This window comes from Thiomonas islandica, from assembly GCF_055383445.1.
In genome coordinates, this window is sequence record NZ_AP042391.1 from 340,499 (window position 1) to 397,968 (window position 57,470).

General features: G+C 65.9%; 48 protein-coding genes and 2 pseudogenes (2 of these 50 running past the window's edge). 28 read left to right on the forward strand and 22 right to left on the reverse strand.

Features of this window, described 5'->3' with window-relative positions; genetic code table 11:
• A protein-coding gene (locus ACZ47F_RS01605; protein ID WP_464925569.1) for an efflux RND transporter permease subunit crosses the window boundary here: on the forward strand, positions 1-1,446 show its final stretch. 1,782 nt of this gene lie to the left of the window's left edge; only the last 1,446 of its 3,228 coding nucleotides appear in the window; the start codon falls outside the window, past its left edge; its stop codon occupies positions 1,444-1,446.
• A gap of 5 nt (positions 1,447-1,451) precedes the next feature.
• Positions 1,452-2,897: an efflux transporter outer membrane subunit gene (locus ACZ47F_RS01610; protein WP_464925570.1), complete on the forward strand. Its 1,446-nt coding sequence runs from the start codon at positions 1,452-1,454 to the stop codon at positions 2,895-2,897.
• A 6-nt stretch (positions 2,898-2,903) separates the two neighbouring features.
• On the opposite strand, the gene ACZ47F_RS01615 is transcribed toward ACZ47F_RS01610, so the two are convergent.
• Both ACZ47F_RS01615 and ACZ47F_RS01620 read right to left on the reverse strand, forming a co-directional pair.
• Positions 2,904-4,151 (reverse strand): Y-family DNA polymerase, encoded by a 1,248-nt coding sequence (locus tag ACZ47F_RS01615; RefSeq protein ID WP_464925571.1) that lies wholly within the window; start codon positions 4,149-4,151, stop codon positions 2,904-2,906.
• A gap of 121 nt (positions 4,152-4,272) precedes the next feature.
• Positions 4,273-4,767 carry a hypothetical protein gene (locus ACZ47F_RS01620; RefSeq protein WP_464925572.1) on the reverse strand — a complete coding sequence of 165 codons (495 nt, stop codon included), beginning with the start codon at positions 4,765-4,767 and terminating at the stop codon, positions 4,273-4,275.
• Between the two features lie 278 nt (positions 4,768-5,045).
• Here ACZ47F_RS01620 and ACZ47F_RS01625 point away from each other — a divergent pair, with 278 nt between their 5' ends.
• From ACZ47F_RS01625 to ACZ47F_RS01640, 4 genes are read left to right on the forward strand one after another with little or no spacing between them, the layout of a single operon-like run.
• Positions 5,046-6,539, forward strand: coding sequence for an FAD-linked oxidase C-terminal domain-containing protein (locus tag ACZ47F_RS01625; protein WP_464925573.1), 1,494 nt, complete (start codon positions 5,046-5,048; stop codon positions 6,537-6,539).
• A gap of 53 nt (positions 6,540-6,592) precedes the next feature.
• A complete protein-coding gene (gene glcE / locus ACZ47F_RS01630; RefSeq protein ID WP_464925574.1) occupies positions 6,593-7,717 on the forward strand; it encodes a glycolate oxidase subunit GlcE in 1,125 nt (374 codons plus the stop codon).
• Between the two features lie 5 nt (positions 7,718-7,722).
• Positions 7,723-8,955: a glycolate oxidase subunit GlcF gene (glcF, locus tag ACZ47F_RS01635; RefSeq protein ID WP_464925575.1), complete on the forward strand. Its 1,233-nt coding sequence runs from the start codon at positions 7,723-7,725 to the stop codon at positions 8,953-8,955.
• A gap of 51 nt (positions 8,956-9,006) precedes the next feature.
• Complete coding sequence (locus ACZ47F_RS01640; protein ID WP_464925576.1) at positions 9,007-9,384, forward strand: ABC transporter substrate-binding protein; 378 nt, start codon at positions 9,007-9,009, stop codon at positions 9,382-9,384.
• Positions 9,385-9,395: 11 nt separating this feature from the next.
• On the opposite strand, the gene ACZ47F_RS01645 is transcribed toward ACZ47F_RS01640, so the two are convergent.
• The gene (locus tag ACZ47F_RS01645; RefSeq protein WP_464925577.1) at positions 9,396-10,292 is read right to left on the reverse strand and encodes a DMT family transporter; all 897 of its coding nucleotides are present in this window, start codon (positions 10,290-10,292) and stop codon (positions 9,396-9,398) included.
• Positions 10,293-10,490: 198 nt separating this feature from the next.
• Between ACZ47F_RS01645 and ACZ47F_RS01650 the strand changes: the two genes are divergently transcribed.
• The gene (locus tag ACZ47F_RS01650; RefSeq protein ID WP_464925578.1) at positions 10,491-13,859 is read left to right on the forward strand and encodes an EAL domain-containing protein; all 3,369 of its coding nucleotides are present in this window, start codon (positions 10,491-10,493) and stop codon (positions 13,857-13,859) included.
• A 17-nt stretch (positions 13,860-13,876) separates the two neighbouring features.
• On the opposite strand, the gene ACZ47F_RS01655 is transcribed toward ACZ47F_RS01650, so the two are convergent.
• Positions 13,877-14,677: a TlpA family protein disulfide reductase gene (locus ACZ47F_RS01655; protein ID WP_464925579.1), complete on the reverse strand. Its 801-nt coding sequence runs from the start codon at positions 14,675-14,677 to the stop codon at positions 13,877-13,879.
• Between the two features lies 1 nt (position 14,678).
• A complete protein-coding gene (gene lplT / locus ACZ47F_RS01660) occupies positions 14,679-16,007 on the reverse strand; it encodes a lysophospholipid transporter LplT (protein WP_464925580.1) in 1,329 nt (442 codons plus the stop codon).
• A gap of 164 nt (positions 16,008-16,171) precedes the next feature.
• Between lplT and alr the strand changes: the two genes are divergently transcribed.
• Complete coding sequence (gene alr / locus ACZ47F_RS01665; RefSeq protein ID WP_464925581.1) at positions 16,172-17,275, forward strand: alanine racemase; 1,104 nt, start codon at positions 16,172-16,174, stop codon at positions 17,273-17,275.
• Positions 17,276-17,280: 5 nt separating this feature from the next.
• Complete coding sequence (gene radA, locus ACZ47F_RS01670; protein ID WP_464925582.1) at positions 17,281-18,849, forward strand: DNA repair protein RadA; 1,569 nt, start codon at positions 17,281-17,283, stop codon at positions 18,847-18,849.
• Between the two features lie 153 nt (positions 18,850-19,002).
• Here the strand turns inward: radA and ACZ47F_RS01675 are convergent, their stop codons facing one another.
• Positions 19,003-20,853, reverse strand: coding sequence for an ABC transporter ATP-binding protein/permease (locus ACZ47F_RS01675; RefSeq protein ID WP_464925583.1), 1,851 nt, complete (start codon positions 20,851-20,853; stop codon positions 19,003-19,005).
• Positions 20,854-21,369: 516 nt separating this feature from the next.
• Here ACZ47F_RS01675 and ACZ47F_RS01680 point away from each other — a divergent pair.
• Both ACZ47F_RS01680 and ACZ47F_RS01685 read left to right on the forward strand, forming a co-directional pair.
• Positions 21,370-22,785 carry a cytochrome c1 protein gene (locus ACZ47F_RS01680; protein WP_464925584.1) on the forward strand — a complete coding sequence of 472 codons (1,416 nt, stop codon included), beginning with the start codon at positions 21,370-21,372 and terminating at the stop codon, positions 22,783-22,785.
• Between the two features lie 10 nt (positions 22,786-22,795).
• On the forward strand, positions 22,796-23,071 hold the full coding sequence (locus tag ACZ47F_RS01685) for a hypothetical protein (RefSeq protein WP_464925585.1): 276 nt from the start codon (positions 22,796-22,798) through the stop codon (positions 23,069-23,071).
• A gap of 133 nt (positions 23,072-23,204) precedes the next feature.
• Here the strand turns inward: ACZ47F_RS01685 and ACZ47F_RS01690 are convergent, their stop codons facing one another.
• The 3 genes from ACZ47F_RS01690 to ACZ47F_RS01700 all read right to left on the reverse strand — a co-directional run bounded on the left by ACZ47F_RS01690 (position 23,205) and on the right by ACZ47F_RS01700 (position 26,382).
• A complete protein-coding gene (locus ACZ47F_RS01690; protein WP_464925586.1) occupies positions 23,205-24,491 on the reverse strand; it encodes a TRAP transporter large permease in 1,287 nt (428 codons plus the stop codon).
• Positions 24,491-25,111, reverse strand: coding sequence for a TRAP transporter small permease (locus ACZ47F_RS01695; RefSeq protein ID WP_464925587.1), 621 nt, complete (start codon positions 25,109-25,111; stop codon positions 24,491-24,493). The genes ACZ47F_RS01690 and ACZ47F_RS01695 overlap by 1 nt, the downstream gene beginning before the upstream one ends.
• A gap of 254 nt (positions 25,112-25,365) precedes the next feature.
• Positions 25,366-26,382, reverse strand: coding sequence for a TRAP transporter substrate-binding protein (locus tag ACZ47F_RS01700; protein ID WP_464925588.1), 1,017 nt, complete (start codon positions 26,380-26,382; stop codon positions 25,366-25,368).
• Between the two features lie 492 nt (positions 26,383-26,874).
• Between ACZ47F_RS01700 and ACZ47F_RS01705 the strand changes: the two are divergent.
• The 8 genes and pseudogenes from ACZ47F_RS01705 to ACZ47F_RS01740 form a co-directional block, all read left to right on the forward strand.
• A pseudogene (locus ACZ47F_RS01705) lies at positions 26,875-27,159 on the forward strand (PAS domain-containing protein); the annotation flags it as partial.
• 223 nt (positions 27,160-27,382) lie between these two features.
• Positions 27,383-27,670 (forward strand): hypothetical protein, encoded by a 288-nt coding sequence (locus ACZ47F_RS01710; RefSeq protein WP_464926660.1) that lies wholly within the window; start codon positions 27,383-27,385, stop codon positions 27,668-27,670.
• An 80-nt stretch (positions 27,671-27,750) separates the two neighbouring features.
• Positions 27,751-28,221: a pilin gene (locus ACZ47F_RS01715; protein ID WP_464925589.1), complete on the forward strand. Its 471-nt coding sequence runs from the start codon at positions 27,751-27,753 to the stop codon at positions 28,219-28,221.
• A gap of 3 nt (positions 28,222-28,224) precedes the next feature.
• Positions 28,225-28,620: an FHA domain-containing protein gene (locus tag ACZ47F_RS01720; protein ID WP_464925590.1), complete on the forward strand. Its 396-nt coding sequence runs from the start codon at positions 28,225-28,227 to the stop codon at positions 28,618-28,620.
• Positions 28,617-30,185 carry an STAS domain-containing protein gene (locus tag ACZ47F_RS01725; RefSeq protein WP_464925591.1) on the forward strand — a complete coding sequence of 523 codons (1,569 nt, stop codon included), beginning with the start codon at positions 28,617-28,619 and terminating at the stop codon, positions 30,183-30,185. Before ACZ47F_RS01720 ends, ACZ47F_RS01725 begins: the two co-directional genes overlap by 4 nt.
• 159 nt (positions 30,186-30,344) lie before the next feature.
• Positions 30,345-31,664, forward strand: coding sequence for a nucleotide sugar dehydrogenase (locus tag ACZ47F_RS01730; protein ID WP_464925592.1), 1,320 nt, complete (start codon positions 30,345-30,347; stop codon positions 31,662-31,664).
• A gap of 109 nt (positions 31,665-31,773) precedes the next feature.
• The gene (locus ACZ47F_RS01735; protein ID WP_464925593.1) at positions 31,774-32,871 is read left to right on the forward strand and encodes a glycosyltransferase; all 1,098 of its coding nucleotides are present in this window, start codon (positions 31,774-31,776) and stop codon (positions 32,869-32,871) included.
• Positions 32,868-33,896 carry a glycosyltransferase family 2 protein gene (locus tag ACZ47F_RS01740; RefSeq protein ID WP_464925594.1) on the forward strand — a complete coding sequence of 343 codons (1,029 nt, stop codon included), beginning with the start codon at positions 32,868-32,870 and terminating at the stop codon, positions 33,894-33,896. Before ACZ47F_RS01735 ends, ACZ47F_RS01740 begins: the two co-directional genes overlap by 4 nt.
• Before the next feature lie 24 nt (positions 33,897-33,920).
• Here ACZ47F_RS01740 and ACZ47F_RS01745 read toward each other — a convergent pair whose 3' ends face one another.
• The 4 genes from ACZ47F_RS01745 to ACZ47F_RS01760 are packed head-to-tail and all read right to left on the reverse strand — an operon-like array spanning position 33,921 to position 37,733.
• Positions 33,921-34,856 (reverse strand): glycosyltransferase family 2 protein, encoded by a 936-nt coding sequence (locus ACZ47F_RS01745; protein WP_464925595.1) that lies wholly within the window; start codon positions 34,854-34,856, stop codon positions 33,921-33,923.
• A 5-nt stretch (positions 34,857-34,861) separates the two neighbouring features.
• A complete protein-coding gene (locus ACZ47F_RS01750; protein WP_464925596.1) occupies positions 34,862-35,902 on the reverse strand; it encodes a class I SAM-dependent methyltransferase in 1,041 nt (346 codons plus the stop codon).
• Entirely contained in the window at positions 35,899-37,359 is a 1,461-nt protein-coding gene (locus ACZ47F_RS01755) for a flippase (RefSeq protein ID WP_464925597.1), read from the reverse strand. Before ACZ47F_RS01755 ends, ACZ47F_RS01750 begins: the two co-directional genes overlap by 4 nt.
• Positions 37,360-37,361: 2 nt before the next feature.
• Entirely contained in the window at positions 37,362-37,733 is a 372-nt protein-coding gene (locus tag ACZ47F_RS01760) for a type II toxin-antitoxin system VapC family toxin (RefSeq protein ID WP_464925598.1), read from the reverse strand.
• On the opposite strand from ACZ47F_RS01760, the pseudogene ACZ47F_RS01765 reads away from it, so the two are divergent.
• A pseudogene (locus ACZ47F_RS01765) lies at positions 37,680-37,880 on the forward strand (transposase); the annotation flags it as partial. The gene ACZ47F_RS01760 and the pseudogene ACZ47F_RS01765 sit on opposite strands and share 54 nt — an antisense overlap.
• Before the next feature lie 321 nt (positions 37,881-38,201).
• On the opposite strand, the gene ACZ47F_RS01770 reads toward ACZ47F_RS01765, so the two are convergent.
• The 3 genes from ACZ47F_RS01770 to ACZ47F_RS01780 are packed head-to-tail and all read right to left on the reverse strand — an operon-like array spanning position 38,202 to position 43,047.
• On the reverse strand, positions 38,202-39,062 hold the full coding sequence (locus ACZ47F_RS01770) for a glycosyltransferase family 2 protein (protein WP_464925599.1): 861 nt from the start codon (positions 39,060-39,062) through the stop codon (positions 38,202-38,204).
• Complete coding sequence (locus tag ACZ47F_RS01775) at positions 39,059-41,080, reverse strand: hypothetical protein (protein WP_464925600.1); 2,022 nt, start codon at positions 41,078-41,080, stop codon at positions 39,059-39,061. The genes ACZ47F_RS01770 and ACZ47F_RS01775 overlap by 4 nt, the downstream gene beginning before the upstream one ends.
• Before the next feature lie 2 nt (positions 41,081-41,082).
• Complete coding sequence (locus ACZ47F_RS01780) at positions 41,083-43,047, reverse strand: tetratricopeptide repeat protein (protein ID WP_464925601.1); 1,965 nt, start codon at positions 43,045-43,047, stop codon at positions 41,083-41,085.
• Between the two features lie 238 nt (positions 43,048-43,285).
• Here ACZ47F_RS01780 and ACZ47F_RS01785 point away from each other — a divergent pair, with 238 nt between their 5' ends.
• On the forward strand, positions 43,286-43,807 hold the full coding sequence (locus ACZ47F_RS01785) for a hypothetical protein (protein ID WP_464925602.1): 522 nt from the start codon (positions 43,286-43,288) through the stop codon (positions 43,805-43,807).
• Here the strand turns inward: ACZ47F_RS01785 and ACZ47F_RS01790 are convergent.
• Positions 43,796-44,239, reverse strand: a complete 444-nt coding sequence (locus ACZ47F_RS01790; RefSeq protein WP_464925603.1) for a pilin — start codon at positions 44,237-44,239, stop codon at positions 43,796-43,798. The genes ACZ47F_RS01785 and ACZ47F_RS01790 overlap by 12 nt on opposite strands.
• A gap of 404 nt (positions 44,240-44,643) precedes the next feature.
• Between ACZ47F_RS01790 and ACZ47F_RS01795 the strand changes: the two genes are divergently transcribed.
• The 6 genes from ACZ47F_RS01795 (at position 44,644) to ACZ47F_RS01820 (ending at position 51,628) form a co-directional block, all read left to right on the forward strand.
• Positions 44,644-45,021, forward strand: coding sequence for a tetratricopeptide repeat protein (locus ACZ47F_RS01795; RefSeq protein WP_464925604.1), 378 nt, complete (start codon positions 44,644-44,646; stop codon positions 45,019-45,021).
• A 120-nt stretch (positions 45,022-45,141) separates the two neighbouring features.
• On the forward strand, positions 45,142-46,893 hold the full coding sequence (gene ptsP, locus ACZ47F_RS01800) for a phosphoenolpyruvate--protein phosphotransferase (protein WP_464925605.1): 1,752 nt from the start codon (positions 45,142-45,144) through the stop codon (positions 46,891-46,893).
• Between the two features lie 8 nt (positions 46,894-46,901).
• Positions 46,902-48,419, forward strand: coding sequence for a M48 family metalloprotease (locus ACZ47F_RS01805; RefSeq protein WP_464925606.1), 1,518 nt, complete (start codon positions 46,902-46,904; stop codon positions 48,417-48,419).
• Between the two features lie 91 nt (positions 48,420-48,510).
• Complete coding sequence (locus ACZ47F_RS01810) at positions 48,511-50,412, forward strand: PglL family O-oligosaccharyltransferase (protein ID WP_464925607.1); 1,902 nt, start codon at positions 48,511-48,513, stop codon at positions 50,410-50,412.
• A gap of 120 nt (positions 50,413-50,532) precedes the next feature.
• Positions 50,533-51,291, forward strand: coding sequence for an AzlC family ABC transporter permease (locus ACZ47F_RS01815; RefSeq protein WP_464925608.1), 759 nt, complete (start codon positions 50,533-50,535; stop codon positions 51,289-51,291).
• 13 nt (positions 51,292-51,304) lie between these two features.
• Positions 51,305-51,628: an AzlD domain-containing protein gene (locus ACZ47F_RS01820; RefSeq protein WP_464925609.1), complete on the forward strand. Its 324-nt coding sequence runs from the start codon at positions 51,305-51,307 to the stop codon at positions 51,626-51,628.
• A gap of 196 nt (positions 51,629-51,824) precedes the next feature.
• On the opposite strand, the gene ACZ47F_RS01825 is transcribed toward ACZ47F_RS01820, so the two are convergent.
• Positions 51,825-53,159 (reverse strand): sensor domain-containing diguanylate cyclase, encoded by a 1,335-nt coding sequence (locus ACZ47F_RS01825; RefSeq protein ID WP_464925610.1) that lies wholly within the window; start codon positions 53,157-53,159, stop codon positions 51,825-51,827.
• Positions 53,160-53,342: 183 nt separating this feature from the next.
• Between ACZ47F_RS01825 and pyk the strand changes: the two genes are divergently transcribed.
• The gene (gene pyk, locus ACZ47F_RS01830) at positions 53,343-54,782 is read left to right on the forward strand and encodes a pyruvate kinase (protein ID WP_464925611.1); all 1,440 of its coding nucleotides are present in this window, start codon (positions 53,343-53,345) and stop codon (positions 54,780-54,782) included.
• A 104-nt stretch (positions 54,783-54,886) separates the two neighbouring features.
• Here the strand turns inward: pyk and ACZ47F_RS01835 are convergent, their stop codons facing one another.
• The 4 genes from ACZ47F_RS01835 to sucD all read right to left on the reverse strand — a co-directional run.
• Complete coding sequence (locus ACZ47F_RS01835) at positions 54,887-55,573, reverse strand: FHA domain-containing protein (protein WP_464925612.1); 687 nt, start codon at positions 55,571-55,573, stop codon at positions 54,887-54,889.
• A 51-nt stretch (positions 55,574-55,624) separates the two neighbouring features.
• On the reverse strand, positions 55,625-56,395 hold the full coding sequence (locus ACZ47F_RS01840) for a Stp1/IreP family PP2C-type Ser/Thr phosphatase (protein ID WP_464925613.1): 771 nt from the start codon (positions 56,393-56,395) through the stop codon (positions 55,625-55,627).
• 21 nt (positions 56,396-56,416) lie between these two features.
• Entirely contained in the window at positions 56,417-57,118 is a 702-nt protein-coding gene (locus tag ACZ47F_RS01845) for a TerC family protein (protein WP_464925614.1), read from the reverse strand.
• Positions 57,119-57,333: 215 nt separating this feature from the next.
• Positions 57,334-57,470, reverse strand: the 3' portion of a protein-coding gene (gene sucD, locus ACZ47F_RS01850; protein WP_464925615.1) for a succinate--CoA ligase subunit alpha. The gene runs 763 nt beyond the window's last position; only the last 137 of its 900 coding nucleotides appear in the window; its start codon lies beyond the right edge, outside the window; the stop codon is at positions 57,334-57,336.

Genomic DNA, 57,470 nt, shown 5'->3' on the forward strand with positions numbered 1-57,470 from the left:
GGCTTTTTTCCGATGCAGGACACCGGGCTGCTGATCGGCGTGGTGCAGGCCGACCAGTCGATCTCGTTTCAGGAAATGAGCAAAAAGCTGGAGAAAATCGTCGCCATCGTGCGCAAGAACCCGGGGATGGAAAACGTCGTGGCGTTCACCGGCGGGGGCGCGGCCAACAGCGCCTTCATGTTCATGCAACTCAAGCCGCTCGATCAGCGCAAGGGGGTGCAGAGCATCATCGTCGAGCTGCGCCGGGCCTTGTCGCGCGTGCCGGGCACGCAGACCTTCATGTTCCCGGTGCAGGACATCCGCGCCGGCGGCAGGCCGTCTGCGGCGCTGTATGAATACACCCTGCAGGCCTCCGACCTGAATCTGCTGCGCGAGTGGGAGCCCAAGGTGCTTGCGGCGTTCAAGCGCATTCCTGGGCTGAACGATGTCAACAGCGACCAGCAGGCCAGCGGCCTGCAGCTCTCGCTGCTGATCGACCGCGCGGCGGCAGCACGCTACGGCATTGCGGTTTCCACGATCGACCAGACCCTCAACGACGCCTTCGGCCAGCGGTTGGTGTCGACCATTTACGCGCCGCTGAACCAGTACCGCGTGGTGATGGAGGCCGCGCCGCAATTCCAGAACAGTGCGCAGGCGCTTAACGATGTGTTCGTGGTGGGCAGCAACGGCCAGCGGGTGCCGCTGTCGGCGCTAGCGCATGTCGAGTTGACCAACACGCCGCTCTCGGTCAACCATCAGGGGCTGTTCGTTGCATCGACCATTTCGTTCAACCTCGACAAGGGTGTGTCGCTCGGCATCGCGCAGGCCAGGATCGACGAGGCGCTTGCGGAAATCGGCCTGCCGTCCGAGATCCACGGCGGCTTCCAAGGCACGGCGCGGCTGTTTTCCGACACCCTGAAGAACGAGCCGCTGTTCATCATGGCGGCGATCTTTGCGATCTATATCGTGCTGGGCATGCTGTACGAAAGCACGCTGCACCCGCTGACCATTCTGTCCACCCTGCCGCCGGCCGGTCTGGGCGCGCTGCTGGCGCTGCAGTTCACCGACACCGAGTTTTCCATCATCGCGCTGATCGGGGTATTTTTGCTGATCGGCATCGTGAAAAAGAACGCCATCCTGATGGTGGACTTTGCCCTGGCCGCCGAGCGCGACCACGGCGCCAGCCCGCGCGATGCCATCTACGAGGCCGCCACACTGCGGCTGCGTCCCATCCTGATGACCACCCTGGCCGCGCTGGGCACCGCGCTGCCGCTGGCCTTCATCACCGGCAACGGCGCCGAGCTGCGCCAGCCGCTGGGCATCTCCATCGCCGGCGGGCTGATCGTCAGCCAGCTGCTCACCCTCTACACCACGCCGGTGATCTATCTCGAACTCGACCGCCTGCGCCGCTGGACGCTGCGCCGCTTCCGCCGCGCCGCATCACCGCCTGTCGACACCCCGGCCTGAATGCCATGAGCCCAACCGCCCCGCACCGTCTGTTGCTTGCCGCCGCGCTGGCGCTGCTGCTCGGCGCCTGCGCCGCCACCCCGCCCGAGCCTACGGTCCACATCGCCCTGCCCGCCGGCTATGCCCAGGCGCAAGATGGCTGGCAGCCGGCGCAGCCGCTGGCCGCCGCGCCACGCGGCGCGTGGTGGACTGTGTTCGACGACCCGGTGCTCGCGGCGCTGGAGGAGCAGGTGGCACAGCACAACCAGAGCCTGGCAGCGCAGCTTGCCGCCTATGAACAGGCGCAGGCCGCGTTGGCGCAGGCGCAGGCCGCGTACGACCCCGCAGTGACCGTAGGCGCTGCAGCGAGCCGTTCACGCAGCGCCAGCATCGGTGCGGTCGGCAACAGCGTCAGCGCGTCGTTGGGCGCCAGTTGGGAGCCCGATCTCTGGGGCAAGGTGCGGCTGCAGGTGCAGGCAGGGCAGGCCACCGCCGCGGCCAGCGCCGCCACACTGGCGGGCACCCAGCTCAGCCTGCAATCGGCCCTGGCCACCAGCTATCTGCAACTACGTACCGTGGACGCGCAGATCCAGCTGGCGCGCGACACTGTGGCCGCCTATCAGCGCGCGCTACAGCTCACCGAAAACCGCTACAGGGCCGGGGTGGACACCGCCGGTGCGGTAGCGCAAGCGCGCACCCAGCTGCTGCAGGCGCAGACCAGCCTGACCGATCTGGGTGTGGCCTGCGCGCAATTACAGAACGCGATTGCCGTGCTGGTCGGCAAGGCCCCGGCCGACTTCACCCTGCCCGCCAGCGGCGCGCTGCCCAGCGTGCCCGCGATTCCTGCGGGCCTGCCCGCGCAACTGCTGCAGCGCCGCCCCGATCTGGCCGCCGCGCAGCAGCAGGTGCAGGCGGCCAACGCGCAGATCGGCGTGGCGCAGACCGCGTGGTTCCCCAACCTCACCCTCACGGCGCAAGGCGGCAGCCAGGCGGCGCGCATCACCGAGCTGTTGTCCGCGCCGTCGCTGTTCTGGTCGCTCGGGCCGCAGCTGGCGGCCACGCTGTTCGACGGCGGCGCGCGCCGCGCGCAGGTGCGGATCAGCCAGGCGGCGTATCGCCAGACCGTGGCCAACTACCGCCAGAGTGTGCTCGCCGCCTTGCAGCAGGTGGAAAACAACCTTGCCGCGCAGCGCATCCTGGCGCAGGAGGCGCAGCAGCAGGCCGAGGTGGTGCGCGCCGCGCAGATGCAGCTGCGCCTGGCCGAAAACCAGTACAAGGCGGGCACCGCGCCCTATCTGAACGTGCTCAGCGCGCAGACCACATTGACCACGGCGCGCAACGCACAGCTCGCCTTGCTGAACCGGCGCTACGCCGCGGCGGTGGCGCTGATCCAGGCACTGGGCGGTGGCTGGGGGGATGAAAACACCCCGGCGATCGGCCCCTTGCCTGCGGCATCGAGCGCGGCGCGCTGACGATCCTCACCCCTCCGTCTGCAGATCGGGGATGTGGTTGAACGCAATGCGCATCGGCGCCTCGTTTCGGCCCTGGTGGCCGCTGCCGCAGTAGATGGTGTGGCGACCGAAGCGCATGTTGAGCGCGTCCACCGCGCCCCACAGCGCGGCCTGCTGCGCCTCGGTTCCCGGGGCGTCGCTTGCGAGCAGGCTGGCGCTGGTCTGCCCGGGCTGGCGCAGGTCGTGCAGCAACATCGCCACTTTCATCGGCGCCCAGCCCGGCGGCACCATGCCGGGCCACAGCCCGCGCAGGGTGTGCAGCAGCGCACGGGTGTCGGCGGTGGGGGTAAAGCGCGCGCCGCGCTCGGGCCGCAGGCGCTCGCCAGGCCTGCGGGTGAGCTTGAGCATCACGGTCATCGCACCAGCCAGCAACTGCTCGCGGCGCAGGCGCATCGCCGCCTTTTGCGTGAGGCGGTCGAGCACGGCAAGCGCCCCTTCGGCGCTGCGCATCTCGGGCGGCAGCACATGCGAATGCCCGAGCGAGCGCCGCGGCGCGGCAGCAGGCACGCCCGAGGCCAGCCCGTGCAGCCGGTCGAAGAACGCCTCGCCCGCGATGCCGCCCCACACCACGCGCAGCTGCTCGCGCCGGGCACGCCAGAGCTGCTCGACCGTGTGGATACCGTGCGCCTGCAGCCGCGCAAGCATGCGCACATTGATGCCGGTGAGATCGGTGAGCTGCATGCGCAACAGCGGGCCGGGCAGGTCGTCCGTGTCGAGCACCACCAGGCCGTCGGGCTTTTGCAGGTTCGACGCCTGCTTGGCCAGAAACACATTGGGCGCAATGCCTACCGACACCCGCAGACACTCGCCCAGCGCCTCGCGCAGCGCGGCCTTCAGGCGCAGCGCCAGGGTGGTTGCGCGCTCGCGGCTGGTCCAGCCCATCGGCAGGCTGCAGGCCATTTCGTCGATCGACAGCACCTGCTCGACCGGGGCGATGGTGTCGACCACGGCCACTGCGCGGTGGTGGAACTGCACATACTCGGCATGCCGCGCCACCACGAACACGATGCCCGGGCACAGCTTGCGCGCCTGCGCCACCTGCGTGCCGGTTTTCACGCCGAAGGCCTTGGCCTCGTAGCTGGCAGCGATGCAGCAGGTGGTGTCAGCCAGCATCGGCACCACACCCACCGGGCGCCCGCGCAGCTCCGGGCGGAGCTGCTGCTCGACCGAGGCGAAGTAAGAGTTGAAATCGACCAGCAGGCATCGCAGCGTCATGGCACCCCGCACCGCCCGAACCGGTGGGGCAGTGCACTGAAATACTGTTTATATGATCAGTATTTCACAGTGCCGCGTCCGCTGCAAGCCGAATCACCCGGCGCCGCAGCGCCGGGCGCGCTCACACCCGCAGACCGGGGGTGATGGGATGCGGCGGCGTCGGGTGTTGGGTGGGAACCGCGGGCGCGGGCACGACGATCACCGTCGCGGGCAACACCGACTGCGGCACGCATGACGGCTGCGGCAGCATCACCGGCAGGGTAGACAGCGGGCCGAATGTGGCCTGCAATTGCGCATTCATCAGCGCGGTCATCTGCGCCATGGCCTGCTGCGCCTGCAGCAGCGGCATCTCCATCGTGCGCAATTGCTGCAGCGCCAGGGCCGGCGGCAGGCTGCCCTGCGCTTGCTGGATCACCACCTGGGCATGGCCGTGCGGGCTTTGCCAGGTCCAGGTTCGGATCTGCGCCGGCCCGGCGGCAGTGTGCACGGTCTGCACGGTTTCAGACATCGGCATGTCGTGACCGTCGAAACGCACGACCAGCGGCTGTGCGGCCAGCGCCAGCCCAGGCACGGCCAGCGCGAGCGCCGCGATCAAGGGTTTGAAGGACAGACGCATCATCGTTCTCCTTGGCAAATGATTCACGCAGCCCGAAGCGGTCTGGCCAGACCGCCTCGGGCTGCGCCTTGCTTCGTCCCCGGCGAACGGGCAGAGTTCCTGAAACGAGGCTGAAGCGGCGGCGGACCAGGAAGGCGCAGCGGCGCGCATGCTGACTTTTGCGCAACACAGCTTTGCCGCCGGCGCCCGGCCAATGCCGGGTTAGCCCTGCCCCGCTGCAGTGCAGCAAAAGCGATAATCCCGACACAATCACAACCATGTGAACCAGACGACCCGCGATGAATGCCCCTTTGAACCCCGAGCTCGCCGCACGTGCGGCGCGGCAGGCGGAGGTCGCTGCCGCGCTGGGTGCGGTGGTGCCGCCGCACATCTTGCTGTGGCAGCCCGAGGAGGTCACACCCTACGAGTGCGACGGCCTGTCGGCCTACCGCCGCAAACCGCTGGTGGTCGCGCTGCCAGAGACCGAGGCGCAGGTGGCAGCGGTGCTCAAGGCATGCCACGAGCTGAATGTGCCGGTGGTGGCGCGCGGCGCGGGCACCGGACTGTCGGGCGGGGCGCTGCCGCATGAGGACGGCGTGCTGCTGGCGCTGGCGCGGTTCAACCGCATCAAGCGCATCGACCCGATCGCCCGCACTGCCACGGTGGAATGCGGGGTACGCAATCTGGCGATTTCCGAGGCGGCGGCGCCCTATGGACTGTTCTACGCGCCCGACCCATCCAGCCAGATCGCCTGCACCATCGGCGGCAACATCGCCGAAAACTCCGGCGGCGTGCACTGCCTGAAATACGGCCTGACCGTGCACAACGTGCTGCAGGTGCGCGGCTACACGGTGGAAGGCGAGCCGGTCACCATCGGCAGCCTGGCCTGCGACTACCCCGGTCCCGATCTGCTGGCCGCAGTGATCGGCAGCGAAGGCATGCTGATGGTGGTCACCGAGGTCACGGTGAAACTGCTGCCCAAGCCGCAGCTGGCGCGTTGCATCATGGCGAGTTTCGACGACCTGCGCAAGGCGGGCGACGCGGTGGCGGCCATCATCGCCGCAGGCATCATCCCCGCCGGGCTGGAAATGATGGACCAGCCGATGACCGTGGCTGCCGAAGCCTTCGTCCACGCCGGCTACGATCTGCAGGCCAAAGCCATTTTGCTGTGCGAAAGCGACGGCACGCCTGAAGAGGTGGAAGAAGAGATCGGCCGCATGATCGCGGTGCTCGAGCGCTGTGGCGCCACCGCGCTGAAGGTCAGCGACAGCGAGGCCGAGCGCCTGCGCTTCTGGAGCGGGCGCAAGAATGCGTTTCCCGCCACCGGCCGCATCTCGCCCGACTATTACTGCATGGACGGCACCATTCCGCGCAAGCGCGTGGCCGACATGCTCGAAGCCATCCAGGGCATGGAGCGTAAGTACGGGTTGCGCTGCGTCAACGTGTTCCACGCGGGCGACGGCAATCTGCACCCGCTGATCCTGTTCGACGCCAACCAGCCCGGCGAGCTGCACCGCGCCGAGGAATTCGGCGCTGAAATCCTGGAAACCAGCGTGGCGATGGGCGGCACGATCACCGGTGAGCACGGCGTGGGCTTCGAGAAGATCAACGCCATGTGCGTGCAGTTCAGCCCCGAGGAGCGTGAGCAGTTCCTCGCGCTGCGCCGCGCGTTTGACCCCGGCGAAACCCTCAACCCTGGCAAGCAGATTCCCACCCATGCGCGCTGCGCCGAGTACGGCAAGATGCATGTGCGCGGCGGCCTGCTGCCCTTTCCCGACCTTCCCCGGTTCTAACGCCTGCGCATCCCCAGACTGCGCATGCCGCAGGCCGCGGCACACTCCCGCCCATGCAAGCAGACGTCCTGATTCCTCTCTGGCAAGACCTGGTCCGCGAGGCCGCCACGCACGGCGAGCGCATCCGCATCCACGCCGGCAACAGCAAGGCGCCGTGGTGGGCCGCAGCGCAGCACACCCATATGGACACCGCCGAGCACACGCTGGAGACCACGCTGCTGTCGGGCATCACCCATTACGAGCCGACCGAGCTGGTCATCACCGCCCGCGCCGGCACCCCGCTGGCCGAGATCGAGACGGCGCTGGCCGGACATCGGCAGTTCCTGCCGTTCGAGCCGCCGCATTTCGCCCGCAGCGGCCAAGCCACGCTGGGCGGCATGGTCGCCAGCGCGATGAGCGGCCCGGCGCGCATCAGCGCAGGCGGCGTGCGCGACTATGTGATGGGCGCCACGCTGCTCAATGGCAAGGGGGAGGTGCTGCGCTTCGGCGGCGAGGTGATGAAAAACGTCGCCGGTTTCGATGTGTCGCGCCTGCTGTGCGGCTCGCTGGGCTCACTCGGCGTCATTCTCGAGGTCTCGCTCAAGGTACTGCCGCATGCGCCCGCGCAGGCCACGCTGCGCTTTGCCATGACCCAGGACGAGGCCATCACCCGCTGCAACACTTGGGCGGCACAACCGCTACCGCTGAACGCCAGCGCCTGGTTGCCCGATCGCAGCGCGGGCACCGGCAAGGGCGTGCTCACCCTGCGGCTGCGCGGCGCGCAGTCCGCGGTGCAGGCCGCCTGCGCCAGGCTGGGCGGTGAGCGCCTGCCCGACGCCGAGGCCGACGCCTTCTGGAGCGGCTTGCGCGAGCAGTCGCTGCCGTGGTTTTCGCCCACCTGGCCGGGCGACTCGCAGGCGGCGCTGTGGCGGCTGTCGCTGCCGCCCACCGCGCCCGCGCTCGACCTGTCGGGTACACAGCTCGTGGAATGGTTCGGCGGCCAGCGCTGGCTGATCAGCGCCGCGCCGGCATCGATCATTTTCGAGGCCGCACACCAGGCCGGCGGCCATGCCACCCGCTTTCGCGGTGGAGACCCCGCGGTGCCGGTGTTCGCCCCGGCGCAGGCCACGCTGGCGCGCATCCAGCGCAACCTCAAGACCGCCTTCGATCCGCATGGCGTGTTCCCCACACTGTTCTGATCGCGATGGAAACCCATCTCAGTCCCGAATTCGCCGCGACGCCCGAGGGCCAGCAGGCCGAGGCCATTCTGCGCAACTGTGTGCACTGCGGCTTCTGCACCGCCACCTGCCCCACCTATCAACTGCTGGGCGACGAGCTCGACGGCCCGCGCGGGCGCATCTACCAGATCAAACAGGTGCTCGAAGGCGCCGCGCCGACGCGTCATGTGCAACTCCACCTCGACCGCTGCCTGACCTGCCGCAGCTGCGAGACCACCTGCCCGTCCGGGGTGGAATACGGCAAGCTGTTGGACATCGGCCGCGCCGTGGTCGACGCCAAAGTGGAACGCCCGGCCGGGGAAAAACTCGCCCGCTGGGCGCTGCGCGAGGGCATGACCTCCAGGCTGTTCGCTCCGGCGCTCAAGCTCGGCCAGGCGCTGCGCCCACTGGTGCCCGCCGCGCTGCGCGACAAGGTGCCGCCGCGGCAGCGCGCAGGCAAGCGCCCGCAGCGCAGCCATGCGCGCAAGGTACTGATGCTCGCCGGCTGTGTGCAACCCGCGCTGATGCCCAATATCGGCGCGGCCGCCGCGCGCGTGCTCGACGCCGTGGGTGTGCGGCCGCTGCTCGCCGACAGCGCAGGCTGCTGCGGTGCGATCCGCCAGCACCTGTCCGACCACGACGGCGCGCTGGCCGACATGAAACGCAACATCGACGCCTGGTGGCCTCTGGTGGAGCGCGGCGCGGTCGAGGCCATCGTGATGGACGCCTCTGGCTGCGGCGCGATGGTCAAGGAATACGGCCACCATCTGCGACATGATCCTGCCTACGCCGACCGCGCGCAGCGCATCAGCGCGCTATGCCAGGACATCAGCGAATATCTGCCGCAGTTTGCCCCCGCACTCAAGACCCTGCTGAAAAACAAACCGGCGGAACACCTCGCCTACCACCCGCCGTGCACCCTGCAGCATGCGCAGCAGGTGCGCGGCAAGGCCGAAGGGCTGCTGCGCGAACTGGGCTTCGAGGTCAAGCTGCCGCTGGAAAGCCACCTGTGCTGCGGCTCTGCCGGCACGTATTCAGTGCTGCAGCCCGAGCTGTCTCAGCAGCTGCGCAACCGCAAGCTGCAGCACCTGGCCGAAACCGCACCGCAGCGCATCGTCAGCAGCAACATCGGCTGCATCGGACATCTGCAAGCCGTCACCACCATCCCAGTGCAGCACTGGGTGGAACTGCTGGACGAAGCGCTGCACGGTATGCCCTGAGCCAGCGCACTGGCATCCATCCTCCCGACCAAGCCCGATCTCATCGTCGAAGTGGGCACCTATACGGAAGTCGCTGCATTCAACCAGCAGGCCCTGGCCCGGGATTACGGCGGCCAGTTCGCCAATGTCAGCTTCGTCGGCTCGCACGCGCTGGCCAAGGCGCTCGGCCCCCTGGGCAACGGGGTCATCATCACCCAAGTCGTGCCGTTTCCGTTTTCCACCGTCACCCCGCTGGTGCGTGAGTATCAGGCCGCGATGAACGCCGTCGGCCACAAGAACGACGACGACTTCACCAGCCTGGAGGGCTATATCGACGCAAAAGTGCTGGTGCTGGCGCTGCGCAAGGCCGGCAAGAACCTCACCCGCGTCGGACTGATCGAGGCCCTCGATGGCATGAGCAACGAAAACCTCGGCGGATTCCGGCATTGAGCGCCCGCAGCTCACCCCGCGGGCGACTCGGCCTTCCCCCGCCATGCCGCAAGCAGCATGGCCAGCACGATCAGGCTGCCGCCCAGCATGGCCTGCGCGCTGAGCTGCTGCGCGCCGAGCAGCACCGCACTGCCGCTGGCGAACACGATTTCCGTGGTCATGACCACCGCAGTCAATGCCGACGGCAACTGCTGCGCGCCGTATTGCAAGCCGAAGTTGGCCGCAAGAAGCGCCAGCGCCATCAGCCCCACCCCGAGCATCCAGTCCGGTGCAGGCGCCGGTAGCGGCGCGACGCTCCCCTGCCAGCTGAGCACCGCCGCCAAACCGCCGGCGACGATCACCCCACCGGCAAACATTGCCAGCCCGCGCGCCTCGGCGGGCGTATGTCCGTACTTGCGCAGCAGCACATTGTTCAGCGCAAAAAACATGCCGCCGACCAGCCCCAGCCAGTCCGCTGCCTGCCGCGGCAGCGGCAAGCCGCCATGCGGCGGCCACAGCACCACCATCGCCCCGCCCAGCGCCAGCACCAGGCGCAGCACCATCAGACGGGTGAGCCGCTCGCGCAGCAGCCAGTGCGCCAGCAACGTCGCCCACACCGGCATCAAATAGAACAGCAGCACCACCCGCACCACATCGCCTGCGGTCACGCCCCAGTTGAACGCCGTATTCGTCGCCCCAGAGGCGATCAGAATCCCCCACAGCGGCGGGTGACGCCACAGCCCCCGCAGCGCCTGCGGCCGCGCGGCAACGATCAGCACGGTGCACAACGCATAGGTTGCCGCGGTGGCCCACAGCGGGTTCAGACCGAGCGCGTCGAACTGGCGCCACGGCCACCACGACACACCCCAGACGAAGGCATTGAGCAGCAGACCGCCGATGGCGGCCAGGGTTTGGCGCAGAGTGAGCATGAAAGACGCCGCGCGTCGCTGCGAGCACGATGCGCAGGCAGGCAAGGAGGGGCGCGACGATGCGCGCAGGGTTTGTTCTCGCCAAATCGGGGCGTTTTGCGGCAAATTTCACACTCGATCCGGCGCCGCGCATTGTAAAGTCGCGATTCCCGTACGGTGGCCGCGCCGCCCTTTTCCTTTTCCTTGCGAGATCGCCACATGTCAGAAGCGGCGTCCCCACTGGATTTGTTCGAGCTGCCCGGCGAAGTGCTGCGCAGACTGGCTGCGGGTGAACCGATCGAGGTGCTGGCCGCGCTGCTGTGCCGCGTGGCCGAGCAGGCTGCCCCCGGGCGCATCGCCAGCCTGCTGCGGCTGGAGGCAGACGGCTTGCTGCACCCGCTGGCCGTGCCCAGCGGCCCGCCGGAACTGGTCCAGGCGTTCGATGGTCTGGCGCCCGGCCCCGGCGCCGGCTCCTGTGGCAATGCGGTGCTGCACAACGCGCCGATCTTCATTGCCGACATCGCCACCGATTCCCGCTGGGACGACCTGCGCGCCGTGGCGCAGCAGTGGAAGCTGCGTTCCTGCTGGTCCTGGCCGGTGCGCGACGGCGAGCGCGTGATCGGCAGCTTTGCGCTCACCGGCCTGGAGCCGGGCCATCCGGATGCCGACGCACGCCGGCTGCTCGAATTCGTCGCGTCGATTGCCGGCGCCTTGCTGCGCATGGACCTGCTCAAGCGCGAGCGCGAGTCGGCCCAGGCCCTGCGCGATGCCATGCTAGACAATGCGCTGGTGGGCATCGCGCTGGTCGGAGAGCGCACCATTCGTGGAGCCAACGCGCGCATGGCCGAGATGTTCGGCTACCCCGATGTCAAGTCGCTCGAAGGTCTGCCCGCCCGTGCGATCTACGCCAGCGAAGCCGATTATCAGGCCACTGGACAGGCCGTGTATGCCGCGATGGCGCGCGGTGAACGCATCACCTTGGAAGTGCAGATGCGCCGCGCGGACGGCAGCGTGTTCTGGTGCGAGCTGTCGGGACAGGCCGTGACCGGTCAACCCGGCGTAGACTCGGTGTGGGTCGGCCAGGACGTGAGCGAGCGCCGCGCCGCGCACCAGCGCATGAAGTGGCAGGCGCAGCATGACGCCCTCACCTGCCTGCCCAACCGCCACGCGCTCGATGAGTGGCTGCCGCAGCGCCTTGCCGCAGCACGCGCCGCGCAGCGCCTGGTGGCCGTGGCGCTGCTCGATCTGGACGATTTCAAGGCACTCAACGACCAGTGGGGACATGCCGCAGGCGACGCTGTGCTGCAACAGGTGGCGCAGCATCTGCGCGACGCACTCGGCCCCGACGATCTGCTGGCGCGCATCGGCGGCGATGAGTTCGTGCTGGTGCTGCAGGGCCTGCACGGCGTGGAGCAGGCCGAGCAGCGTCTGCAGGCGCTCGATGCCTACCTGCCAGTGCCGGTGCATCTGCCCGGAGGTCGCCAGCAGCATCTGGGCCTGAGCCTGGGGCTGGCGCTCTACCCCCTCGACGGTGACGACGCCGACCTGCTGCTGCGCCGCGCCGACGCCGCGCTCTACAGCATCAAGATGCACAAGCGCGCGCGCCGGCAGTGGTGGCTGCGCTGGGGACAAGAGGTACAGGCCGATTTCCTCGACGACACCGCCGAGAGCTGGCTGCCTCAGCCCTACGGTCCGCAGGCACAGGATCTGCTGCAACCGGCGCAGCCGCTGCTGGGGGAAGTGGCCGGCGAGTTCGTCGACCATTTCTACACCCTGCTCGCGCACGATCCCGACTCGGCGCAGCTGCTGGCGCACCTCACCGCCGACGAATTCGCTCACCTCAAGGCGCGGCAGGTGGCGCATTTTCATGAACTGCTGCGTGCCGATCTGCAGGAAGCCGAGCACCTGGCGGCGGCGCACCGCATTGGCAAAATCCATGCCCTGGTCGGCGTGCCCACGCGGCTGCTGGTGCAGTCCACAGGGCTTTACCTTCAGTCGCTGATCGACATGAGCCATCACTTGCGCGTGCTTGCGCGCGATCGCAGGCGCGTCACGCAGTTGCTCATCGCGCGCATGCAGACCGAACTGCAGGCCCAGGTGGAAGCGGCGCAGAGTGTGCGCGAACGCTATCACCAGTGCGTCATCGCGCTCGAACACGCGCTGCAGGACGGCGCGCCGTGGAGCGAGTTTATGCAAGCGGCGCTCGACCGCCTGATCACCCTGCCCGGTCTGCGCGCCGCCGGCATTGGCGCGCCCGATGCCAACGGCCATTTCGTCGTCGAACTATCCGCCGGCATGCACGCGTACGCACAGGCCATGCGCAAACATTACGGCGAGTTCAAGGTGCCCAAGCTGCAGGGCGCGCACGCCGAAAGCCTGGGCCCCACAGTCACAGCCTGGCAGACCGAACGAATCAGCACCCTGGCCAGCTACGCGCTCGACCCTGCGGCTGTGCCGTGGCGCGAGGCGGCGCTGGAGGTCGGCATCCGCAGCGCCGCGTCAGTTCCGCTGGTCGACCGCAACGGCCGCGTGGTGGTCGTGCTCAGCCTGTACGGCGGCTATCCCGCGATGTTCGAGCGCAGCGCCGCCCGCAGCTTTCTCGACAACCTCGGCCAGACGCTGAGCCGCGCCTGGCAGCGGCTGCATGCGCACGGGCGCCAGCAGCCCATCCCTGTGACCCAGCGCCAGCGCCAGCGCTGGCGCAGCGCCCTGTTCGACCACGGCCTGGACATGCACATGCAGCCCTTGGTCGATCTGCAGACCGGCCGTCCCTATGGCGTGGAGGCGCTGGCGCGGCTGCGGCTGGACGACGGCAGCCTGGTCCTGCCGGGACAGTTCCTGCCCTGGTTCGGTCAAGCCGAGCTGTCGCGGCTGTTCCGCAGCGGGCTTGCTCAGGCGGCACAGCAGCTGGCCCGCTGGGACGGCGACGGTATCCGCCTGGGCCTGAGTATCAACATGCCGCTGGAAGTGCTGCTGCAGACCGACTGCCCCGACCTCGTGCGCGACGCGTTGCAGGCTGCGGGCGTTGCTCCAGAGCGGGTGGCCTTTGAACTGCTGGAAAACGCCGAATTCGACGATCCGCAGCGCCGCGACGATGCAGTGCGCGCGCTGGCCGCCACCGGCGCCCGGCTGGTAATGGACGACCTGGGCAGCGGCTACAGCAGCCTGCTGCGCCTGCGCACCTTGCCGTTCCACACGGTCAAAATCGACCAGGGCCTGGTGCGCGAGGCCGAACGCGATCCGGCGCAGGTCATCGGCTTCATTGGCGCGCTGGTGCAGCTAGCGCAAAGCCTGGGGCTGTGGGTCGTGGTCGAAGGGCTGGAAACGCCCGATCTGGTCGAAGCCGCCACCTTGCTGGGCGCCGACGCCGGGCAGGGCTACGCGCTGGCCAGACCCATGCCCGCAGGTGAAGTAGCCAACTGGGTGCGACGTTTGCGTTACCCGGTCGATCCGCGCCAGCCGGCCACGGCGCTGGGCCGACTCGCGCAGGAGTGGGCGGCGCAGCACGGACGCCAGCTGGCCGATGAGTCCGCGAGCCGCCTGCTGCACGCCGCGCGCCGCAAGGCGCAGCGCCACAGCCGCACCTGAGCGCGCGTGGTCGCGCCTCAGCGCAGGCCGGCAATGGCCTGCTGCAGAGTGGCTGCAGAGAGTTCGCCGATATGGACCCGCTGCACCGTGCCGTCGGCGCGGACGAACAGCGTGGTGGGTAGCCCCGGAGACTGATAGGCCGCAAGCAGCCGGCTATCAGGGTCAAGCAACACACCGGAGGCCGGCAACCCGGCCTGGCGCAGATACGCCGCCACTCGCGCCGCCGTCTCGCCCTCGTTGACCAGCACAATGCGCGCGCCGCCGTGCGCCTGCGCCGCGGCGACCAGCATCGGCAGTTCGCGCCGGCACGGCGGGCACCAGCTGGCCCACAGGTTGACCACCGCCGGCCGCCCCCGCAGACTCGACAGCGCCAGCGGCGGTCCCTCGAGCGCCTGCAGGGTGATGGCGGGCAGCGGCGGGCGCGGCGGCGCCAGCAGGCTGAGCAGCCCCATACCAGCCAGCACGACGGCTGCCCCCGATGCGACCGAGACTGGCAGACTGCGGCGCAAGCCAGGACGACGCCAGACCCACAATGCCACCCCCGCAGCAGCGGCCAGCCAGCCCGCCAGCGGGTCCAATCCCCGGTCGCGGATGTCGAGCATCTGCAGCACACCGCCATAGGCCGCCGCGTGCTGCAGCACGAACACCGCTCGCGCCACGATCAGCGCCAGCACCAGCAGCGGCAGCAGCGCCGGCTCGGCATCTCCCCATCCGGCCTTCTGCGCCAGCGCCGCAACCCACACCGCCACCGCATACCCCAGTACCAGCAGCAGCGGTACCCAGGGCAGGATGATGGGACCCAGCCGCAGCGCGTCCATTTCAGCCCTGCTTGCCGTCGTGGCGCATCTCGCCGATGATCTGCGTCCAGTCGCGCTCGCGCTGGTTGCGCCGGTGCCACAGAATGACCAGGAACATCGACGCGGTCACGAACACGCCGAACAGGGTGATCACCCAGGGCACCGGCAGGTTCAGGCGGATCAGCAGGGCATAGAACATCAGCATGCTCAGCACGCTGACGTTCTCATTGAAGTTCTGCACCGCGATCGAATGCCCGGCAGACAGCAGCACATAGCCGCGATGCTGCAGCAGCGCGTTCATCGGCACCACGAAATAGCCGGCCAACGCGCCGATGAACACCATGAAGGCATAGGCGATCAACATGAACAGCGGCAATTGCACTGCGCCGAGCTGCAACTGCACATCGGGCAGCATGTTGCGGTTGAAAAACGCCAGCGCAATGGTGGTTAGCCCCATGCCCACGCCCAGCGGCAGCACGTGCAGACTGTTTCTCAGCGGCACGCGCAGCGCCGCGCTGATGGCCCCGATCGCCACCCCAACGGCCACTGCCGCCTGCATCACCGACGCCATGGTCAGGTTCAACCCCAGCGCGTACTCGGCCCACTTGAGCACGATGAACTGCAGCGTGGCCCCCGCGCCCCAGAACAGGGTGGTGACCGCCAGCGAAATCTGCCCCAGCTTGTCGGTCCACAGCACCCTGGTGCAATGCGCAAAATCCACCAGCAGCGCGAACAGACGGGTTTTCTGCTTTTCATAGCGCGCGCCTGTGTCGGGAATGCGCAGATTGCACAGTGCCGCCAGCAGATAGACCAGGGTGATGACCAGAATGGCCGCCTTCGGCGTGGTGTCGATCCCCACTGCGGCCAGCCCCGGCAGGCCCAGCAGCGCGGCCGAGGCAGTCTGGCTGACCAGAAATCCGCCGAGCACCGTGCCCAGGATGATCGAACTCACCGTGGTGCCCTCGATCCAGCCATTGGCCGCCACCAATTGCTGCGGCGGCAGCAACTCGGTGAGGATGCCGTACTTGGCCGGCGAATATGCCGCCGCCCCTAGACCGACCACACCGTAGGCCAGCAGCGGATGCACCGACACCAGCATCAGCAGCAGTCCGGCCACCTTGACCAGGTTGGTGATGAACATCACCTGCCGCTTCAGAATGGCGTCGGCGAATGCGCCGACAAAGGGCGCAAGCACGACATACGAGATGGTGAAAAAGAACTTGAGCAGCGGCGTCATCCAGTCGGGAGACTGCATCTGCACCAGCAGGGCGATGGCGGCGATCAGCAGCGCATTGTCGGCCAGCGACGAAAAAAACTGCGCCGCCATGATCCAGTAAAAGCCTTTTTTCATCGATTGGCTGCCCGCACGCTGCGGGGCCCTGTGTCTGGTCGCGGGGCGACAACGGAAAAAGATCGGGGCGATGCCCGGCGGTTATCTGCCCCCGCAGGCTGCCGCGGTTTATAGCACAGGCGATTTGCGACAATGGCCGCATCGCCCTTTTCTCCCGCGCCCGCATGCCCCGTCCGATTTCTGCCGTCATCCACACGGCCGCCCTGTCGCACAACCTGGCCCGCGTGCGCCGGGCCGTACCCGGCAGCAAGGTCTGGGCCGTGGTCAAGGCCAATGCCTACGGCCACGGCATCGCCCGCGCCTACGGCGCGCTGCGTGCGGCAGACGGCTTTGCCCTGCTCGACCTGGCCGAGGCGGAGAAGCTGCGAGCGCTGGGCTGGGGCGGTCCCATCCTGCTGCTCGAAGGCTGTTTCGCGCCGGAAGACCTGGCGCTGTGCGAGCGGCTCAACCTCTGGCATGTGGTGCATTGCCGCGAGCAGATCGACTGGCTGGCGGTGCACCGCGCCAACCGCACGCACCGCGTGTTTCTCAAGATGAACAGCGGCATGAACCGCCTGGGTTTCCAGCCGGAAGCTTACGCCGCCGCCTGGCAGCGCCTGCACGCCTTGCCGCAGGTCGGCGAGATCACGCACATGACCCACTTCGCCTGCGCCGACCGGGCGGACGGCATCGCCCCGGCGCTGGCACGCTTCTCCAGCGGCGTGGGCGCCCTGCCGGGTGAGCGCACGCTGGCGAACTCGGCCGCGGTGCTCCTGCACGGCGCCGACCCGCGCGTGGCGGCGGACTGGGTGCGCCCCGGCATCGCGCTCTACGGCAGCTCGCCCACGGGGCGAGCGCCCGACGCCGCGCACTGGTCGCTGCAACCGGCGATGAGCTTGCGCAGCGCGCTCATCGACATCCAGCATGTCGCCGCCGGACAGAGCGTGGGTTACGGCGGGCGCTTCACCGCGCAGCGCCCGATGCGCATCGGCGTGGTGGCCTGCGGCTATGCCGACGGCTATCCACGGGTTGCGCCCGACGGCACGCCAGTGGTGGTCGAGGGGGTGCGCACATCGCTGGTCGGGCAGGTGTCGATGGACATGATCACGGTCGACCTGGAGCCGGTGTTCGCCGCAGGCGGCCAGCCCCGCATCGGCAGCCCGGTGCTGCTGTGGGGGCAGGACGCGCAGGCCGAACTGCCGATCGACCAGGTCGCCAATGCGGCGGGCACCCTGGGCTACGAGCTCATGTGCGCACTTGCGCCGCGGGTTCCGGTTCGGCTGGAATGAGCCCGATGGCCAAGCCCCAGACGATTCATATCTGCTCGGAATGCGGTGGCAGGTCCGCCAAGTGGCAGGGCCAGTGCCCGCATTGCCAGGCGTGGAATACCCTGGTGGAGACGGTGGAGCGTCCCACCGGCACCGCCCGCCCCGGCGCGCGCCACGGCGCCGCAGCGGCGCAGTTCGCCGGACGCGGCGGCCTCACCGCGCCCAGCGGCCCGGTGCTGCTCACCGACGTGCAGGCCGAGCGCCACCGGCATCACCCCAGCGGTATCGACGAACTCGACCGCGTGCTCGGCGGTGGGCTGGTCCCCGGCGGGGTGTTACTCCTCGGTGGCGATCCGGGCATCGGCAAATCCACGCTGCTGCTGCAGGTGCTTGCGGCTCTGGCCAGTGGCGCCGCCCAACGCCCCACCCCAACCCTGCCCACCCGCAGGGAGGCAGACACCCTGTCTCAAAGGGCGGGGCACGCCCAAACCTCCGCCCCTCTCCCGCCTGCGGGCGACACCTCGACTTGCGCCCCTGCCCCGCTCGCGTGGGAGGCTGGGAGGGGGCAACCCGTGCTCTACATCAGCGGCGAGGAATCCGCCGCGCAGGTCGCTCTGCGGGCACAGCGCCTGGGGCTGAAAGATGCGCCGGTGCGGCTGATGGCCGAAACCCGGCTCGAAGTGATGCTCGACGCCCTGGCCGCCGAGTGCCCCGCAGTGGCGGTGATCGACTCGATCCAGACCGTCTATACCGAGGCGCTGTCATCTGCGCCCGGCTCGGTATCACAGGTGCGCGAATGCGCAGCGCAGCTCACCCGCGCGGCCAAGGCCAGCGGCATCACCCTGGTGCTGGTCGGCCATGTCACCAAGGAAGGCGCGCTGGCCGGCCCGCGCGTGCTCGAGCACATGGTCGACACGGTGCTGTATTTCGAGGGCGACACCCAGTCGCGCTTTCGCCTGATCCGCGCGATCAAGAACCGTTTCGGCGCGGTGAACGAGCTCGGCGTGTTCGCGATGACCGAGCACGGCCTCAAGGGCGTGTCCAACCCATCGGCGATCTTCCTCTCCACCCATGCCGAGCCGGTGCCGGGCACCTGCGTGCTCGCCACGCTGGAAGGCACCCGCCCGCTGCTGGTCGAGGTGCAGGCGCTGGTGGATGGCGCCGCCGCACCCAGTCCGCGCCGGCTGTCGGTCGGGCTGGACGCGGCGCGACTGGCGATGCTGCTGGCCGTGCTGCACCGCCACGCCGGGGTGGCCAGCGGCGATCAGGACGTGTTCGTCAACGCCGTAGGCGGGGTGCGCATCACCGAGCCGGCGGCCGATCTGGCGGTGCTGCTGGCCATTCAGAGCTCCCTGCGCAATCGGCCACTGCCGCGCGGCCTGCTGGCCTTCGGCGAAGTCGGCCTTGCCGGGGAAATCCGCCCCGCACCGCGCGGGCAGGAACGTCTGCATGAAGCCGCCAAGCTAGGCTTTTCTCAGGCGATCATCCCGGCAGCGAACGCGCCCAAGGGGCAGGCGCGCCGTTTCGAGGGCCTTGCGCTGCACCCGGTGTCGCGCATCGACGAGGCGCTGGACGTGGTGCGCGGGTTGGGTTAGCAGGCCATTGAAAAACGTCGCGAGGATGGCCAGATGCAAGGCGCACGGCGCGCAGCGACCGAGACATATCAAATAGATAGGCAAGGGAGCGAGCACCGTGCAACGCCGCAGATGGCCCACCGCAGTAGTTTTTCAACGGCCTGTTAGGGCCTGCTAGACCGCAAACACCGATGCGCCCGACGCAGCGTCTTGCGCAGTGGCCAATTGCAGTGCGGCGTCGGCCTCGCGCCGCACCATGCGCGCCGGGCCCTGGCCGGTGGGGTCGGGCTCGACCGCGAAAATCTGCTGATGGAACCCAACCACCCCGGCGCGGTGCGCCACGCTGACCAGCGTGACACCGGGCAGTCGCTGCAGCAGCAACGCATACATCGCGCGCTCGGTGGGCGCATCCAGCGCGCTGGTGGCTTCGTCCATGAACAGCCAGTCGGGTGCGACCAGCAGGGCGCGTGCCACCGCCAGCCGTTGCTGCTCGCCGGGCGAGAGGCGCTGCATCCAGGTATCGACCTGATCGAGCGACGCCTGCAGATATGGCACCCGCGCAAGGGTCAGGGCCTCGCCGATCTGCGCATCGCTGAACCGATCCGGGCTGAGCGGATAGGTCAGCGCCTGCTTCAGCGTGCCTAGCGGCAGATACGGCTTTTGCGGCAAGAACAGCGTGCGGCCCGACGGCGCATGCGCATGCTCGGCGTTGAGCGCATACGGCCAGATGCCGGCCAGCCAGCGCACCAAGGTACTCTTGCCGCTGCCCGACGGCCCGGTGAACAGGGTGTGTTGACCGCGGCTGATGTGCTCGCCGGCGCACTGCAGCAGCGGCCGGCCATCGGGCGCGAGCAGCAGCAGATCGCCCAGCGCGACCGACTCGCGCGCGCTGCGCAGCGGCACCACACCGGCCGCCGCTTGCGCGCCGAGCCCGGCAGACGCGGTCGGCGTGGGTTGATGCGGCGCCTGCTGCGCGGCGCGCATCGCCTCGACGAAGGTATGCAGACGCTCGACCGTGGCGCGCCAGTCGGCAATGCTGGTGTACGCCCCGATGAACCAGGACAGCGCGCCCTGCACCTGGCCAAAGGCCTGCGCGGTCTGCGTGAGCCCCCCGAGCTGGATCTGCCCGGCAAAGTAGCGCGGCGCGGCCACCAGGATGGGGAAGATGATTGCCAGCTGGCCATAGAACGCGCTGTACCAGGTGAACAGCTTTTGCCGCTTCATGATGCCCCACCAGTTGCTCCACACATTGGCAAAGCGGCTGCGATGACCGTCGAGCTCGCGCTCCTCGCCGTTGTACAGCGCAATACCCTCGTCGTGCTCGCGGGTGCGCGCCAGACCGAAGCGAAAGTCCGCCTCATAGCGCTGCTGGTTGAAATTCAGCCGGATCAGCGGCTTGCCCACCCAGTGCGCGATCACACTGCCCACCCCGGCATACAGAATCGCCACCCACACCATGTAGCCCGGAATGGTCAAGCCAAACAGCGTGACCGCACCCGACAGCACCCACAACATGAATAAAAAGGAAAACAGTGTGACCAGCGATGAGACCAGGCCGAAAAACAGGTTAAGGCTGCCGTTGATGAAACCGGCGATGTCATCGGCGATGCGCTGATCCGGATTGTCCGTGTTGCCCTGGCGCAACGACATACGGTAGTGCGTGCCACCCACCAGCCAGTCCTTCAAAAACACCTCGGTCATCCAGCGCCGCCAGTGGATCTGCAGCATTTGCAAAAAATACTGCGAATACACCGCCAGCACGATGTAGAGAAAGGCGTAGCCGGTAAAGATCAACAGCAATTGCTTGAACGCGCCGAAATTCTTGGCCTGCAGGGCATTGAAAAAGTTGCCATTCCACTGCGTCAGCTTGACGTTGACCCACACGAGCGCCAGGTTCATCGCCAGCACCAGCAGCAGCAGACCCCAGCCGGTGCGCTTCTGGTCCGACACCAGATAGGGCTTGGCCAGCGCGTAGAAATGCCGGAAAGCAAAGCGGTACGACGGCGGAAAAACTTGCGGCTGCATGGGTCGAGAAGCTCCTGAAAGACACACGGCTGGCGCATTGTGCCTGCGCCAACAGCCCAGCACTGCGCAGAGGGCTTATGGATTTGGCACGCCGATGTTCGGTGCGGTGGCCATCTCCCTCGGGCCCTCCCCCACCTGGTGGGGGAGGCTGGGAGGGGCGCAGTCCAAACCGCTGCGTGCCGAGCCGATAAATTAATGTGGCTCGCTGAGGGCGGCCTTAAGCCCCCACCAATCTCGCCCGCCGACCAACCACCGCACTTGCCGCCATGACCGATCCCACCGGCTCCCCCGCGCTGCAGGCCGCGCAGTGCCGCGATACAGGACTCTATCGACACGATCGACCACCTCTGCGCCTGATCGAGAGTGACGTTTGGTTGCATTCCTGTTGTTTGATGTCATTGACTTGCATCAATCCAGCGCCTGCGCGGGCGCCCAAAATGCAGACATGACAAAACCCTTTCAGCGTTATGCGCCAATTTGTCGCAGCGCGCTGAAGATCACAACACGGAGGCCGTCATGTCCACTCCCGATCGTTCACACCCTCTGTGCCTGCACCAAGCCGCGCGCGCATCGTTGCGCCTGTCCGCCGCGCTGCGCGTCGGCCTGGCCTTGCTCACCAGCCTGGTCGCTTGCCTGTGGTGGGCCGCGCCGGCGCAGGCGGTTCCCGCATTCGCCCGCCAGACCGGGCAGAACTGCATCGCCTGCCATGTCGGCGGCTTCGGCCCGCAGCTCACGCCGTTCGGCCGCGCCTTCAAGCTCGACGGCTATACCCTGAGCGATGGCAAGAAGCACATTCCGCTGTCGGCCATGCTGGTGGCCTCTTACACCCACCAGGCGCAGGACTATGGCGCCAACAACTTCATGGGCCCGCCGCCGGCAGGATTCAGCGCCAACGATAACTTCACCGCGCTGCAGCAGGCCTCCATTTTTCTGGCCGGGCGCATCACCGACCATCTGGGCATGCTCGGGCAGGCGACCTATTCCGATCCCGGCTCGCAAAACCTCGCCTGGGACAACACCGAGCTGCGCTACGCGCATGCCTACACCGTGGGTACTGTGCGGGGTCTGTTTGGCATGAGCCTCAACAACAACCCCACACTGTCGGACGTGTGGAACACCACCCCGGCCTGGCAGTTCAGCTATATGGCGCCACCCTTTGGCAACAGCGGCCCGCCGGTGTCCCCGATCATCTACAACCTGGGCCAGAGCGTGATCGGCGCCACCGCCTATACCCTGATCGACAACAGCTGGTACATGGAGGCCGGGGCCTATCACAACCTCTCAACCTATTGGGCCAATGCGCTGCATGCAGGCAACGCCTCGCTCCAGGGCGAAGCGCCGTACTGGCGGTTGTGGTACTCCAAGACCGTCGGCCCGCACGTATTTGAAGCCGGCTTGCTGGGATTCGATGCCCGCATCAACACCAGCGGCCTGCCCGGCCTGCCCACCGACAACTATCACGACATCGGCCTGGATGCCACCTACCAATTCCTCAACGGCGGCCCGAACATCATCACCGCAAACGCCATCTACATGCATGAGCGCCAGAATCTGAATCAGGCTCTGCTGCAAGGCAATGCGAGCAACGGCAGCAACACCCTCGACACCGCCAATCTGAACCTGTCTTACTGGCGCGACAACACCTACGGCGCCACATTCGGCCTGTTCTCCACCACCGGCTCCTCTGACGCACTGTTCTACGGCAACGGCTACGGCTCACGCACCAACAGCCCCAACACCAGCGGCGCGATTTTCGAGATCGACTGGAATCCGTTTGGCAAGAGCTGGGCCAATCCCGAGAAAAACCTGCGGATCGGCTTGCAATACACCGCCTATCACAAGTACCTTGGGGCGAGAACCAATTTCGATGGCAATGGGACCAACGCCAGCGACCTCAACACCTTCTACCTCTATCTGTGGACTGCGATCTAGGAGTGTGCAAATGTCTAACGCCGCAAACCCGATCTTTTTCGCCCAGGCTTTCCACCATGGCGAAGCCGAGCAGCACAGCTATGTGATCGCCATCGGCAGCCGCACCGCAGTCGAGGCGTTGGCCAGGGCCGAACATGCCCGCCTGCGTGGTGCCTACGGCGTGGCCATCTACCGCACCCGCACGGACGTTGCTACGCAAGACAACTTTCGGCTGGTGGGCTATCTGTCCTCGGACATGGGCGAGAAATGGACCTGCAGCCAGCCCGACGAGGAACAGACCGCCTGAGCGAACTGGCAAAAACGCGCGCCCATCCCAACCTCCCCCACGCGGTGGGGGAGGAGTCGATACCGGAGGTCTTTGCTCCCTCCCCGCTGGCGGGATGGGATGGGATCAGCGGCAGGGTCGCCCGCGCGCCAAGTCAATGCACCATGCCCAGCCAGCGCGGAAACGCCAGGCTGATTGCCGGGATGTAGGTCACCAGTCCCAGGAACACCAGCATGGTCAGCAGCCAGGGCCACACCGCGATGGTCAGTTCGGTGATGCCCATCTTGGCAATGCCGCTGGCCACATACAGGTTCAGCCCCACCGGTGGGTGGCACATGCCCACTTCCATGTTGACCACCATGATGATGCCGAAGTGGATCGGATCGATGCCCAGGTGCATCGCCACCGGAAACAGGATGGGCGCCAGGATCAGCACGATGCTCGATGGCTCCATCACATTGCCGGCCGCCAGAAGCAGCACATTGACCAGCAGCAGGAAGCTCAGCGGCCCCAGCCCGGCGCCGAGCAACCACTGCGCCATGCTCTGCGGAATGTGCTCGGAGGTCATCAGAAACGAGAACAGCACCGCGTTGGTGATGATGTAGAGCAGCATCGCGCTCATATTGGCCGAAGCCAGCAGCACCCGCGGCACGTCGCGCAGTTTCAGATCCTTGTAGACGAACACGGCAATCACGAAGGCATAGACCGCGCTCATCGCCGCCGCCTCGGTCGGAGTGAAGATGCCGCTGTAGATACCGCCCAGCACGATGACAATGAGCATCAGCCCCCAGATGCTCTCGCGCAGCGCCCGGCCGCGCTGCGCCCAGGTCGCCCGCGGCTGGCGCGGATAGTTGCCGCGCCAGGCACGCCACCAGGTGGTCGCCCCCAGCATGGTGGCCAGCATCAGCCCAGGCACCACGCCGGCCATGAACAGCGCACCGACCGAGGAATTGGTGGAAATGGCATACAGCACCATCACGATCGACGGCGGAATGAGAATGCCCAAGGCGCCCGAGGTGGTGATGACCCCCGCGCCGAAACGCGGCGGAAACCCGGCCTTGACCATGGCCGGCATGAGGATCGAGCCGATGGCCACCACGGTGGCCGGGCTCGACCCCGACACCGCGGCAAACAGCGCGCAGGCCAGCACCCCGGCCAGCCCCAGCCCGCCAGCCCAGTGTCCGATCAGGCTGCTGGCGAACGCGATCATGCGCCGCGCCACCCCGCCGTGGGTAAGAAAGTTGCCGGCCAGAATGAAGAACGGAATCGCCATGATCTCGAAGTTCTCGATCCCCGAGAACAGCTTGAGCGCGACCGCCTGGATCGGCACCTCGGTCATGGTGAACAGGAAGGTCAGCACCGTCAGCCCGAGAGCGATGGAAATCGGCATGCCCGTGAGCATCAGGGCAAGCAGCAGACCGAAAATGATCAGCGCGCTCATCAGGCCCTCCTTCCTGCCGGCACCGGGTGAATGTTGTCGACGCCCGCAGGAAGATCCAGCGGTTCATCCAGCCCATCCACCTCACCCGGATCGTGGTGCGGCAGCTCGCCGTCGCGGTTGAAGCGCCAGGCCACCTGCAAGAAGCGATAGCACATCAGGGACGAGCCCAGCGGAATCGCCAGATACACCCACCACATCGGCAATTCCAGATCGGGCGAGGTCTGCGCGGTGTGGCTGACGTGCCAGACGAAGTTCGCCCCCATCGCGGCGACGATGCCGGTGAACAGCGCACCGGCCAGCAGGCCGAACAGGATCACCGGCTTCTGTCGCTCAGGCGACAAGCGGTTGACCAACACATCCACGCCGACATGAATACCCGTGCGCACACCGTAGGCCGCACCGAACTTGGCCATCCAGACGAACATGTAGATGCACAGCTCCTGCGCCCAGCTGAAGTTAAGCGACAGCAGCCAGTCCTGCAACCCGGGAATGGCAAAACTGGCCATGTAGCGGTGCACCACGGCGACGAAGATCAGCAGCGTGGCAGCGGCCATCAGCGTGGCGATCAGCACTTCTTCCAGGCGATCGAGCACGCGGTTGAACAGCGAAAAGGCGGACATGAAGCGATCCGATCAGGAAGGGTCACATCAAAACGACAAAAGCCCATGCCGATCGGGCCTGCCCCTGGCGGCACGGGCTTTGCAGCGGTTTTGAGACGGTTTATCAGGCCGTTGAAAACGTCGCGAGGATGGCCAGATGCAAGGCGCACGGCGCGCAGCGACCGAGACATATCAAATAGATAGGCAGATAGGCGAGGCAGCGCGCACCGCGCAACGCCGCAGATGGCCCACCGCAGTAGTTTTTCAACGGCCTGTTATAGCTTGGCGGGATCGAATCCCGTGGCCTTGAACACCGAGTCCATCAGCGCCTTGGGTACGCGCGACTCGGCCTCCTTGTAGACCGGCACCATGGCCTTCTTCCACGCCAGGCGCTGCTCGGGCGTGAGGGCAATGACCTCGCACTTGCCCGATTTGCGCACCGCCTCGATCGCATCGTCGTTGTCCTTTTTCGCCACCTTGTTGGCAAATTCGGTGGCCTCGACCATAGACTGGTCGAGAATCTTGCGAATGTCGGCCGGCAGTCCCTCCCAGAACTTCTGGTTGACGATCACCGCGTAGCCCAGGTAGCCGTGCTGGGTTTGGGTCAGCGCCTTTTGCACTTCAAAAAACTTCTGGGTGTAGAAGTTGGACGGCGGGTTTTCGGTGCCATCGACCACCCCGGTCTGCAGCGCCTGGTACACCTCGGAAAACGCCAGCACCTGTGGAATCGCGCCGATGGCGCGCATCTGCATGTCCAGGATCTTGCTCGACTGGATACGCATCTTCAGGCCCTTGGCATCCGCCGGGCTGCGCAACGGCTTGTTGGCGCTCATGTCCTTGAAGCCGTTGTCCCAGTAGGCCAAACCGAGCACGCCCTTGGACTCAAGCTTCTTCAGCAGGCTCTGCCCGATCGGGCCCTGGGTGACTTTGTGCAGCTCATCGTAGTTGTCAAAAATGTAGGGCAGGTCGAACAGCTCGAATTCCTTCACACCCAGCGGCCCGAACTTGGCCAGCGACGGCGCAAGCATCTGCACCGAGCCGAGCTGCAGCGCCTCCATCTCTTCCTTGTCCTTGTAGAGCTGGCTGTTGGGGTAGACCTCGATCTTCACCCGGCCCTTGGTGCGTTCCTCGGCGAGCTTCTTGAAATACTCGGCGGCCTGGCCCTTGGGCGTGTTGGGCGCAACCACATGGCTGAATTTGATGACGATGGGCTGCTGTGCGCGAACCAGCGGGCTCAGACCCAGTCCGGCAGCGGCCAGGCCCAGCGTGATGACGGCTTGACGACGTTGCATGGTGATCTCCGTGATGAGGTGGCGTGATTGGGCGCCTGCCCCACCGCACCCGCAGAGCAAAAAACACCGGACATGGCCCGATGTGTGTGACGGTGTGAACAGGCGTGTTTTTTTGTGACGGACACAAGCATACGACACGCCCTGCGCCACCCCGCCAGAGGGTTCACCCCAGCGCCTGAAGGTCGCGGGCCGCAGTGGCAGCGTCTTGCCGGCTTTGACCTGCTGTCCTGCATCAGGATCGTGGCCTGCTCAAGGATGTGGCCGTCGTACGGGCTACCGTGAAAGGCCCCGGCCCCACGATCAGTGCGTGAAATAAATCACGAACTCCCACTTTCGTGCACCCCAGAGAAAGGAGATAGCGAATTTTTTGTCTGCACTTGTTTAGGATAGGCGGACTCGACTGCAAATCGCCATTTGCATTGATCCAGCCGCTCAATCATCGTCCGGTGACCGGCCATGAGCGCTCCCAACCCCTATTCCATCACCACACCAATGGAGGACGTCGTACGCAACTTACCCAGCGGCGTCGTGGTGTTCGATGCCGCGGGCCAAGTGGCGCAGATCAATCCCGCCTGCCTCGAATTGTTCAAATTGCACCTACATCCGGCCGAACTGGTCGGCCTGGGGTGGCGCGCTTTTTTTGACCGCCTGGCCCCCACGCTCGAAGATCCGGAACCGGAGCTCAGCCGCATCAAGACTCTGATCCGGCAAGACCTCCCGGACCAGGCCGAAATCCACCTGCGCGACGGGCGGACTCTTCTGCGCCATTACGTGCCGTTCGTGCGCAACGGCGAAATTCAGGGCGCATTGTGGCAGTTGCAAGACGTGACCGCCATCCGACAGCAGCACAGGCAACTGGAATTTCTCACCGAGCGCGATCCGCTGACCGGGTTGCTCAACCGGCGCGGATTCGATCGTCGGCTCCAAATCCTGGATGCCGAGCGCGCGGTCCAGGCGCTGGTTTCTCACCGGATGCGCGCGCAGGCTGCTGGCGCACACCATGGATGCGGCCGAAGTGCAGGAATTGCTCCATCCCCAGGCCACGCAACGCTGCGATCTGGGCATCTGGCTGACGCAGCAGGCCGGTCAATGGGGCGATACGCCGCAATACCAACGGTTGGTGCAGGCGCACACACGGTTTCACCAGTGCCTGATGGCTGCCGTGAACAAAAACGATGCAGACGCCGATCTGCAACTCAGTGACAGCAGCGCCGCGGTGCATGCGGCGTTCTGGGACTGGATTTTGCACACTGTGGAAGGACAAAAAACCGAATCGGGGGTGAAATGAAAACACATTGGATGATGCGCATGAGAAGGCGCAACAGCCCGAGCACCCAAGGCGAACGAGGCTTTAGCTTGATCGAGTTGATGATCGTCGTCGCCATCATCGGCATCCTGGCCGCCGTGGCGATTCCCCAGTACCGCGACTACGTGGTGCGCAGCCGCGTGACCGAAGGCATCAATCTGGCCTCAGGGGTGAAAACAGCCGTGGCAGAGTATTGGGCAAACCATGGCAGTTTTATTTCAGACTGGCCGAGCACCGACCCGACATGTACCCAGGCAACCGTTGCCTGCACACGGGCGTATGGCGCCGAGCCGCCATCTGGCACTTACAGCATCAACGTGCTTGTGGGCTATGGCGGCACCATCATCATCACCTACAACCAGCTGCTCGACCCCAATCGATCATATGGATACACCCTGGTGCTGCAACCCGCCCCTAGCGCGGGCAGTCTGCGCTGGGTGTGTTTTTCTGGCGGACAGACCACGAAAGATGGCGTGACAGCCAATGCAACGCCGACCCTGCCTTCCAAATATGCTCCGCCGCCGTGTCGTTAAGCCATGAGCAAAATCCTCGTTTTTTTGCCTAACTCTGCCAGTCATGCCATTGAGTTGCGGCTGCCTCGTCTGCACATCGGACGGTACGCCCACAACACCATCGTCCTGCCCGATGCGCGCGTCAGCGGGGTGCATGCCTTGCTGCAACAGACCCAAACTGGCTGGTGGATCGAAGACCTTGGCAGCACCAATGGCACCTGGATCAACGGCAAGCGCATCAACACTTCGCTCCTGCTCCCGGACGATGTGTTGCAGATCGGCGGCTGCACACTCCGTCTGCTGCTCTCTGCCGACAAAGCACACAAGCGGCAGTCGCCGAACGACGCCGATCAATTACGCGAAGCCCTGACCCTGCCCGCGGATTTTGGGCCGACCGATTTAATGCGTACTGGGGAATGAGCAACAAACCCGCCACCAAATCCAGCGCGACATTTCTGCAACGTCTATTTCTATTCGTACGCCATCCGACCACCGATTGGTCGCAAACCCAATTCCAACCCGGAGATCGGCACAATGCCGCCAAAGAGAAGGCGCTGCAGCGCAAAGCGCAGAAACTCGAACGGGCAGCCGTCCTGATCCGCAACCGCGAGTTCGACGTGCTGCGGCGCGAAATGCGCAACCGCAGGCCCCAATCCGCAGGCGTGCTTGAAGGGCTGACCATTCCACCCACCCAGCCCCCTCTCCCGCTGCGCGCCGCTTCGCGTCTGCATACCCTGCACAAAATCGATGCCATCGAGCGGCAGATCCGGGACGAGCAGACACGGCAGAACAGCCCCACCATGCCCGCAGGCTTGTTTGAACAAAGCGGCTTGGCGCATGCGCATTTTGCGGCATCGACCCTACGCCCCGAATTGCAACGCCACAGCACGCCGCACGTTGCGAACAGCCAATTGCTGCCTCCCTCACGGCTGCAAACGACATTGCCCGGGGCGACCGGGCCGATCAGCCCGCAGGGACAGACTGCCCCTCCTATTCCGCCCATCATCGAACTGGCCGCCTTCGACTTTGCGGAAGGCCGGGATGCGCAAGCGCAATCTCATCTCCTGACTGGCCTGCAAACCAACACCGATGCGGCTGCTGTGCAGCAAATCTTTCAGGCCCTGCTGGACTTCTATTGGGCCACAAACCAGGCAGACAAACTGCAATCCCGCTCTCTCGAGTATGTACAGCGCTACGGGCAGACCCCAGCGCCGCGCCCCGATCTGGGCAGCCTCCAGAATGCGCGGCAGCATGCCGCGAGCTTTTTCGCTGCGGAACAGTTCGACATCCTGCAACTACGCTCCTTCGAGCGCGTCCTCACAGAGTCCCCCACGCATCTGCTACTGGACTGGTCCGCACTCGTTGGCATCCCGGAGCCGCTGCGCGCCGGCCTGGCCGATGCGCTGCGTACCCTGAACGACCTCCCCGTGGAGCTCGAACTCATTGGTGCCGACATGCTGCTGGCCGCAACCCGGCTGCAATCGAGCCCGACGGCGTCTGCGGACGCCACACTGCGTCTGGAGGTGTTGCGACTGGTGGGCGATGAGGCGGGTTTTGTCGACCTCGCGGTGGATCTTTCCATCGCCTGCGCCTGCTCGCCGGTGGACTGGAATCCTCCCCGTTTCAAGCGCGTCGGCACTCCGGAGCGGGGACTGACCACCCTGCACGGCACCCTCCTGCCTTCCAGTGCAGCAACCCAATCCGGCCATGCCGATGCCGGATTGGTACAGACCACCGTCCGCCTCAGCGGGAATCTGTCGGGCCAAGGCGATTCTTTCTTGCGAACGCTCAGAACGCAAGCCCAGCGCGCCGACATGGTGACCGTGGATTTGCAGGCCGTCCAACGCATGGACTTTGCCGCCGCAACCGATCTATTGAACTGGGTGGACGCCCAGACGCAACTCGGCAAAGTCGTCGAGCTTCGCCGCGCGCATACGCTGCTCGCGCCCTTTCTACAATCCGTCGGGCTGCAGATACTGGCCTGACGCGGATCGCATCATTGATCAGGCCGTTGAAAACGTCGCGAGGATGGCCCACCGCAGGAGTTTTTCAACGGCCTGTTAAACCAACTGGCCTCTACGAAAGTCCGGGCGGTTCAAACACGAAGTACGCCAGCCTCCATCTTGACGCACCAAAATATCAGAATGTCTTCTCAATTTCCTAGTTCGCTGAAGGCGCTGCGCGAGCGAATCCACAGCAAGACCGTCTGCGTTGGTATCTACGGCCTCGGCTACGTCGGCTTGCCGCTGGCCCTGCGCTTTGCCGAGGTGGGCATCCGGGTGATCGGTTTCGACATCGATGCGGACAAGGTGCAAAAGCTCATCGCAGGGCAAAGCTACATCGAGCGGCTCACCCCGGATCGGATTCAGCAGGCTCGGGCTCGCGGGTTCGAGGCGACCGGCGACTTTGCCCGCACCGCAGAGGCCGATGCCTTGATCATCTGCGTACCGACACCACTCAACCGCTACCGGGAGCCCGACCTGAGCTACATCGTCGATACGGTCGAGACGATGCTGCCGCACATGCGCGAAGGACAGCTCGTAAGCCTTGAGAGCACGACGTGGCCCGGCACGACGGAAGAAGTGTTGGCACCCCGGCTGCGCGCGCGTGGCCTGATTCCCGGCCAGAACTGCGCCCTGGTCTTCAGCCCCGAACGCGAGGACCCCGGCAATCCGTACTACGCCACCCAGGACATTCCCAAGGTCATTGGCGGCATGACAGCTACTTGCCTTCAGCTGGGTCAAGCCGTCTACCGGCACGCGATCCCCACCTTGGTCCCTGTGAGCAGCACCAAGGTCGCCGAGATGACCAAGCTGCTGGAGAACATCCATCGCAGCGTCAACATCGGCCTGGTCAACGAGATGAAGATCGTGGCCGACAAGATGGGCATCAACATCCATGAAGTGATCGATGCGGCATCGACCAAGCCCTTTGGCTTCGTGCCCTATCGCCCCGGGCCGGGTCTGGGAGGGCATTGCATCCCGATCGACCCCTTCTATCTGACGTGGAAAGCGCGCGAATACGGTGTGAACACGCGCTTCATCGAACTGGCGGGGGAGATCAATCACTACATGCCCCACTGGGTGGTGGGAAAGGTGGCCGACGCGCTCAATGAGCGCGGGCTGGCGATCAAGGGCAGCAAGATCCTGGTGCTAGGGCTGGCCTACAAGAAGAACATCGACGACACGCGCGAGTCACCCGCGGTAGAGATCATGCATCTGCTGCAGTCCAAGGGTGCCGAGGTCGCATACAGTGATCCACACGTGCCCGTCTTTCCGCGCAAGCGCGACTATCACTTCGATCTGCAGTCCGTGCCGCTCACCGCGGATGCAATCGCGAGCTATGACTGCGTGGTTCTTGCCACCGACCATGACGCGTTCGACTACGACCAGCTGCGGCGACAGGCTCGGCTGATCGTCGATACGCGAGGCCGGATGTCCGGGATGAACGTCATCGTCGCTTGAGACCCTGCCATGCGTGAGACGCTCAAGAAGGTATGGTCATTGTTCACTACGCGCGGGACATCGTCGTAGTTTTTCAACGGCCTGCTAAACGCACTGAAAGCACCCAGCTTTGAAGGTCGCCTATATCGTTTCCTACCGCGCCCCCGACTACATCCGTAGCCAGGGACTTTTGCGCGCCATGGGCGAATGTCCTGACATCGAAGTATTCGAAGCGCGCAATCATAGTATCGGTTTGAGACGCTATCTCGAAACGTGGACGGCATTGCGGCGCATCAATAAGGGGCATAAGCCAGATCTCTATGTGCTCGGTTTTCGAGGGCATGAGATATTTTGGCCATTGCGCTGGCTATCGCTGGGGAAACCGCTTGTTTTCGATGCCTTGATGTCTCCGTCGGCGGCCCTGGGCGAGGAAAAGAAAGCGGGCATCCTCGGTCAGTTGTTCTCGCCTGTGATGCGTTGGCTGGAACTCGGCATTTTGCGAAATGCTGACTTGGTGTTGACCGATACCCAGCAGCATGTCGATTTTTATGTTCAGCAGTTCGGAATGCCTCGTTCCAAATTGCTGGCACTTCCGGTTGGGGCGGCAGAACTGTCTATTGGCGTTGATGTTCAGGAGCAGCGTTCTGGTGAAGACAGTTTTTCTGTGCTTTTTTATGGCTCGATGCTGCCGCTGCATGGTGTTGATGTGATCGTAGCTGCCGCTGCGCAGTTGCGGGATCTGCCCATCCGTTTCGACTTTATCGGCGGCGGTGCAAAGCAGGCACGTCGCCTGCGTCAGCTTTGCGAGCGCCTTGACGTCACGCGATACACCCACCGCGCCTGGGTGCCGCTAAATGAATTGGTGGATAAGGAGATTCCCCGCGCCGACCTTTGCCTTGGCGGCCCGTTCGGCGGCACGCCACAAGGCCGCCGCGTCATCACCAGCAAGACCTCGCAAGCGCTTGCACTAGGCAAGGCCACGGTCATCGGCGCGATCGACGAAGACATCGGATTGCTCGACAAAGAAAACTGCCTGTTGGTTCCGCAGGCGGACCCTGATGCGCTTGCTGCAGCACTGCGCTGGGCTTTCGCCGAGCGCAACGCGCTGTCACGCATCGGCGCGCGCGGACACGCGCTGTACCAGCAAAAGCTCTCGGTTCACGCGATCGCGCAGCGGCTCTGTCCGGCATTGCGCGAATTGCACGATCGATGGAGGACCGGGCGATGAGTCGCGCACTCGACACGCCGCCACAGATCAGCGTCTGCATCGCCAACTACAACGGCGAGAGCATGCTGCGCGACTGCCTCAATTCGGTTTACGCGCAAAGTGGCGATTTCCGAATCGAGGTGCTCCTGCACGATGACGCTTCCACCGATGGCTCGGTATTTTTGGTCCGGCACGAATTCCCTGATGTGCAGGTGATCGAAAGCCGCGACAACGTGGGCTTCTGCATCAGCAACAACCGCATGGCGGAAGCCGCACGCGGGCACTATCTGCTGCTGCTCAACAACGATGCCGTGCTGCGTCCGGGCAGTCTCGACGCCCTGCTGCGCGAGGCGCATAAGGCAACCAGCCCGCTGGTGCTGGGTCTGCCGCAGTACACGCTGCACGACGGCAGCCTGATCGATCGCGGTTACGAGTTTGACCTGTTCATGAACCCGATCCCCATCTTCACCACCGGCGTGCACGAAGTGGCCACCGCGACAGGCGCCTGCCTCTGGATTCCGCGCGAGGTCTGGCGTGCCGTCGGCGGGTTTCCGCCCTGGTTCGAGTCCATCGCCGAGGACATTTATCTTTGTCAGGCCGCACGACTGCTTGGCTACCCCACGCGCGTTCTGGACGCGCCCGGCTTCGATCACTGGATCGGCAAGAACCTGGGCGGCGGCAAAGTGATGGATGACAAGCTCAAAACCACCGCGCGCCGCCGCGCCCTGAGCGAGCGCAACAAGACAGCTGTGATGCTGCTGTGCTATCCCGCCTGGGCGCTGCTGGCTCTGCTGCCCATCCACGTGCTGCTGCTGGGGATCGAGGCGTCGTTTCTGTGGCTTGCCGGATCAGGTCGCGGCAAGATCAAGTGTATTTACGGCACGATCCTGCCTGGCCTCTGGCGGCACCGCAAAGACATCAGCGCACTGCGACGCAGTTTGCGCGCCCGGCAAAAGCAATCCGGCTGGCGCTTCATGCGCCGCTTTCACTGGCTGCCGCACAAACTGCGCATGCTGCTGCGCCACGGTGCGCCGGAAATTGGATAGTCGCAAACCAAGGCGACGCAACCACTACCCTCGCCACGGCCCCATGCGCCCGCGCAGGCCGTCCCGCAGGCCAAGCGCGGCCATGCGCAAGGCCGCCAGGCGCTGCTGGCCGAACACGGTTTGCGTATAGACAAAACCGAGCCAGTACCAGCCATTGCGCAGCTTCCAGCGCCAGGGGATGAATGGCAGGCGGCACAGCGCGACGAAGTTGCGAATTCGGTAGTACACCCGCAGCGGGCTGTACGCGCTCTCCTGCCGCCAGCCGAAGTACCACACGCGCAACGCCTGGTCGCCCATGCTGTGAAACATCACCGCCGCGCCCACGCCGAACAGCGCGTAGCCCGCTGCGCGCACGCGGTGGCTCCATTCGAGGTCCACGTGGTCGATGAAAAAATCCTCGCGCATCGGCCCCACTTCGCGCAGCACAGCGGCAAGAACCAAGGTGCCGGAGGTGATCAGCGTCAATGCCTCCACCGTGGGATGCGCGGCATCCGGTCTGCGGTGGCCATAGAAAAACCTGCCCGGGATGTACGCCTGAAAGGGAAAGGTGATGCCGGTATGGCGGTCGGTGTAAGTGGGGCCGACGGCCCCGACGCGCTGCCCGGCGCGCTGCAAATCATCCATGGCGGCCAGCAGCGCCGCCACCATGTCGGGCGCGGGCAGACTGTCTTGGTCGCTGAGCAGCACATGCGTGGCGCCTGCGGCGAGCGCGGCGTCAATGCCGATGTTCAGGGCGCGCGCGATGCCGAGGTTCTCGCCCAGGCGAATCAGGTGCAGTGCGGGTTGCGGCAATGCGGCGCACAGCGCTTCCACACGCCGGTCCGCGGCGGGCGTGTTGTCCACCACGAACACGCCCGCGGTTTGCGCGAGCAGCGCATCGAGCAGGGCGCGCAGCACCTCGGTGTCGGGCAGATAGGCCACGACCACGGCGAACACCCTGCTGCTGGCGGATGGCTGCATGCGGTTTACTTGCGCGCCGAGAAAGTGAGGAATTCGCGGCGCGCGGGCTGCGCCATTTCGCGCAATTCGGCGAGCACATCGCGCAGCGGGGGACGGCCTTGGTGGCTGGCGTTGAGTCCAGTTCCTCCATTTGCGATGGCCTCACTTGGCGCATACACACCGAAAAGTGACATACCGCGCCAATGCTGTTTGAACGAACTGAAACCCGCAGTGACAAGACTGTTCGTCAAACTCGAGGGCGTGAACAAAAGATGGCGTGGTGTTTCTAGGCCGCGCCAATGCGGCCCAAACCGCACGGCTCCAAGGCTGGCCAGATTCGGCGTGTCCAGCCACAGCACGCCGCCCGGTATAAGCAGCGCATGCAATCGGCGCAAGGTGGCAACAGGGTCGTGCACATGCTCGATCACGTGGCACAGGGTAATCACGTCGTAGCAGGCGCTGCGCCCATCCAGCACCTCGATGCCGCCGTGATGCACCTCCAACCCGCGTGAGCGGGCGGTCTGCACCGCGCCCGCGTCGAAATCCAGCCCCTCCACCTGCCATCCGGCTTGTCGGGCCAGCAGCAGAAAACCGCCGTTGCCGCAGCCCACATCGAGCAGGCGCCCACCGCCAGCAGGTAGCGGTGGCAGGTGGCGGCACTCGGCATCCGCCGCCGTGCGCAGCGATGGCAGCAGCGGCAACAGCCAGCGTCCAACCGGCAAGGCCGGGCTGCGCTGCAGGCCGTAGCGATGGTTTTGATAGCCGTTGATCAAGTCGTGCAGAAGGCTGCGGATGCGGCCCTTGCGGCGCACGATGGGGTGATCTTCGGCGTCGTGCGTGTAGTAGCCGGCATAAGCGCGACCAATGCTCTCAGCGGTCGGTCTGGGGTCGAGGTAGCCACTGGCGCAGTGTGCACAGCGGTACAGATCCCATGCGCCATCGGCCACGCAGAACACGCGATCCGTGAGGCCCTTGTAGAGCAGGCTGCGCTCGGCGCTGCCGCACACCGGGCACTGCGGCACGGCTTCGAGATCGGCCTGAGGCCAAGGGCGTGGGGTTTCGCTCATGGCGTGATTTCCTTGTGGGTATTGAAACGGGTCAGGCGCAGCAAACGCAGCGTCGCAAATACGCAGGCTGCGACGACGATGCCGATCGCCACGAGTTGCAATTGACTCTGCAGCGCATACACCACCAGCAGGAACGCCGCGCACGCCAGGCACAGCAGGCCGATGCCCCGTGTCAGCATCATGCGCAAGGGCCGCTGCAGCCTCCACGCGGTGCCGTACAGCAACGCGGTATCCAGCGCCACGCGCAGCGTCCACGCCAGCGCCGCGCCGGCGATGCCAAACCAGTGCACACCCGCAACCAGCAGCGCGGCGAACACCGGCAGTTCCAGCAGGTGCAGCTTGGCGGTCAGGTCCGAGCGGCCATGCGCTTGCAGCAGGGCATAGGGCAGATGCGCGGCGCTGTTGAGAAAAATGCCGATCAGCAGCAGTTGCAGCACCGGCGTGGCCGGTCCCGCAAAACTCGCATTGAGCCAGAGTGCCAGCAAGGGATGCGCGAACACCGCCACCAAAAGGACTGCGGGCAGCACCAGCACCACCACGGCGCGGATGGCGAGGGCCAAAAGCCGTGTCGAGGCTTCGGGCCGGGACTGCGTTTCCGCCAGCGCCGGGAACAGCGCGTTCATCGCGGTTTGGGGCAACGACGCGGCGCGAAACGCGGTGTCGAACGGCACGGTGTAATACGCCACCGTCGCGGGCGGAAACAGGCTGGCCAGATAAAAGCGGTCGGCATAGACCATCAGCGGGCCGATGAGGTTGCTCACCGACAGCCAGCCGCCGAAGTGCAACGCATGGCGCAGATCGTCGCGGCTGGCGCGGATGCCCGGCTCGGGCGGCAGCAGGCGCTGCAACTGCGTGAGCCACAGCGCCATCCACACCACGCGCGTGGCGGCCAGCGCGGCGATCACCCAGCCGATGTCAGGGCGGATCAGCGCCACGATCACTGGCAGGCCGAACTGCAGCAGGCTCATGGGCATGCGCCACAGGCTGAGCAGGCGAAACTGTTGCAGGCCCTCCAGTGTGCCCATCGCCCCGGTGGCGGCCAGTGCGAAGGGGATGGACAGCGCCAGCGCGCGCAGGCCGAAAAGGGTTTCGCTCGCCATCTCGCCGCTGAGCGAAAACAGCCGCTCCACCAGTAACGGCGCGGCCCACCACAGCGCCACCAGCCACAGCACGCCAAAGCCCGCGAGCAGGCCGATGACGCGCCACACCAGTGCGGCGACCTGTGCGCGTGGGCGCCCCAGCCCCAGGCTGCTGGAGACGGTTTGCGTGAGCGCGCGGCTCAGACCCATATCGAACAGCCCGGAAAACCCGATCAACCCCAGTGCCAGGGTGAACACGCCCAGCCGCGCTGCGCCCAGCGCATGCAGCAGGATGGGCAGCGCCACCAGCCCCACGCCCAACGTGACCAGTTGCCCGCCAACATTCCACAAGGCGTTGTGCGCGACCTTGCGGCTCATATTCAGCGCGCCACGCCCACGCCTGCGGCCATTGCGGCCTGCATCAGCGCAGCATTTTGCGTTGCGATGGGCAACTGCAGGCGCAGGGCGAGTTCCAGGTAGGCGGCGTCGTGGCTGGTGAGATCGAAGCGCAGGGCGAGGGCGAGGAGTGCCGCGGGCGACTGCGACTCTGCGTCAATCGTGATCGGCAGGACGCAAATTTCCGCGCTGATTTCCTGCGCCCGCTGCGCCACAAGGGCACCGCGCTTGCATGCCGCGCGCAGCACATTGGAGAGTTCCAGAGGCCATAGCTCCGGCGCAATGGCTGTATCGTCCAGCAGGCGCTGGAGCGGGCCAAGGCCCGTGTGCGTGCCCGGGTGGAGCATGCGTTTCATGTGCTCAAGAATCTGTTTGGTCACAAGAAGACCCGCTACAAGGGACTGGCGAAGAACACCGCCCAGCTCTACCAGGCCGTTGAAAAACTACTGCGGTGGGCCATCTGCGGCGTTGCGCGGTGCTCGCTGCCTCGCCTATCTATTTGATATGTCTCGGTCGCTGCGCGCCGTGCGCCTTGCATCTGGCCATCCTCGCGACGTTTTTCAACGGCCTGCTACAGCCTGTTCGGTCTGGTGAATCTGGCGCTGGCCAAAAGAAAACTGTTGGTCCCCCAAGGCACACCTGCGTCCTGAAGACGCAAAACAACGGGGAAAACCCCACAACTTCGAGAAACACCGCCCAGAAATCACCAAATCGACCGCCATTGCGCAAAAATCTTGCGCATCATGAAATGAACGCAACGGATGATCGATGCGGCGCAGAAAGCAGCGAGTTGATCAGCGGTTCCCTCGCTCGATTTTAGCCCTTCAACTTTCGCGCTTATACGTCAGGTTGGTGATCTGCTCCGAGATCAGCCCGATAAGGAACACGATGACCGCAGCACTCATGAGCAGCGCGCTCATATTGGTGAATCGATGGCCAATGGAAAAGGTGTAGGCATAGTTGCCCAGGCCTAGCAGGAAGAAGCCCGCCGCCACCGGGGCAAACAGTTTCAGCGGCGAATACAGCGTGGCAATCTTGAAAATGATGAGCAGAAAGCGCACGCCGTCGCGCAGCGGGCGGATGTGGCTCTTGCCGATGCGCCGCGCCGCCACGATGGGCACATAGGCCACCGGGTAGGCGCTGCGGAAAAACGCCATGGTGCTGGTGGTGGGGTAGGAAAAGCCGTTGGGCAGCAAGTGGATGAATTCGCGGAACTTGTCGGCCCGCACGGCGCGAAAGCCGCTGGTCAGGTCGAGCACGGGGTGGTTGGTCATCCAGCTGGCGAGGCGGTTGTACAGGCCGTTGGCCAGGCCGCGTCCTACGCTGGCCTGCGAACCGTCACCGCGCGCGCCTACGGCCATGTCGTAGCCCGCGTCCAGCTTGGCGAGCAGGCGTGGGATGTCGGCGGGGTCATGCTGGCCGTCGGCATCCATGAACACCAGCACCTCACCTTGTGCCGCGCGCGCGCCGGTCTTGATGGCAGCGCCGTTGCCCATGCCGTAGGGCTTGCTGATGACCCGCGCGCCTGCCTGCGCGGCAACAGTGGCGGTGGCGTCGGTGGAGCCGTCGTTCACCACGAGGATTTCGGCGTCGGGATAAAGCGCGCGAATGCGCTCCACAGTCTGGCCAACCGCGCCTGCTTCGTTGCGGGCGGGAAGAATGACGGAGAGTGTGTATGGAGTCATTTCTTCCCCTCAATTTCTTCGGTCAGAACCTTGCGCAGTTGCGCCTCGCTGTCTTGATAAAACCCGACATGCCGCAGCCAGCGCTGATGCAGGGCGGCCATATTCCAGCCGCGAATGTGCGCCAGGGGTGACGGCACCGCATTGAGCAGGTCAAGCGCTTCGCGCTGATGCCCGGCGCTGGCGAGTTCCGCGGCGAAACGCAAGCGTTCTCCTACCGGCAGACCGGGCAGCCGCAGGGCTTGCAGATAGAGCGCATAGGCCGCTTGCGCGCGTCCCGCGGCGAGGGCCGATAGGGCGTCGCGGTGCAGCAGATCGCGCTGCACGACGGTTTGCGACGCCTGCGGGTTATGCCGTGCGGCTGTGATGAGGGTCTGGCCGAAACCGGGGCCGAAGACGGTGCAGGTATCCAGGCCATCGAGCAATTTACCGAACTGGTATTGCGTGACGTTGTCGGCCAGTTTGGCGCTGCTGGCCGCCTGCAGCAGACTTGCGCGCAGGCCGTCTGGCGCCTCGCCTTGCGCGCAAGCCACGCCGACACGGTTGATCAGCAGAATGAGGCTGTGCGGATGTTCACGCAAAGCGCAATCGAGCAGGCGAGCGGCCTCGGGCAGATTGCCGACATTGCTCCAGAAATTGGCCAGATAGTTTTGCGCGCGTGGCGAATCCGGGTGTTCGCGCGCCCAGACCAGCGCTTGCTCAAAGGGCTTGCCCCAGACATCGGCGCGGCGCGCGGTCTGCAGCGCAAACAAGGCCAGCAGCGCCATAGCGAACCAGATGGGCCAGCGCCTGCGCGGCGCGGCTTGCGCCTCGCTGCCTTGCGCGGCGCGCACCAGCCAGATGGCCAGCGGCAGAAACATCAGCGCAGCCGGCAGGTAGTTGCGATGTTCGAACGCGAGTTCGAGCTGCAGCCAGGTGCTTTCCATCACTTGTCCGGCCAGATAGAAGCCCACGGCCACGCCGGCTGCGGCCACCACCGGGCTGCGCGCCCAGCGCGACAGGACGGCAAAGACGATGAGCGTCAGAATGCCGAGCACTGCGAACAGCGTGGACAGCGGCTGCAGCAGTCCGGTGGAGAGAACGATGTCGTCGTGGAACAGGCCGCCGACGGAGGTGCGCGCCAGCCAGATGTCGCCCAGATACGTCCAGACAATGCGACTCTCGGTCAGCAGACGCTGCAGTGGGGTGAAGTCGCGCCCGGCTGCAGCGCCCGTCCACAACCCCGGCAGAAAGGTGGCGAGATAGCCCAGCACGGCCAGCGCGGGCAGGCGGATGAACACCCAGCGCCAGGCGAGGAATATGCGTCCGCCTTGCTCCAGCGCCGTGTGGCGTCGGTCGAATACCAGCGCCTCCAGCACCCAGGCCAAGAGTGGCAGCAGTGCGCCGTTTTCCTTGGAGAGCACGGCCAGCAGCGTGCCCAGCGCCAGCGACACGCTCATCCACACATAGCCCGCGCGCCTGTGCCCTTGCGCCAACAGCGAGCGGCCATGCGCGTAGCCCCACAGTCCGGCAAACACAAAAGTGGCGGCAAGCATGGCCATGCGCTGCACCACATACAGCGTGGTGCTCACCCAGAACGGGTCAAGCAGCCACAGCCCTGCAGCCAGCACGCCTGCCCAGGCTGCAGGCCGCCGCGCCAGACCCAGCGCCCGCGAAAGCGCCGCGCTCAGACCCGCGAGCAGTACGCCGTTGAGCAGGTGGATGGCCACATTGGTGAGCTTGAACGCCTCGGGCGCCGCGGGCCAGTTACGGGCATCGAGCAGAAAGGTGGCGAGCGACAGCGGCCGTCCCGTCGGCCCGGCAAAGCCCGAGGTGAGAAAGGCCACCACCTTCCACCAGGTATCGATCTGGCCGTAATCGCCCAGCGAGGCGAGGTTGGAAAAATCGTCGAAAAGGAAGGGTCCGGTGCGCCCGGGCCAGTAAGCCAGCCAGGCGACCGCCAGCAATGCCGCCAACGCCACGAGCGGCAGCGCGCGGCGAAAGAGCAGGGTGGCACTGGAAGACGGTTCGCTGTGGGGCATTGTTAGCGACTTTCCGTTTCAGCCTGGCCGCTGGCCCTTGCTTTCTGCGCCATCTTCTGCGCCAAGCCCTGCGTCAGCGTCCTGATCTCCGCATCGTGAATGCCAAAGCGGTTGAGTTCGCGCATGCGTTCCAGCACTTGGCCAGCATCGCCGTACAGCCCCGCGGCTGTTTGCATGACGACGAGGTTTTTCCAGTAGTCGTACTTGCCGGGGTCAAGCGCCACGGCGCGCAGCATGAGTTGGTAAGCCAGCGGGTTGTCGTGCGCGACGTTGGCGGCCCAGTTGGCTTGCAGGGTGACGAGATCGGCGCGGCCCGGGTTGTGCTGCACCGCAAAGGCGATCAACTCGCCGAGTTGCTGCACATCTTTCGGGGTGTAGTGGCACACGCCGTTGATATTGCACTGGATCAGGCCGTAGAGCGCGCCCACGTCTTCCGCGCTCATCGGCGAGGTGGCGATGATGCGGCGCATCTCGGCCCACCAGCGCGGCTGAATCGGCAGGCCGTTCTTCGCCGACATGAACACCAGCGCCTGCAGCGGCTGTAGATCAGCGCCGGGCAACAGCGCACCCTGTTCCATCTGTTGCATGCCCATCTGGAACTGCAGGCTGTCCACGCCCTGCGCCGTGATGAGCATCATGCGGCCCAGGTCGTAGCTGGCGCGGGGCGACTGCGGATGCGTGGTGGCTTGGAAGTACGCCAGCCGGTACGGGTTGCCCCAGACCTGCGCCCGAATGGCGGTGAACACGCCGTAAAGCGCGATGAGGGCTGACACGCCGCCCACGGTGAGCAAGCGCAGCGTCGCGCGGCGCTCGGCGTCCGGCGGGCTCCAGGTGAACAGCAACGCAAACAGCGCCAGAAACACCCCCCAGTCCGGCAGATAGTTGCGGTGTTCGTACACCAGCTCCAGCGGCACGAAGGTGGACAGCAGCGACTGCCCGGCAAACCACCACAACACGCCGAGCGCAAACAGCGGCAGCCGCCTGCGCAGCCACAGCGCCGCGCCCAGCAGCGCCGCCAGAAACACCCAGCTCGCCGCTGTCGTCCACGGCGACAGCCAGCTGGTGGAGAGCGCAATATCGTCGTGATAGAGCGAGAGCGCATCGGGCGACGGCAGCACGATCCAGCGCAGATAGCCCACCAGCACCCGGCCTTCGGTGAACAGCCGCTCGCTCAGGGTGAACGGACGGGCGGCATAAGCCGAGCCGTTGAGCGCGCCAGGCAACAGCCACGCCAGCCCGAGTACGCCGGGGATGAGCAGCAGCACCACGAAGACAGGAATCAGCGGGTTCACCGCAGAACGCCCCTGCCCGGCAGCACCAGGCGCAGCAAGCGCCCCGCGCAACACCACCCACTCCAGCACGAAAGCGTAGGCCGGCAGCATCACCCCGGTTTCCTTCGCCAGCGCAGCCACCGACGTGCCCAGCGCCAGGCTGCCCCAAATCCACGCCAGCGCGCCGCGCCGGCCTGCGATGAGCCGCATGCGGCCGTGCCAGTACGCCAGCAGCCCCAGCAGCACAAACGCCGAGGCCAGGGCCTCCTCGCGCTGAATCACATACAACACCGCAGTGAGCTGAATTGGCGCCAGCACCCAGGCGGCAGTGGCCAGCAGCGCCAGCGTGGACGCGCCCACCAGCCACGGGCGCGGCGCCTGGCGCTCCAGCCAGCCCAGCACCCGCACCGAAAGCAGCCACACCAGCCAGCCGTTGAACAGATGCAGCAACACATTCGCCAGTTTCAGCGGCCAGGGATTCATGCCGCTGAACACCATCTGCGCCGCAAAGGTGAACATCGACAGCGGCCGGTCCAGTGGCCCGGCGTTAGCGCTCCAAATGGCGCGCCAGAAGTGGGCCTGCAGCGCGCTCTGCGCAAACGCCGGGTTGTCCACCAGGTTGCCGAAGTCGTCGAACACATACCCGCCAGACAACCCCGGCCAGTAGACCAGCAGGCCGAGGGCGAGAATGAGCAAAAGAAAAAGCTTGGGGGTCAGGTCTCGCTTCACCCCAGATTGTCCATGAGCCAATTTTCGTGAATTTGAGGCAAGCTGTGCGCCGTTGCGGGGCAATGCGGTTCTAACAGGCCGTTGAAAAACCCCTGCGGTGGGCCATCCACCCCTGCGGTGGGCCATCCTCGCGACGTTTTTCAACGGCCTGCTCATAGATACCATCAGAAAAAATCATTGTAGATCAGCAAGATAGGTGGTCTTCATGGCGGGCTCGGTGCTACAGGGGGAAGGGTTTTCGGTCAGTTTCAGCCACCGGGAGGTCACAGTCTGGGGCGGTTTGGCCCTGTTCAGGCAGATGCTTGACAGCATGGGGTTGCGGGAAGCGGCAGCGGGTTGGGGATTGTCCGAGCCAAAGTCGCACCGGGGCGATGCGCCGCTGCAACTGATCGAGCAGTTCAGCGTCTCGATCTGGTGCGGTGCCTGTCGGTTCGCGCATGCCGAAACGGTGCGCATGGACGGTACGCTGGTGCGCCAGTTGCCGCAAGCCGGCAACGAGCACGGCTGCAGCCAGCCCGTCCTGGTAGAAGCGCGAGATCGGAAAAAATGCTGCGGCGACACCGCCGCCCCCACCCACGCCAGCAGCAGGACGAGACAGGCAAGAGAAAACCAGGTCGTGCTGCGGGGCGTCATGGCAGAAGAAAGCACCGAGATTCAGAGTCAGGGATGGGAACAAAAAACCCGCCTTGCGGCGGGTTTTGCAGGGTGGGGCAGATTATCTGCATGAAGACGGCAGGTACTTTGCGGGAATTGGGTTAGTAGTGCCGGCTTTACAAGTCCAGGCAATCGAGCCACCCGTCGCGAGTGCCGAGAGTGCGAGGGTGTTGCCAGTGATGGCCGTGTTGGCTTTATTACCGTACGTTACAGTAATGACGCCTGGGGTCGAACCCGCGTCTACGCTTGTTACATAGTTTCCAGTGATGGAAGCGGCAGCAGCCAATCCTGCCGACGCATTTGTCGACGGGTACGCTCCATGGTTCGTGTAATACTCCGCAATCGCCGTCTTGGCGCCGTCAGCCAGCGACAGGCCTTCCGACACCTGGGCGCGGATGGTGTAGTCCTGATAGGCCGGGATGGCGATGGCAGCCAGGATACCGATAATGGCCACCACGATCATCAGTTCGATCAGCGTGAAGCCTTGTTGCAGTTGTTTTTTCATTGCATTCTCCTAACAGTGTGGTGTGGCACGACAGGCCGACGTCAGAAATCCCCGGTGGATGCCGGCCGTCGCAGGGCTGACGTCATCCCCCCGATGGGGCAAGCGGAATAGAGCAAGTCGCGCGCCAATGGATTGCGGGCGAAATGTCACCCCTGTAGGGGATGACACGGCTGGGATGTCATCCCTTGCGGGGATGACACGGCCAGGATGTCACCCCCTGGAGGGGTGACGCAGCGGCAAGGCACAATGGCCCTGTCGCCACTCTGGAGCGCATCATGACCCAGCCAGACCCTTTCTGTTCACGGCACATCGCGGCACTTGTTCTCGGAAAGAGCGAACGCACACTCAAGCGCTGGTGCGATGAGGGGGTTCTGCAAAGCCGGGCGGAGGCATCTGGACGGGCAATGGTCTGCCTGTCCGGTGTGTTGTCGCGCCTGGGGCGTGCGCCCGACCCAGAACTGGCTGAATTGATCCTCGAGGCAGATCACGGCAACGCGGCTGCGCAGAACGATCTGGGCATGCTGCTCTTGAAAGAGGGGATCTCAAACGGTGCGTTTGCCCTGTTCCAGCAGGCGGCACAGCAGAACGACCCGGACGCCATGCACTGGCTCTACCGGTGCTACCAGCAAGGACTTGGCGTGGAGCGCAACGAGAACCTGGCCATGATGTGGTTGCACAAGGCGGCAGCGCATGGGCATGCCATCGCCAAGGCGCAGGCCGACGCGCTGCGCGACCTGGCGGTGCGACAATTGCAATCGGGCGCCGGGCTGCGCCCGGATTGATCGCGATGGCGCAGATGCGCCAGGCGAAACAGGGCACCTTGGCGACGCCCCGTTTGGGGTGCATTGGTGACGCGCGCGGTGCGGCGCTGCCCGGGGGGCACCGGCCGCTACCATCGGGATATGGCTCTTCAACTGTTCGGCATTCCGGTTTCCCGCGGCATGGCCATCGGGCGCGCCGTCATCCTCGCCAGCGCGCGCCTGGACGTGGCGCACTATTTCATCGATCCGGGCACGGAGGAGGCCGAGATCGAACGGCTGCGGGCCGCGCGCCGCGCGGTGCGCGCCGAGCTCGACACACTCAAGGCCGAACTGCCGCCCGATGCGCCGGCGGAATTGGCCGCGTTCATCGATGTGCACAAGATGCTGCTCGACGACCGGCAGATGGCGCAGGACACCATCGCCTGGATCCGCCAGCGCCGCTACAACGCCGAATGGGCGCTGACCGCACAGCTCGACGTCATCTCGCGCAATTTCGAGGAGATGGACGACGAGTACCTGCGCGAGCGCATCGCCGACGTGGAACAGGTGGTCGAACGGGTCCTGCGCGCGCTGCGCGGCAGCGCCGCGCTGGCACGCTCGGCCAGCGGTAACGGCGATCTGGTGCTCATCGCGCATGACATCGCGCCGGCGGACATGCTGCAGTTCAAGACCGGGGTGTTCAAGGGCTTCGTCACCGACGTGGGCGGTAAGACCTCGCATACCGCCATCGTCGCCCGCAGTCTGGACATCCCCGCGGTGGTGGGCGCGCGTATCGCGGGCAGCCTGATCCGGCAGGACGACCTGGTCATCATCGACGGCGACAGCGGCCTGCTCATCGTCGATCCGTCTGCGGTCATCCTCGAAGACTATCGCCTGCGCCAACAGGAATCGCAGCTCGCCCGCGAACGGCTCAAGCGCCTGAAGTTCACCCCGGCACGCACGCTGGACGGCGAGGCGGTGGAGTTGCTGGCCAATATCGAGCAGCCCGAAGACTGCGTTGCGGCACTCGACGCGGGGGCCGTGGGCATCGGCTTGTTCCGCACCGAATTCTTGTTCATGAACCGCGGCGGCCACCTGCCGGACGAGGACGAGCAGTACGAGGCGTATCGCCGGGTGATGCTGGCGATGCAGGGCAAGCCGGTGACCATCCGCACCATCGACATCGGCTCGGACAAACCGCTCGATAGCGAAGTTCACCGCGATGGCGACTTCACCCATCTCAACCCGGCGCTGGGCCTGCGCGCCATCCGCTACAGCCTGTCCGATCCGGCGATGTTCCGCATCCAGCTGCGGGCGCTGCTGCGTGCGGCGACGCTCGGGCCGCTGAAGGTGCTGATCCCGATGGTGGCGCACGCCCGCGAAATCCGCCAGATTTATGCAGAGCTCGACAAGGCCCGTGCCGAGCTCGGCGCGGCCGGGAGGAATTTCGGCCCAGTGGAGGTCGGCGCGATGATCGAGGTGCCCGGCGCAGCGCTCGCCTTGCCGCTGTTTCTGCGGCATTTCGACTTCCTGTCGATCGGCACCAACGATCTGGTGCAGTACACCCTGGCAATCGACCGCGCCGACGAGAGCGTGTCCGATCTCTACGACCCGCTGCACCCCGCAGTGCTCAACCTGCTGGCACAAATCATCGCGCAGACCCGCGCGGCTGCCGCCTGGAAGGGCCGCGCGGTCGACATCAGCGTGTGCGGCGAGATGGCCGGCGATCCCAGCCTCACCCGGCTGTTGCTGGGCATGGGGCTGCGCAGTTTTTCCATGCACCCGGCGCAGATCCTCGCGGTCAAGCAGGAGGTGCTGCGCGCCGATACCGAAAAACTCGCGCCGCTCGTGCAAGCCGTGCTGCAGGCGTATGAACCCGAGGAACTGCAGGCCGCACTCGCGGCGCTGGGTTGACCCGTGCCATGCGCCGCCTGATCTGCTGTGTGCTCGGCGCTGCGCTGCTCGCTCCAGCAGCAGGCGGTGCGCAGCACGCGACGCTGAGCGACCCGGGTGGCGCCAGCAGCCTGCCCACTCTGGGCGATCCGGCGCAAGGCAGCTTTTCCGCGGTGCAGGAAAAGCGTCTGGGCGAGATCATCATGCGCGAAATGCGCCAGGAGCCCGCTTACCTGCACGACAGTCTGCTGCGCGACGAGCTGCAGGCCATCGTCGATCGCCTCACGCCGGCGGCGCGGCGCAGCGCCGAGCTGGAGGCGCCGCAGCGGTTTCGCGTGTTCCTGCTGCGCGACCGCAGCTTTAACGCCTTTGCCCTGCCGGGCGGCTGGATCGGGGTGCACACCGGCCTGGCGATCGATGCGCAGTCGCGTGACCAGCTCGCCGCGGTATTCGCGCATGAAATGTCGCACATCACCCAGCGGCATATCGCGCAGCGGCTGGCGCAGGCGGGCAAGGACCGGCTGCTGAGCATCGGTTCGCTGATCCTGGCCATCGTGGCCGCCAGCGCGGGACAGGATCAGGCGGCGCAGGGGCTGGCCCTGGGCGGGCAGGCCGCGGCCATCGACAATGCGCTGCGCTTTTCGCGCAGTAACGAACGCGACGCCGACCGCACCGGTGAGCAGATACTGGCCGAATCCGGCTACCCGCCGCAGGCCATGGCCAGCATGCTGCTGCGGTTGCAAAGCCTCTCTCGCCTGGACGACGCCGATGTGTTCGCGTTTTTGCAGACTCATCCGCTGACCAGCGAGCGCATTGCCGATGCGCAGGCGCGCGCCGGCGACAAACCCCTTGCGCCGGATCACAGCCTGCAGTTCTGGCTGATGAACGCCCGCGCCCGTGCCCTCACCCCGCAGTCGCACGACGCGCTGTTGCGCGAAGAACGCCGCTTCGCCAGCGCGCGGGCCGATTTCCCGGCGCAGCAGGTGGCCTGGGCCTACGGCCAGGCAGTGGTGTTGCAGCGTCTGAACAAACCGGATGCCGCGGCCGCGGCGCTGGCTCGTGCACAGACTGCGGCACGCGACGCTCCGGCCGCCGAGCGACTGCCGCTGGATTTGCTGCAGACCGAGCTGCTGCTGGCCACCCAGCCGGCGAAGGCGCTGGAGTCGGCGCGCGCGCTGCACCGCGAGTTCCCGCAGTCCACCGCGGCGCTGCATCTGCTGGCGCGCTGCCTGCTGGCGCAGCCCGACATCTCCGCGGCAAGGGTGTTTCTGCGCGAGCAGACCGTGGCGCACCCGGAGGACATCACCCTGTGGCAGGACCTGGCCCGCGCCGATGCGGCTGCCGGTGCGTTTGCCGCGCAGCATCGCGCCACGGCCGAGGTCTACGCGCTGCAGGGCAAGACCGAGGCAGCGATCGAACAACTGCGCATCGCGCAACGCACGCCGGGTGCGGACTATTTCGAGGCCTCGATCATCGACGCCCGGCTGCGCGCGCTCGAACAGGAGCTGGCGCAGCACAAGCAAATCGACAAGACCCTGCCCCAGTGAAACGTTGTGAAGCATCGGGTCATGAGCAGCCTGCTGCCCATGCGCACGGCGCGCAGGGTCGATCGCCCGAGGCTGCACCGATAATCGCGTCATGCCGCTGACCGCTCCCGACTCCCACCCCAACCGGCCCGCGCAGGCGGGTTCGCCGCTTTCAGAACAACTCGCGCTCGGTCTGCTCGGTCTGGCAATGGCGCTACCGCTGCTCTGGCCCTTCGATCCGGGCGTGGTCGCGAAAATGGGCACCACTCTGTTGGCCGCAACGCTGTGGGCCGCAGTGTTTCTCAGCGCCGCGTGGAGCGGGCTGACACCGCGGTTCGGGCTGGCGGCCGGGGGATTTGTATGGCTGGCCGCAGTGGTGGCGCTGCAGACCGTCAGCGGGCAATTGGCCTATCCCAGTCAGGGCGCGGTCGCCGTGGCCGTGCTGCTCAGCGCCGCGCTGATCGCCGGTCTGGGCCAGGCCGCAGCACGGCAGCCAAGCACCGCCGCCGATGCGTCCGCCCCCCCCTGGCTGGACGTGGCCGCCGCCGGGCTGCTGCTGCAGGGCTTGTTCCAGGTCGGGTTCGGCCTGTTGCAGTTTCTGCTCTGGCAAATCCCGGCACTGACCAACTGGCTGGCGGCGCATCTGCCGCTGTATACCGACATCATCAGCTACCCCTCCACCGGGCGGGTGTTCGGCAATCTGCGCCAGCCCAACCATTACGCCACTGCGGTGGCGCTCGGGCTGGCCGGGCTGGCCTGGTGGGCGCCGCGGCTGCGCGCAGGCAGCGTGTGGGCTGCAGTCGTCGGCATGAGCTGGGCGCTGGTGGTCTGCGGCTCGCGTACCGGCATGGTGCAGGCGGTGGTGGCGTCGATCCTGGTGCTGATCGCTGTGCGTGGCGCCTGGCGCAGCCCGCGCTGGGCGGCGCTGGTGGCAGTGCCGGTGCTGTACGCGCTGTGGTGGGTGGCGCTGCGCACGGCCGACCATCTGGGCTGGATCAGCTTTCTCGATGCGGTCACCCGCCAGCTGGACCAGCCGGTCAACGCCCGCGCACTGATCTGGCGCAATGCCTGGCAGGTGTTCGAACATCTGCCGTGGTTCGGCACCGGCTGGGGGCAGCTCGGCTGGGGGCTGCAGCATGCCGCCATCCACCACGCGCTGCATCCGCTGCCGCTGGACAACATCGACAATGCCCACGATCTCATCCTGCAGCTGCTCGCCGAAACCGGGCTGGTGGGCACGGTGCCGGTGCTGGCGGTGGCGCTGATCTGGCTGTGGCGCAGCGCGCGGGGTTGGGTGCAATACGGCCGCGTCGCCCCCGACGGCCCCGCACCGCTGCCGCTGACCGCATGGATGGGCGTGGCCTTCCTCGGTCTGCACAGCCTGGTCGAGTATCCGATGTGGTATTTGTACTTCCTGTGGGTATTTGCCTTTCTCGCCGGATGGATGGGTGCACTGGACCGCTGGCGCCCGGGCGCCAAAAACGCTGCACCGCGCGCGCCGGCCCTGCCCCGCCCGGCCGCGCTGGGCATCGGTGCGCTGGCGCTGCTGCTGGTGGCCAAGGCCGGAATCGACTACACGGTCACCGACGCGGTCTATTCAGCCGACCGCGCCCAGTCGATGCAGGTCATACAGCAGGCCGAGCGCAACAATCTGTTTTTCCGGCCGCTGATCGGCTTTGCCCAGGCCACCGCACTGCAGGTCACCCCGAACGCGACCCGCGCCGAACTGCTGCGCGATCTGGCCGAGGTGGATCGCGTCAGCCATGTCTATGGCGATCCGAACCTACTGATCCGCCGCATGCTGCTGCTCAGCCGGCTTGGGCACGACGCACAGGCGCTGGCGCTGGCGCGCTACACCGCCAGTGCGTTCTGGCTGTATGCACCAAGCCTGGCCGCGCAGTTTCCGGCGCAGGCAGCGCAAGCGGGGCTGTCGGCGAAGCAGACCACGCCATTGCTACAGGCGCTGGAAAACGCCCCAGTGCTGCGCCGCATCGCGGTGCAGCCCCCGCGCTGAAACGGGCGCGGAGCGCGGGGCCCCGCTGTTGTCCCCAGACTTGGCATGTCGCGCACCGGGTCATGCGGTGCTTGCCGACTTGTTTTGATGCGGCGCAAAATATTGCAAACACGCTGCGTCATGTCCACCCTCGTCCGCCTTCGCATCCTGCTCGCCCAGCCCGCATTGCGCGAGGGCCTGCGAGACATGCGCGCCGTGTCGCTGGGCATCTCGGCCTGGGGTCTGGTCACCGGCGTGGCCATGGTCAAGTCAGGGCTGAGTGTGCCGCTGGCCTTGGCGATCAGCCTGTTCGTGTTCGCCGGCAGTGCGCAGCTGGCGGCGCTGCCGCTCATCGCCGCCGGCGCTCCGCTGTGGCTGATCCTGGGGACTGCGTTCTGCGTCAATCTGCGCTTTGTCGTCTTCAGCGCGCAGATGCGGCCGTATCTGGAGCATCTGCCGCGGCTGCGCCGTCTGGTGTACGGCTATCTGATCGGCGATCTCAGCCAGGTGCTGATGATCCGCCGCCATCCGCATCCGAACGGCGATCCGCAGCAGGCGCACTACTTTCTCGGCGCCTCATTGGCCAACTGGATCGCCTGGCAGGTGCCGTCCATCGCCGGCATCCTGCTTGCGCAGCACATCCCGGGCGCCTGGGGGCTGGCCTTCGCCGGCACGCTGGCGCTGCTGGGCATTGTGCTGTCGCTGCTGGCCGACCGCGGCATCGCCGCGGTCATCGTCGTCGCTTCGGCGTTGAGCGCGCTGCTGTTCTGGCTGCCGTTGCGGCTCAATCTGGTGGCCGCCATCGTCGGGGCGCTGATCGTCGGCATGGTCTGGGATGCATGGAGCCAGCGCCAGTTCACCTCGACCGCCGGCCGCGCGCTGGGCGGCAGCAAACCCTGAGAGCGTGCGCACCATGAGCCTGCTGCAGCAGATCGCCTTGGTCGTCGGAATGACTGCGGTGACCATCTTGAGCCGCAATATGTTCTTGCTGCCGCGCCGCCCCATGCCCCTACCCGCGCGGGTGAAGGTGGCACTGCGCTATGCGCCCGCCGCAGCGCTGGCAGCGGTGGTCGCCCCCGAGCTGCTGCTGGCCACCCCGCTGGGGCCGGCGTGGGTCAAGCTGGGCGCGGCGGTGGTTGCCGCGGGCTATTTTCTCGCCCGACGCGGCATTCTGGGCACCATTCTCAGCGGCATGCTGGCGTACTGGGTGCTGTCGTGGGTCAGCCGCACCTGGTAAAGCCGCCCAGGACGCTCATACAGACCGCCGAAAGACCTCGAACGAATTAGCTGAAGAAAGGGGTCGCTTGAGGAATCGACATCGCAGCCTGTTGTCTGCTGACTCGTGCAGAGCCAAGCGAGACGCCCCCAGGGCTAGGGCCAACGGCAACACCGAACAAATCCCCTGCGCGGCACGCAGCATCACAAGGACTGATTCACTGTTGCCCAAGAAAACTGCTGCACAGGGCCCAGCGGTTCTTGCCGCCGTTCTTTGCCGCGTACATGGCGTCATCCGCTCTTTGCAGCAGGTCAAAACTGCTGCGGGCATGGGTCGGGGCGGCGGCAACGCCCACGCTGGCGGTCACCCGCAGGCCAGAAAGCAGATCGAAGCCGGCAGCAGCGCACGCATGGACCAGTTTGGCCGCGAGCGACTGTGCGGCAGCCAGATCGGCTATGGCACTGAGCACGACGAATTCGTCGCCCCCCATCCGACCGATCGCATCGTCGCGGCGCAGCACATCCTGCATGGCATGCGCCACCTGCGCCAGCAGGCGATCGCCGCGCACATGGCCGAGACGGTCGTTGATCTGCTTGAATCCGTCCAGGTCGATGAAATACAGCGCCAGCATATCGCCACGTCCGCGGCGCGACAGCGCGGTATTGAGCCGCTCCATGATGGCGCGGCGGCTGAGCACGCCGGTCAGCGCGTCGCGCTCGGCGTGGTGCAGCAGGCGCGCATGGGTGTCGACCTGGTGGGTGATGTCGCGCACGAAGGTCAGCAGCGACACGACCTGCCCGCCCTCGTCGCGCAGCGCCGACAGCGTCCACTCCACCCAGATACGACGGCGATCCTTGCGCACATACTGTGCTTGTTCCACCCAGTGGTCGATTTCGCCGCACAGCAGCCGTGTGTAAATCGCTTGGGTGCGGGCGCGCTCTTCGTCGGGCACCCCCATTTCCAGACGATGCGTGCCCAGGCATTCGGCCTCGGTGTAACCCAGAATGGCCTCGGCCGAACGCGACCAGCGGGTGATGATCAGTCCGGCATCGCTTTCGATCACACCCCAGGGCAGGTTGTCCAGCGCCTGCTCGAGTAGCCAGTTCGAGCGCCTGAGTGCCATCGCCGCGGTGATGTCTTCGTGCACATCGTGGGCGATGGTGTAGACCGCGTCGATGCGCCCGCCGCTACTGCGCTCCGGGAACACCTGGATCCGCGCCCAGCGCGGCGGGTCGATATGTCGCAGCAGCCGCAGATACTGCGCCTGCTCGCCGTGAAAGGCCCGCTCGAACGCCGGCCGGGCCGCAGCCCAGGCATCGTCACCATAAAGCTCCTGCAGGCTCTTGCCGAGCAATTCCTGCGGCGTGCGCCGCGCCCAGGCCAGATAAGGCGGATTGAAAAACGTCAGCCGCGCCTGCGCGTCCCACCGGCCGATGGGCAGATCCACCGCTTCGAGCAGGCTGCGCACCTCCGGCACTGCAGCCAGGCCGGGCAACAGTGCGTCGTGCGGCCACAGGGCCGATTGCGCTCCGGTTGAAAGGGGGTTGCTCATGGGCGCTGGATGACAGACGGGTCTGCGCAGTGTCAATCGCTTGCTGCGATTCTTGTGCTTCGCATGGAACCGTCAAGAGCACGTTCTACACTGTGGAGCGCAAGCTGCGACAAATTGCGCATTCTGCCTGGATTGTGTTGCACTGCCCATCCTCAGATTTCCCTTCTCCCACCCCCTATCTCAATGTCCCGCGCCACAAAAATCGTTGCCACCATCGGCCCCGCCAGTTCCTCGCCCGACATTCTCGAACGCATGCTGTCCGCAGGAGTCGATGTCGTGCGGCTCAATTTCTCTCACGGCAAGGCGCAAGATCACATCGATCGCGCTCAGCTCATCCGGGAAACCGCCCACCGCCTGGGCAAAGCGGTGGCCATCATGGCCGACCTGCAGGGGCCGAAAATCCGCGTCGGCCGGTTCAAGGATGGCAAGGTCATGCTGCAGCCGGGGCAGAAGTTCATTCTCGACGCCACCTGCGAACTGGGCGATGAGACCCGCTGCGGTCTGGACTACAAAGACCTGCCGCGCGACGTGCATCCGGGCGACCGCCTGCTGCTCAACGACGGCCTGATCGTGTTGACAGTCGAGCATGTCAGCGGCCCGGAAATCCACACCGTGGTCACCATCGGCGGCGAGCTGTCGAACAACAAGGGCATCAACAAGCAGGGCGGCGGGCTCTCGGCCCCAGCGCTGACCGCCAAGGACATGGAGGACATCCGTACCGCGATGTCGTTCCAGGCCGATTATCTTGCCGTGTCCTTCCCGAAAAACGCCACCGACATGGAACTCGCACGGCAACTCGCCAACGTGGCGGGCGAGCCGTTCGGCCACAAGCCGGCGCTGATCGCCAAGATCGAACGCGTCGAGGCCATTCCGGCACTGCCGGAAATCCTGCGCGCCTCCGACGGCATCATGGTGGCGCGCGGCGATCTGGCGGTGGAAGTCGGCAACGCCGCAGTGCCTGCGCTGCAAAAGCGCATGATCCGCATGGCGCGCGAGATGGACCGCGTGGTCATCACCGCCACGCAGATGATGGAGTCGATGATCGTCAACGCCGTGCCCACCCGCGCCGAAGTGTCCGACGTGGCCAACGCGGTGCTCGACGGCACCGATGCGGTCATGCTTTCCGCCGAAACCGCCGCAGGCAAGTATCCGGTCGAAACCGTGGAGGCCATGGCCAGTATCTGCGAGGCGGCGGAAACCTACGAGGAAGTCAAGCTCGAGCACGACTTCGTGGACAAGCAGTTCACCCGCATCGACCAGTCGATCGCCATGGCCGCGCTGTTCACCGCGCATCACCTGGGCTGCAAGGCCATCGCTGCGCTGACCGAATCGGGCTCGACCGCGCTGTGGATGAGCCGTCACCGCGTCAATGTGCCGATCTACGCGCTGTCGCGCAGCGAAAGCTCGGTGCGCCGCATGGCGCTGTATCGCAACGTGCGCCCGATGCTGATGAGCTTCAGCACCTCCGAGTCAGATCGCGACAGCCTGCTCAACCAGGCCGAGGCCAAGCTGATCGAGAAAAAGGCGGTCGCCTCTGGCGACAGCTACGCCATTACCTGCGGTGAGCCCATCGGCACTGCGGGTGGCACCAATATGCTCAAGGTCATGCGTGTGCCGCGCTGAGCGACTCGTGGCAGTGGCTGCGGCGAAATCGCTGCAGCCAAAGGCATGCAGGGCCAGTTCACGCGCTTTGCTGCGCCCGCGTTGCCCCGACGCGAGGCGCCACTTCAGGCCTGGAGGAACTGCAGTTGCACGCCGGTGAGGTTGATCACGTCCCCGGAGCGCAGCAGCACCGGCATTAGCCCCAGCGACACGCCGTTGACCTGCGCGCGCTTTTCGCCCTCGACCTGCACTAGCTCATACCCGCGCGGCTTGTGCACCACGCTGACCACCAGCACGCCGCGCTGGCCGAATGTGGTCTGTTCCTTGCTCAGCAGGATTTCTCGCCCGGCAGCCTCTCCGGTGAGCACCTTGATCTTGTAGCTGCGATTGGCGTCGCTGGCGCGGCTGCGCGAGTCGGCAAAGCCTGAGTTGCCGAAACGCGAATTGCCGAAACGGGAACTGCCAAATCCAGTCTGTGCGCCAAAGCGCGACGGGCCGAAACTGGTCTGCCGCGTGTCCGACAGCAGCCGCAGGCTGTATTTGCCGATGTCGACCGTGTCGCCCTCGCGAAACGGGCTGGACTTGATCGGTGCGCCGTTCAGGTAAGTGCCATTGGTGCTGCCCAGATCCTGGATGGTGTAGCTCTCCCCTTCGGGCCCGGTCTCGCGCAGCAGCACGGCATGCTCGCCACTGACCGCGAGGTTGTCGATGACCACATCGTTGTACGGACGCCGGCCGAGCGTGGTGCGGTCCTTGCTGAGCACGACCTCTTTCAAAACCTTGCCATCTAGGGTGATCACGAGTTTGGCCACGATGTGCAATCCGTTTGAAAAAACAGTCGAATCGGTGAGAGCAGACGAGCATCAACCCGGGTTGCGGGCAGTCACCATGATCACCGAGACATTGTCACGCCCCCCGGCCGCGTTGGCCTGCTCGATGAGCTGGCGCGCCGCCGCTGCGGGTTGCCCAGTGTGTTGCCGCAACACTGTTTCGATTCTTGCATCAGACAACATATCGTTCAAGCCGTCCGAGCACAGCAGCAGCATGTCCCCCGCCATCATGGGATGCATCGCCACATCCGGCTCGAGCTGGGCGTCGACGCCGAGTGCGCGGGTGACTAGGTTCTTGCCGCCGATGCGTTGCGCATCCTCTGGCAGGATCAAGCCCATGTCGATCTGCTCCTGCAGCGCCGAGTGATCGCGCGTGAGCAGGCGCAGCTGGTCCTGCCGCAGCAGGTAGGCGCGCGAATCGCCGGCATGGGCGACGACCGCCACATTGCCGGTGAACGCTACCGCCACCAGCGTGGCCCCCATGCCGGAAAACTGCGGGTTGCTGCGCGCAGCGCGCAGGATGTCACCATTGACCTGCCGGACGGCAGCACGCAGCTCGACGGACAGATCCAGCGCGGTCAGCCTGGGATAGTCTGCCTTGAGGCGGGCGATGCGGGCGCAGATCTGCGCCGTGGCCATGCCGCTGGCCACCTCGCCGGCCGCATAGCCGCCCATGCCGTCGGCCAGTACCGCCACCTGCGCCAGCGCATCGAAGGCGACCGCGTCCTCATTGTGTTCGCGCACCCGGCCCGGATGGGTCAGGCTGAGCATGTCGTATCGCAGCAACGGCGCTGTCATGGGCATGTGGTTCAACCTGCCGCCTGCTCAGGTGGGTGCCCGACGGTAGACCAGCCTGGCGGCAAGCCAGACGACGAGCGCACCCGCCAGCCCGGCGATTTTTTCGGCATATTGCGCCAGTGGCAGGTTCTCGACCCAGCGCTCGGTCAGCGGATCGGACACGATCAATCCGCCAGCGATCCAGCCCAACAGCATCGCGCCCAGGGTGATGATCACGGCAAAGCGCTGCATCAAATGGATCACGACCTGACTGCCCCAGACGATGATGGGCACGCTCAGCAGCAGGCCGAACCCCACCAGCGCAAGTGAGTGCTGCTCCCCGGCATTCTGCGCCGCCCCGGCGATGGCGATCACATTGTCCAGGCTCATCACAAAGTCGGCGACGATGACCGTCTTGACCGCGACCCACAGCCGATCCGCCGCCTGCACGTCGGCATGCCCCTCTTCGTCCTGCGGCGCCAGCAACTTGACCCCGATCCACAGCAGCAACAGGGCGCCGACGATTTTGAGCAGCGGCAGTTTGAGCAGAGTCAATGCAAAAAAGATCAGCACCACACGCAGCCCGATGGCACCGGCCGTGCCCCACAGAATGCCAAGCCTGCGCTGGTGCGGCGGGAGCTTGCGCGTGGCCAGCGCAATGACCACGGCGTTGTCGCCGCCGAGAAGAATGTCGATCAGGACGATCTGCCCAATGGCCGACAGAAACTCGACGGTGAAATAGTGCTCCATGCCTGTGGCTGCCCCGAAAGGTCGATCTACGGTCCCATCGGGACTGGCCGCACATCATAGCGTTTGCGCCTGCGCACGCCCTGCATGCGCGCGTTGCCCCCGCGTGCCCGCCCCGCCTCCCCCACACAGTGCGGGAGGGCCGCATGCTCAGCGCGCCTGGCAGGTGCGCGCCAGGGAACCTTGGCGCGTCCCGCCCCAAACGCCAAAACGGCAAATCAACTGCGCAGCACTTGCTTGAGCAGCTTGCCCATTTCGGACGGGTTGCGCGTGACCGCAAAGCCGCAGGCCTCCATGATGGCCAGTTTGGCTTCTGCGGTGTCGGCCCCGCCGGAGATCAGCGCGCCGGCATGCC

Coding starts and splice junctions, on each gene's coding strand:
- ACZ47F_RS01610 (WP_464925570.1), top strand. CDS start 1,452: ATGAGCCCAACCGCCCCGCACCGTCTGTTGCTTGCCGCCGCGCTGGCG.
- ACZ47F_RS01615 (WP_464925571.1), bottom strand. CDS start 4,151: ATGACGCTGCGATGCCTGCTGGTCGATTTCAACTCTTACTTCGCCTCG.
- ACZ47F_RS01620 (WP_464925572.1), bottom strand. CDS start 4,767: ATGCGTCTGTCCTTCAAACCCTTGATCGCGGCGCTCGCGCTGGCCGTG.
- ACZ47F_RS01625 (WP_464925573.1), top strand. CDS start 5,046: ATGAATGCCCCTTTGAACCCCGAGCTCGCCGCACGTGCGGCGCGGCAG.
- glcE (WP_464925574.1), top strand. CDS start 6,593: ATGCAAGCAGACGTCCTGATTCCTCTCTGGCAAGACCTGGTCCGCGAG.
- glcF (WP_464925575.1), top strand. CDS start 7,723: ATGGAAACCCATCTCAGTCCCGAATTCGCCGCGACGCCCGAGGGCCAG.
- ACZ47F_RS01645 (WP_464925577.1), bottom strand. CDS start 10,292: ATGCTCACTCTGCGCCAAACCCTGGCCGCCATCGGCGGTCTGCTGCTC.
- ACZ47F_RS01650 (WP_464925578.1), top strand. CDS start 10,491: ATGTCAGAAGCGGCGTCCCCACTGGATTTGTTCGAGCTGCCCGGCGAA.
- ACZ47F_RS01655 (WP_464925579.1), bottom strand. CDS start 14,677: ATGGACGCGCTGCGGCTGGGTCCCATCATCCTGCCCTGGGTACCGCTG.
- lplT (WP_464925580.1), bottom strand. CDS start 16,007: ATGAAAAAAGGCTTTTACTGGATCATGGCGGCGCAGTTTTTTTCGTCG.
- alr (WP_464925581.1), top strand. CDS start 16,172: ATGCCCCGTCCGATTTCTGCCGTCATCCACACGGCCGCCCTGTCGCAC.
- radA (WP_464925582.1), top strand. CDS start 17,281: ATGGCCAAGCCCCAGACGATTCATATCTGCTCGGAATGCGGTGGCAGG.
- ACZ47F_RS01675 (WP_464925583.1), bottom strand. CDS start 20,853: ATGCAGCCGCAAGTTTTTCCGCCGTCGTACCGCTTTGCTTTCCGGCAT.
- ACZ47F_RS01680 (WP_464925584.1), top strand. CDS start 21,370: ATGTCCACTCCCGATCGTTCACACCCTCTGTGCCTGCACCAAGCCGCG.
- ACZ47F_RS01685 (WP_464925585.1), top strand. CDS start 22,796: ATGTCTAACGCCGCAAACCCGATCTTTTTCGCCCAGGCTTTCCACCAT.
- ACZ47F_RS01690 (WP_464925586.1), bottom strand. CDS start 24,491: ATGAGCGCGCTGATCATTTTCGGTCTGCTGCTTGCCCTGATGCTCACG.
- ACZ47F_RS01695 (WP_464925587.1), bottom strand. CDS start 25,111: ATGTCCGCCTTTTCGCTGTTCAACCGCGTGCTCGATCGCCTGGAAGAA.
- ACZ47F_RS01700 (WP_464925588.1), bottom strand. CDS start 26,382: ATGCAACGTCGTCAAGCCGTCATCACGCTGGGCCTGGCCGCTGCCGGA.
- ACZ47F_RS01710 (WP_464926660.1), top strand. CDS start 27,383: ATGGATGCGGCCGAAGTGCAGGAATTGCTCCATCCCCAGGCCACGCAA.
- ACZ47F_RS01715 (WP_464925589.1), top strand. CDS start 27,751: ATGATCGTCGTCGCCATCATCGGCATCCTGGCCGCCGTGGCGATTCCC.
- ACZ47F_RS01720 (WP_464925590.1), top strand. CDS start 28,225: ATGAGCAAAATCCTCGTTTTTTTGCCTAACTCTGCCAGTCATGCCATT.
- ACZ47F_RS01725 (WP_464925591.1), top strand. CDS start 28,617: ATGAGCAACAAACCCGCCACCAAATCCAGCGCGACATTTCTGCAACGT.
- ACZ47F_RS01730 (WP_464925592.1), top strand. CDS start 30,345: ATGTCTTCTCAATTTCCTAGTTCGCTGAAGGCGCTGCGCGAGCGAATC.
- ACZ47F_RS01740 (WP_464925594.1), top strand. CDS start 32,868: ATGAGTCGCGCACTCGACACGCCGCCACAGATCAGCGTCTGCATCGCC.
- ACZ47F_RS01745 (WP_464925595.1), bottom strand. CDS start 34,856: ATGCAGCCATCCGCCAGCAGCAGGGTGTTCGCCGTGGTCGTGGCCTAT.
- ACZ47F_RS01750 (WP_464925596.1), bottom strand. CDS start 35,902: ATGAGCGAAACCCCACGCCCTTGGCCTCAGGCCGATCTCGAAGCCGTG.
- ACZ47F_RS01755 (WP_464925597.1), bottom strand. CDS start 37,359: ATGAGCCGCAAGGTCGCGCACAACGCCTTGTGGAATGTTGGCGGGCAA.
- ACZ47F_RS01760 (WP_464925598.1), bottom strand. CDS start 37,733: ATGAAACGCATGCTCCACCCGGGCACGCACACGGGCCTTGGCCCGCTC.
- ACZ47F_RS01770 (WP_464925599.1), bottom strand. CDS start 39,062: ATGACTCCATACACACTCTCCGTCATTCTTCCCGCCCGCAACGAAGCA.
- ACZ47F_RS01775 (WP_464925600.1), bottom strand. CDS start 41,080: ATGCCCCACAGCGAACCGTCTTCCAGTGCCACCCTGCTCTTTCGCCGC.
- ACZ47F_RS01785 (WP_464925602.1), top strand. CDS start 43,286: ATGGCGGGCTCGGTGCTACAGGGGGAAGGGTTTTCGGTCAGTTTCAGC.
- ACZ47F_RS01790 (WP_464925603.1), bottom strand. CDS start 44,239: ATGAAAAAACAACTGCAACAAGGCTTCACGCTGATCGAACTGATGATC.
- ACZ47F_RS01795 (WP_464925604.1), top strand. CDS start 44,644: ATGGTCTGCCTGTCCGGTGTGTTGTCGCGCCTGGGGCGTGCGCCCGAC.
- ptsP (WP_464925605.1), top strand. CDS start 45,142: ATGGCTCTTCAACTGTTCGGCATTCCGGTTTCCCGCGGCATGGCCATC.
- ACZ47F_RS01805 (WP_464925606.1), top strand. CDS start 46,902: ATGCGCCGCCTGATCTGCTGTGTGCTCGGCGCTGCGCTGCTCGCTCCA.
- ACZ47F_RS01810 (WP_464925607.1), top strand. CDS start 48,511: ATGCCGCTGACCGCTCCCGACTCCCACCCCAACCGGCCCGCGCAGGCG.
- ACZ47F_RS01815 (WP_464925608.1), top strand. CDS start 50,533: ATGTCCACCCTCGTCCGCCTTCGCATCCTGCTCGCCCAGCCCGCATTG.
- ACZ47F_RS01820 (WP_464925609.1), top strand. CDS start 51,305: ATGAGCCTGCTGCAGCAGATCGCCTTGGTCGTCGGAATGACTGCGGTG.
- ACZ47F_RS01825 (WP_464925610.1), bottom strand. CDS start 53,159: ATGAGCAACCCCCTTTCAACCGGAGCGCAATCGGCCCTGTGGCCGCAC.
- pyk (WP_464925611.1), top strand. CDS start 53,343: ATGTCCCGCGCCACAAAAATCGTTGCCACCATCGGCCCCGCCAGTTCC.
- ACZ47F_RS01840 (WP_464925613.1), bottom strand. CDS start 56,395: ATGCCCATGACAGCGCCGTTGCTGCGATACGACATGCTCAGCCTGACC.
- ACZ47F_RS01845 (WP_464925614.1), bottom strand. CDS start 57,118: ATGGAGCACTATTTCACCGTCGAGTTTCTGTCGGCCATTGGGCAGATC.